This window comes from Streptomyces griseus subsp. griseus (genome assembly GCF_000720255.1).
GTDB lineage: Bacteria > Actinomycetota > Actinomycetes > Streptomycetales > Streptomycetaceae > Streptomyces > Streptomyces griseus_I.
The window spans coordinates 1-56,328 of sequence record NZ_JOJE01000006.1 but is presented as its reverse complement, the minus strand read 5'-3'; the positions used below and the strand labels follow the sequence as shown (position 1 = coordinate 56,328).

At 68.5% G+C, this 56,328-nt stretch carries 58 protein-coding genes and 5 pseudogenes (1 of these 63 only partly in view); 37 read left to right on the top strand and 26 right to left on the bottom strand.

All coding sequences use genetic code 11. From position 1 onward, the window contains the following. Both IG99_RS11180 and IG99_RS11175 read right to left on the bottom strand, forming a co-directional pair. Positions 1-109, bottom strand: the beginning of a protein-coding gene (locus tag IG99_RS11180; RefSeq protein WP_199815502.1) for a DUF3037 domain-containing protein. Its footprint begins 308 nt before the window's first position; the window shows 109 of its 417 coding nt (coding positions 1-109); its start codon is at positions 107-109; its stop codon lies beyond the left edge, outside the window. 29 nt (positions 110-138) lie between these two features. Then, a complete protein-coding gene (locus tag IG99_RS11175) occupies positions 139-906 on the bottom strand; it encodes a HipA family kinase (protein WP_037672424.1) in 768 nt (255 codons plus the stop codon). A gap of 222 nt (positions 907-1,128) precedes the next feature. On the opposite strand from IG99_RS11175, the gene IG99_RS11170 reads away from it, so the two are divergent. Then, positions 1,129-1,587, top strand: a complete 459-nt coding sequence (locus tag IG99_RS11170) for a TIGR03618 family F420-dependent PPOX class oxidoreductase (RefSeq protein ID WP_037672927.1) — start codon at positions 1,129-1,131, stop codon at positions 1,585-1,587. A gap of 27 nt (positions 1,588-1,614) precedes the next feature. Here the strand turns inward: IG99_RS11170 and IG99_RS49555 are convergent, their stop codons facing one another. Continuing rightward, on the bottom strand, positions 1,615-1,824 hold the full coding sequence (locus IG99_RS49555; protein WP_051865202.1) for a hypothetical protein: 210 nt from the start codon (positions 1,822-1,824) through the stop codon (positions 1,615-1,617). 23 nt (positions 1,825-1,847) lie between these two features. Between IG99_RS49555 and IG99_RS51635 the strand changes: the two genes are divergently transcribed. Continuing rightward, positions 1,848-2,015: a hypothetical protein gene (locus tag IG99_RS51635; protein WP_199815491.1), complete on the top strand. Its 168-nt coding sequence runs from the start codon at positions 1,848-1,850 to the stop codon at positions 2,013-2,015. On the opposite strand, the gene IG99_RS11160 is transcribed toward IG99_RS51635, so the two are convergent. The 6 genes and pseudogenes from IG99_RS11160 to IG99_RS11140 form a co-directional block, all read right to left on the bottom strand. Then, positions 2,012-2,362: an ArsR/SmtB family transcription factor gene (locus tag IG99_RS11160; RefSeq protein WP_037672422.1), complete on the bottom strand. Its 351-nt coding sequence runs from the start codon at positions 2,360-2,362 to the stop codon at positions 2,012-2,014. The genes IG99_RS51635 and IG99_RS11160 overlap by 4 nt on opposite strands. Before the next feature lie 400 nt (positions 2,363-2,762). Further along, positions 2,763-2,991, bottom strand: a pseudogene (locus IG99_RS50225) (hypothetical protein). A 34-nt stretch (positions 2,992-3,025) separates the two neighbouring features. Continuing rightward, positions 3,026-3,460, bottom strand: coding sequence for an ATP-binding protein (locus IG99_RS11155; RefSeq protein WP_037672420.1), 435 nt, complete (start codon positions 3,458-3,460; stop codon positions 3,026-3,028). After that, the gene (locus IG99_RS11150; protein WP_037672418.1) at positions 3,460-3,726 is read right to left on the bottom strand and encodes a hypothetical protein; all 267 of its coding nucleotides are present in this window, start codon (positions 3,724-3,726) and stop codon (positions 3,460-3,462) included. Before IG99_RS11150 ends, IG99_RS11155 begins: the two co-directional genes overlap by 1 nt. Next, a complete protein-coding gene (locus tag IG99_RS11145) occupies positions 3,723-5,456 on the bottom strand; it encodes a SulP family inorganic anion transporter (protein ID WP_037672416.1) in 1,734 nt (577 codons plus the stop codon). Before IG99_RS11145 ends, IG99_RS11150 begins: the two co-directional genes overlap by 4 nt. Next, positions 5,453-5,794, bottom strand: coding sequence for an ArsR/SmtB family transcription factor (locus tag IG99_RS11140; RefSeq protein WP_037672414.1), 342 nt, complete (start codon positions 5,792-5,794; stop codon positions 5,453-5,455). The genes IG99_RS11145 and IG99_RS11140 overlap by 4 nt, the downstream gene beginning before the upstream one ends. 577 nt (positions 5,795-6,371) lie before the next feature. On the opposite strand from IG99_RS11140, the gene IG99_RS11135 reads away from it, so the two are divergent. Beyond that, positions 6,372-6,746 carry a roadblock/LC7 domain-containing protein gene (locus IG99_RS11135; protein WP_037672411.1) on the top strand — a complete coding sequence of 125 codons (375 nt, stop codon included), beginning with the start codon at positions 6,372-6,374 and terminating at the stop codon, positions 6,744-6,746. A gap of 191 nt (positions 6,747-6,937) precedes the next feature. Next, positions 6,938-7,318: an ArsR/SmtB family transcription factor gene (locus IG99_RS11130; protein WP_037672410.1), complete on the top strand. Its 381-nt coding sequence runs from the start codon at positions 6,938-6,940 to the stop codon at positions 7,316-7,318. 383 nt (positions 7,319-7,701) lie between these two features. Here IG99_RS11130 and IG99_RS11125 read toward each other — a convergent pair. Beyond that, positions 7,702-8,265 (bottom strand): annotated as a pseudogene (locus IG99_RS11125) (transaldolase family protein); the annotation flags it as partial. Between IG99_RS11125 and folE the strand changes: the two are divergent. Continuing rightward, positions 8,192-8,635 (top strand): annotated as a pseudogene (gene folE, locus IG99_RS45245) (GTP cyclohydrolase I); the annotation flags it as partial. The pseudogenes IG99_RS11125 and folE overlap by 74 nt on opposite strands. A gap of 346 nt (positions 8,636-8,981) precedes the next feature. Continuing rightward, positions 8,982-10,478, top strand: a complete 1,497-nt coding sequence (gene proP, locus IG99_RS11115; protein WP_037672408.1) for a glycine betaine/L-proline transporter ProP — start codon at positions 8,982-8,984, stop codon at positions 10,476-10,478. A 42-nt stretch (positions 10,479-10,520) separates the two neighbouring features. Here proP and IG99_RS11110 read toward each other — a convergent pair whose 3' ends face one another. Then, the gene (locus IG99_RS11110; RefSeq protein ID WP_234311810.1) at positions 10,521-11,051 is read right to left on the bottom strand and encodes a hypothetical protein; all 531 of its coding nucleotides are present in this window, start codon (positions 11,049-11,051) and stop codon (positions 10,521-10,523) included. Positions 11,052-11,544: 493 nt separating this feature from the next. Here IG99_RS11110 and IG99_RS11105 point away from each other — a divergent pair, with 493 nt between their 5' ends. Further along, complete coding sequence (locus IG99_RS11105; protein ID WP_037672406.1) at positions 11,545-12,057, top strand: Rieske (2Fe-2S) protein; 513 nt, start codon at positions 11,545-11,547, stop codon at positions 12,055-12,057. Here IG99_RS11105 and IG99_RS11100 read toward each other — a convergent pair. Then, the gene (locus IG99_RS11100; protein WP_037672405.1) at positions 12,044-12,697 is read right to left on the bottom strand and encodes a cysteine hydrolase family protein; all 654 of its coding nucleotides are present in this window, start codon (positions 12,695-12,697) and stop codon (positions 12,044-12,046) included. The two genes, IG99_RS11105 and IG99_RS11100, sit on opposite strands and share 14 nt — an antisense overlap. 139 nt (positions 12,698-12,836) lie before the next feature. Here IG99_RS11100 and IG99_RS11095 point away from each other — a divergent pair, with 139 nt between their 5' ends. Further along, a complete protein-coding gene (locus IG99_RS11095) occupies positions 12,837-13,304 on the top strand; it encodes a pyridoxamine 5'-phosphate oxidase family protein (protein WP_037672404.1) in 468 nt (155 codons plus the stop codon). Between the two features lie 7 nt (positions 13,305-13,311). Here IG99_RS11095 and IG99_RS11090 read toward each other — a convergent pair whose 3' ends face one another. Then, on the bottom strand, positions 13,312-14,214 hold the full coding sequence (locus tag IG99_RS11090; RefSeq protein ID WP_037672403.1) for a LysR family transcriptional regulator: 903 nt from the start codon (positions 14,212-14,214) through the stop codon (positions 13,312-13,314). A gap of 58 nt (positions 14,215-14,272) precedes the next feature. Here IG99_RS11090 and IG99_RS11085 point away from each other — a divergent pair, with 58 nt between their 5' ends. Further along, on the top strand, positions 14,273-15,247 hold the full coding sequence (locus tag IG99_RS11085; protein ID WP_037672402.1) for a DMT family transporter: 975 nt from the start codon (positions 14,273-14,275) through the stop codon (positions 15,245-15,247). A gap of 73 nt (positions 15,248-15,320) precedes the next feature. Here the strand turns inward: IG99_RS11085 and IG99_RS11080 are convergent, their stop codons facing one another. Continuing rightward, entirely contained in the window at positions 15,321-16,652 is a 1,332-nt protein-coding gene (locus tag IG99_RS11080; protein WP_037672400.1) for an aminotransferase class I/II-fold pyridoxal phosphate-dependent enzyme, read from the bottom strand. Between the two features lie 35 nt (positions 16,653-16,687). Between IG99_RS11080 and IG99_RS11075 the strand changes: the two genes are divergently transcribed. Further along, on the top strand, positions 16,688-17,371 hold the full coding sequence (locus IG99_RS11075) for a pyridoxamine 5'-phosphate oxidase family protein (protein WP_037672399.1): 684 nt from the start codon (positions 16,688-16,690) through the stop codon (positions 17,369-17,371). A 26-nt stretch (positions 17,372-17,397) separates the two neighbouring features. On the opposite strand, the gene IG99_RS11070 is transcribed toward IG99_RS11075, so the two are convergent. After that, positions 17,398-18,396, bottom strand: a complete 999-nt coding sequence (locus IG99_RS11070; RefSeq protein WP_037672398.1) for an EamA family transporter — start codon at positions 18,394-18,396, stop codon at positions 17,398-17,400. A gap of 88 nt (positions 18,397-18,484) precedes the next feature. Beyond that, on the bottom strand, positions 18,485-19,084 hold the full coding sequence (locus IG99_RS11065; protein WP_037672397.1) for a Clp protease N-terminal domain-containing protein: 600 nt from the start codon (positions 19,082-19,084) through the stop codon (positions 18,485-18,487). A 201-nt stretch (positions 19,085-19,285) separates the two neighbouring features. Between IG99_RS11065 and IG99_RS11060 the strand changes: the two genes are divergently transcribed. Continuing rightward, entirely contained in the window at positions 19,286-19,714 is a 429-nt protein-coding gene (locus tag IG99_RS11060) for a type II toxin-antitoxin system Rv0910 family toxin (protein WP_037672396.1), read from the top strand. A gap of 83 nt (positions 19,715-19,797) precedes the next feature. Here IG99_RS11060 and IG99_RS45240 read toward each other — a convergent pair whose 3' ends face one another. The 5 genes and pseudogenes from IG99_RS45240 to IG99_RS11040 form a co-directional block, all read right to left on the bottom strand. Continuing rightward, positions 19,798-20,439: a PadR family transcriptional regulator gene (locus tag IG99_RS45240; protein WP_078947672.1), complete on the bottom strand. Its 642-nt coding sequence runs from the start codon at positions 20,437-20,439 to the stop codon at positions 19,798-19,800. Positions 20,440-20,564: 125 nt separating this feature from the next. Beyond that, complete coding sequence (locus IG99_RS11050) at positions 20,565-21,599, bottom strand: RICIN domain-containing protein (RefSeq protein WP_158973174.1); 1,035 nt, start codon at positions 21,597-21,599, stop codon at positions 20,565-20,567. An 865-nt stretch (positions 21,600-22,464) separates the two neighbouring features. Then, positions 22,465-22,635, bottom strand: a pseudogene (locus IG99_RS47510) (IS1380 family transposase); the annotation flags it as partial. A gap of 18 nt (positions 22,636-22,653) precedes the next feature. Further along, positions 22,654-23,478 (bottom strand): alpha/beta hydrolase, encoded by an 825-nt coding sequence (locus IG99_RS11045; RefSeq protein ID WP_037672390.1) that lies wholly within the window; start codon positions 23,476-23,478, stop codon positions 22,654-22,656. Between the two features lie 35 nt (positions 23,479-23,513). Beyond that, on the bottom strand, positions 23,514-23,858 hold the full coding sequence (locus IG99_RS11040; protein ID WP_267882527.1) for an FAD-dependent oxidoreductase: 345 nt from the start codon (positions 23,856-23,858) through the stop codon (positions 23,514-23,516). Between the two features lie 283 nt (positions 23,859-24,141). Between IG99_RS11040 and IG99_RS11035 the strand changes: the two genes are divergently transcribed. From IG99_RS11035 to IG99_RS10955, 16 genes are all read left to right on the top strand, one after another. Further along, complete coding sequence (locus tag IG99_RS11035) at positions 24,142-24,735, top strand: amino acid synthesis family protein (protein WP_234311809.1); 594 nt, start codon at positions 24,142-24,144, stop codon at positions 24,733-24,735. Beyond that, positions 24,732-25,931 (top strand): amidohydrolase family protein, encoded by a 1,200-nt coding sequence (locus tag IG99_RS11030; RefSeq protein ID WP_037672385.1) that lies wholly within the window; start codon positions 24,732-24,734, stop codon positions 25,929-25,931. The genes IG99_RS11035 and IG99_RS11030 overlap by 4 nt, the downstream gene beginning before the upstream one ends. 40 nt (positions 25,932-25,971) lie before the next feature. Beyond that, positions 25,972-26,199: a ferredoxin gene (locus tag IG99_RS48685; protein WP_234311808.1), complete on the top strand. Its 228-nt coding sequence runs from the start codon at positions 25,972-25,974 to the stop codon at positions 26,197-26,199. Then, positions 26,196-27,386, top strand: a complete 1,191-nt coding sequence (locus IG99_RS11020; RefSeq protein WP_037672383.1) for an NAD(P)/FAD-dependent oxidoreductase — start codon at positions 26,196-26,198, stop codon at positions 27,384-27,386. Before IG99_RS48685 ends, IG99_RS11020 begins: the two co-directional genes overlap by 4 nt. A 38-nt stretch (positions 27,387-27,424) precedes the next feature. After that, a complete protein-coding gene (locus IG99_RS11015) occupies positions 27,425-28,573 on the top strand; it encodes an alpha/beta hydrolase family protein (RefSeq protein ID WP_051865197.1) in 1,149 nt (382 codons plus the stop codon). A gap of 15 nt (positions 28,574-28,588) precedes the next feature. After that, positions 28,589-28,840, top strand: a complete 252-nt coding sequence (locus tag IG99_RS11010; RefSeq protein WP_037672380.1) for a hypothetical protein — start codon at positions 28,589-28,591, stop codon at positions 28,838-28,840. Further along, entirely contained in the window at positions 28,840-29,682 is an 843-nt protein-coding gene (locus tag IG99_RS11005) for a DODA-type extradiol aromatic ring-opening family dioxygenase (RefSeq protein ID WP_037672378.1), read from the top strand. The genes IG99_RS11010 and IG99_RS11005 overlap by 1 nt, the downstream gene beginning before the upstream one ends. A gap of 67 nt (positions 29,683-29,749) precedes the next feature. Next, the gene (locus IG99_RS11000; protein ID WP_078947647.1) at positions 29,750-30,796 is read left to right on the top strand and encodes a dihydrodipicolinate synthase family protein; all 1,047 of its coding nucleotides are present in this window, start codon (positions 29,750-29,752) and stop codon (positions 30,794-30,796) included. Between the two features lie 4 nt (positions 30,797-30,800). Next, complete coding sequence (locus IG99_RS10995; protein ID WP_051865194.1) at positions 30,801-32,117, top strand: aromatic ring-hydroxylating oxygenase subunit alpha; 1,317 nt, start codon at positions 30,801-30,803, stop codon at positions 32,115-32,117. Then, positions 32,117-32,632 carry a 3-phenylpropionate/cinnamic acid dioxygenase subunit beta gene (locus IG99_RS10990; RefSeq protein WP_037672377.1) on the top strand — a complete coding sequence of 172 codons (516 nt, stop codon included), beginning with the start codon at positions 32,117-32,119 and terminating at the stop codon, positions 32,630-32,632. Before IG99_RS10995 ends, IG99_RS10990 begins: the two co-directional genes overlap by 1 nt. 11 nt (positions 32,633-32,643) lie before the next feature. Continuing rightward, positions 32,644-32,919 carry a dihydrodiol dehydrogenase gene (locus IG99_RS10985; protein ID WP_234311807.1) on the top strand — a complete coding sequence of 92 codons (276 nt, stop codon included), beginning with the start codon at positions 32,644-32,646 and terminating at the stop codon, positions 32,917-32,919. Then, positions 32,916-33,707, top strand: a complete 792-nt coding sequence (locus IG99_RS10980; protein WP_037672376.1) for an SDR family NAD(P)-dependent oxidoreductase — start codon at positions 32,916-32,918, stop codon at positions 33,705-33,707. The genes IG99_RS10985 and IG99_RS10980 overlap by 4 nt, the downstream gene beginning before the upstream one ends. Positions 33,708-34,020: 313 nt before the next feature. Next, positions 34,021-34,275, top strand: a complete 255-nt coding sequence (locus tag IG99_RS48680; RefSeq protein ID WP_037672375.1) for a hypothetical protein — start codon at positions 34,021-34,023, stop codon at positions 34,273-34,275. 11 nt (positions 34,276-34,286) lie between these two features. Then, the gene (locus IG99_RS48675; RefSeq protein WP_037672373.1) at positions 34,287-34,979 is read left to right on the top strand and encodes an ISAs1 family transposase; all 693 of its coding nucleotides are present in this window, start codon (positions 34,287-34,289) and stop codon (positions 34,977-34,979) included. Positions 34,980-36,250: 1,271 nt separating this feature from the next. Continuing rightward, the gene (locus tag IG99_RS10960) at positions 36,251-36,529 is read left to right on the top strand and encodes a hypothetical protein (protein ID WP_037672370.1); all 279 of its coding nucleotides are present in this window, start codon (positions 36,251-36,253) and stop codon (positions 36,527-36,529) included. Positions 36,530-36,730: 201 nt separating this feature from the next. Beyond that, on the top strand, positions 36,731-39,868 hold the full coding sequence (locus IG99_RS10955) for a BTAD domain-containing putative transcriptional regulator (RefSeq protein ID WP_078947645.1): 3,138 nt from the start codon (positions 36,731-36,733) through the stop codon (positions 39,866-39,868). Between the two features lie 183 nt (positions 39,869-40,051). Here IG99_RS10955 and IG99_RS44125 read toward each other — a convergent pair whose 3' ends face one another. Together IG99_RS44125 and IG99_RS48670 are read right to left on the bottom strand one after the other, a co-directional pair. Continuing rightward, complete coding sequence (locus IG99_RS44125) at positions 40,052-41,077, bottom strand: response regulator transcription factor (RefSeq protein WP_158973173.1); 1,026 nt, start codon at positions 41,075-41,077, stop codon at positions 40,052-40,054. A gap of 479 nt (positions 41,078-41,556) precedes the next feature. After that, the gene (locus tag IG99_RS48670) at positions 41,557-41,712 is read right to left on the bottom strand and encodes a hypothetical protein (protein WP_158973172.1); all 156 of its coding nucleotides are present in this window, start codon (positions 41,710-41,712) and stop codon (positions 41,557-41,559) included. A 383-nt stretch (positions 41,713-42,095) separates the two neighbouring features. Between IG99_RS48670 and IG99_RS48665 the strand changes: the two genes are divergently transcribed. Both IG99_RS48665 and IG99_RS10940 read left to right on the top strand, forming a co-directional pair. Next, positions 42,096-42,476, top strand: a complete 381-nt coding sequence (locus IG99_RS48665) for a phenylacetaldoxime dehydratase family protein (RefSeq protein ID WP_037672368.1) — start codon at positions 42,096-42,098, stop codon at positions 42,474-42,476. A gap of 34 nt (positions 42,477-42,510) precedes the next feature. Then, positions 42,511-43,347, top strand: coding sequence for an alpha/beta hydrolase (locus tag IG99_RS10940; protein ID WP_051865191.1), 837 nt, complete (start codon positions 42,511-42,513; stop codon positions 43,345-43,347). A 223-nt stretch (positions 43,348-43,570) separates the two neighbouring features. Here the strand turns inward: IG99_RS10940 and IG99_RS10935 are convergent, their stop codons facing one another. Then, the gene (locus IG99_RS10935; protein WP_078947643.1) at positions 43,571-44,230 is read right to left on the bottom strand and encodes a response regulator transcription factor; all 660 of its coding nucleotides are present in this window, start codon (positions 44,228-44,230) and stop codon (positions 43,571-43,573) included. Next, a complete protein-coding gene (locus IG99_RS44120; RefSeq protein WP_051865189.1) occupies positions 44,199-45,272 on the bottom strand; it encodes a LuxR C-terminal-related transcriptional regulator in 1,074 nt (357 codons plus the stop codon). Before IG99_RS44120 ends, IG99_RS10935 begins: the two co-directional genes overlap by 32 nt. Before the next feature lie 312 nt (positions 45,273-45,584). On the opposite strand from IG99_RS44120, the pseudogene IG99_RS50215 reads away from it, so the two are divergent. Further along, positions 45,585-46,296, top strand: a pseudogene (locus IG99_RS50215) (helix-turn-helix transcriptional regulator); the annotation flags it as partial. On the opposite strand, the gene IG99_RS52365 reads toward IG99_RS50215, so the two are convergent. Next, on the bottom strand, positions 46,246-46,848 hold the full coding sequence (locus tag IG99_RS52365; protein WP_037672367.1) for a TetR/AcrR family transcriptional regulator: 603 nt from the start codon (positions 46,846-46,848) through the stop codon (positions 46,246-46,248). The pseudogene IG99_RS50215 and the gene IG99_RS52365 sit on opposite strands and share 51 nt — an antisense overlap. A gap of 274 nt (positions 46,849-47,122) precedes the next feature. Here IG99_RS52365 and IG99_RS10915 point away from each other — a divergent pair, with 274 nt between their 5' ends. The 7 genes from IG99_RS10915 to IG99_RS50210 all read left to right on the top strand — a co-directional run. Continuing rightward, the gene (locus tag IG99_RS10915) at positions 47,123-48,682 is read left to right on the top strand and encodes an ABC transporter substrate-binding protein (protein ID WP_037672365.1); all 1,560 of its coding nucleotides are present in this window, start codon (positions 47,123-47,125) and stop codon (positions 48,680-48,682) included. 8 nt (positions 48,683-48,690) lie between these two features. Continuing rightward, positions 48,691-49,632 carry an ABC transporter permease gene (locus tag IG99_RS10910; RefSeq protein WP_037672363.1) on the top strand — a complete coding sequence of 314 codons (942 nt, stop codon included), beginning with the start codon at positions 48,691-48,693 and terminating at the stop codon, positions 49,630-49,632. Next, the gene (locus tag IG99_RS10905; RefSeq protein ID WP_234311806.1) at positions 49,629-51,443 is read left to right on the top strand and encodes a dipeptide/oligopeptide/nickel ABC transporter permease/ATP-binding protein; all 1,815 of its coding nucleotides are present in this window, start codon (positions 49,629-49,631) and stop codon (positions 51,441-51,443) included. Before IG99_RS10910 ends, IG99_RS10905 begins: the two co-directional genes overlap by 4 nt. Further along, a complete protein-coding gene (locus IG99_RS10900) occupies positions 51,440-52,333 on the top strand; it encodes an ATP-binding cassette domain-containing protein (RefSeq protein ID WP_051865186.1) in 894 nt (297 codons plus the stop codon). Before IG99_RS10905 ends, IG99_RS10900 begins: the two co-directional genes overlap by 4 nt. A gap of 88 nt (positions 52,334-52,421) precedes the next feature. Then, positions 52,422-54,215: a beta-glucuronidase gene (uidA, locus tag IG99_RS10895; protein WP_037672361.1), complete on the top strand. Its 1,794-nt coding sequence runs from the start codon at positions 52,422-52,424 to the stop codon at positions 54,213-54,215. 167 nt (positions 54,216-54,382) lie between these two features. Then, the gene (locus IG99_RS10890; RefSeq protein ID WP_037672359.1) at positions 54,383-55,903 is read left to right on the top strand and encodes a hypothetical protein; all 1,521 of its coding nucleotides are present in this window, start codon (positions 54,383-54,385) and stop codon (positions 55,901-55,903) included. Between the two features lie 169 nt (positions 55,904-56,072). After that, on the top strand, positions 56,073-56,328 hold a 256-nt coding region (locus IG99_RS50210; protein WP_234311805.1), incomplete at its 3' end, for a hypothetical protein.

Genomic DNA, 56,328 nt, shown 5'->3' with positions numbered 1-56,328 from the left:
CGTTGATGCACTCGCCGCGCTCGACCCGGGGCACGAGCCGCAGCACGGCGTACTCGAACACATCCCGGTCACCCCCCTGGCCGGCCCGAGTGATGTGCCGCTCGGTCATGCGGCCCGCCACGTTGATCTGCCGCTCGCTCACCGCTCCGCTCCCTCGATGCCGTTGATGCGTTCGTGGACGACCGCGGAGCGGGCCAGCAGCGGTCGGGCGTAGGTCCGCCGCAGGTCGTCCGGAGTGTCGAAGCCGGGTTCGTCGGCGAGCCAGATGTCCGGGATCTCGGCGGTGACCTCGGCGAGGAGGTCTTCGGTGACGAGCGGGGCCAACTGGGCCGCGGCTGCCTCGACATCGGGCCGGAAAGCCGCGAGGGCGTGCTCGGAGGCGTCGTACGGGCGGGCCGCGGAGGCCTGCGCGCCGGGCCAGTTGTGGTGCCAGATCATCGTGGCGCCGTGGTCGATGAGCCACAGCTCGCCCCGCCACATCAACAGGTTGGGGTTGCGCCAGGAGCGGTCCACGTTGTTCACGAGCGCGTCGAACCACACGATCCGCCCGGCCTCCTCGGGGCTCACCGGGAAGGCGAGCGGGTCGAAGCCGAGGGCGCCGGAGAGGAAGTCCATACCGAGGTTGGCGCCGCCGCTGGACCGGAGCAGCTCCTGCACCTCGTGGTCGGGCTCGCCCAGCCCCAGCACGGGGTCGAGGTCCAGCACGACCAGGCGGGGCATTCGCAGGCCCAGGCGACGGGCGAGTCCGCCGCAGACGACCTCGGCGACGAGCGTCTTGCGCCCCTGTCCCGCCCCGGCGAACTTCATGACGTAGGTCCCGAGATCGTCGGCCTCGACGAGTCCCGGCAGCGAGCCCCCTTCACGCAACGGCGTGATGTAGCGGGTCGCGGTGACCTCTCTCAGCATATTTCAAGGGCCTTACGGATAGTTTGCCTTACATTCCATGGACAGCTTAGACAGGGTGCGATCCAGGGAAACGTCCCTGATCAGCCCTGGGGAGCGCTCCCGGCCTCGGGCATGAAGTGAGCATAGTAACCAAGCGTGATGGCCGGGGTGGAATGCCCTTGCGAAGTGGTCTTGGACCTACGTCCATGAAATGGCTGGGCGGCCATGGACGTTGATCACGTCATGACTCAAGGACCAGCACCTCGCCCACTGTCCGACGAAGCCCTCTCCAGCCTGCTCGGCAAGCAGCAGTTCGGCACGCTCGCCACCGTCAAGCGCAGTGGCCACCCCCACCTGACCACCATGCTGTACAGCTGGGACCCCGAAGCCCGCATGGCGCGGTTCTCGACGACGGCCGACCGGGTCAAGGTCGGGCATCTGCGGGGCAACCCGCGTGCGGCGCTTCATGTGCAGGGTGGCGACGTGTGGTCGTTTGCCGTCGCTGAAGGCGAGGCCGAGGTATCCGAGAGCACGACCGTTCCCGGCGACGCCGTCGGGCGGGAACTCCTCGAGATGATTCCGCAGGCCGCTAAGCCGGAGGATGAAGGTGCATTTCTGCGGCAGCTGGTTGCCGAGCGCCGGGTAGTCATCCGGTTGAAGGTGGACCGCCTGTACGGCACGGCGCTCGACATCGACGGCTAGGACATACCAGGTCCGTGCTGGTCACAGTCACTCGTCGAGGATTGCGAACAGCACGGTCGCCTCGTAGCGGACCGCGTGCGTGTGGTACCTCGTGACCACGGCCCGGTGGCGCTTGAGGCGATTGACTCCGCATTCGACGGCATGCCGCTCCCGGTAGTCGAGATCGCCGAGCACCGGTGCGAGGCCGAGCACCTGCTGGTGCTCAGCGACCGGGACCGAATCGCCCGCGACCTGCACGACAGCCGCAGACAGCGCAGTTCATGGCGGCCGCCGAAGGTCCGCTCGAACGCGTCGTGCAGCAGCGGCTCCTCGTCCGCGAGGACGCCGTACGCGACGATCTCCATGTGCTCTCCTCCCGCCAGGCGGTTGATCGCCCCTCCACGACCCCGCCCATCACCCCGGCGAACCATCGTGGTCGCGGCAACTAGGACGGTGGTTTCGCCTCCGCTTGGGCGGCCTGCAGATCAGCGAGCAGTTCGGCCTGCCCGGCCAGCACGCCGGACAGGATCGTGCGGGCAACCCTGAGCAGCTCCGCCACATGCGGGCTGGTCAGCGAGTAGTACACGGTCGACCCCTCTTTGCGGGTCACGACCAGGTTCGCCCGGCGCAGCACGGCGAGTTGCTGGGAGAGGTGTGCCGGTTCGATGCCCACCTCGGGCAGCATCTCCGCCACCGCATGCTCGCGCTCGCTCAACAGCTCCAGCACCCGGATGCGCGCCGGGTGGCCGAGCGTCTTGAAGAACTCCGCCTTCAGCTGGTACAGCGGCGTACTCACCTGGCTGCCTCCCCGGTACACGACCGCACCGGCCAGTTCTGTGCCCGTTGCATCCACCCACTCGTCAACACCATGGGCCCATCCTCACGTGCGCGGACGGCCACTCCGAATCCGCCCGTGAGAACCGAACCGACACCTGTCGCCGCAACCAGCAGTGACGATCTCAACGATTGCTAAGTTTAGCAACTTCATAGGTGCATGGTTCATAGGTGCGTGGATGGACCGTGAGGCTCGGCCCGCTGCGCGGTACTGGCGTCGTCTGACTCAAGTGCCTTGCCCCCGCCGCGGCGAGGTCCGCAATGCCGGCCGCCACTGCTGGCTGAGGCCGTAGTGGATGTCGTCCAACGACCGTCCGGCGAAGGGTACTTGGAAAGACGTACCGGCATGCCCCATGACGAGGCTATGACGGTAATGGACGGGGGCAGCCCCCGTCGGGCACGAGGGAGCCGTCGGCAGGCAGGGGCGGCCAGCTCAAGGCTGCGGCCCGCTGCGGCGAGGCGGCGTGCGGCCTCGCCGATGGCCGACTGCCGCTCCGCCGACCAACTGCGCAGTTCGATCAGGTCGGCGACGACCGGAGAGGATGCCCAGGTCCTGTCCTGCTCGACGGTGTAGCGCCACTCGATGGTCATGGTCGTCGACTTCCTCGCCAAATCACCCTGTGCTTCAGAGGGGGAGGGTGATCCAGACGCTCTTTCCCTTGCCGTCGGCGTCCCCGCGGACGACCGCGGTGCCGCCCAGGCCGAGGGTGAGCTCCATGACGGTGCCCAGACCACCCGTTCCGGTGCCTGCGGCGGTGCCTGAAGCGTGCAGCAGCGGCGGCTGGTAGGGGTGGCGGTCGTGGACGGCGAAGGCCAGACAGTCCTGGCCTGCCGCGTAGAAGACGGTCACCTGCGGGGAGAACAACGCGGCGTGCCGGACACTGTTGGTGACCAGCTCGCTCAGGATCAGCAGGGCGGGTCCGACGGCGGGGTGGCGCGGGTCGATGCCCCACTCGGCGAGGGCCTGCTCGGCAGTCTCCCGGGCCGTCCGGACGGCGGGCGGCGTGGTGGGCAGGGTCAGCACATGCCGGTGCGGGAGTGTCTCGAGCTGCGTGCTCATCATGCGTCCCCGCGCGTCAGGCGGAACCCGGCCAAGGTCGTGGGGTGCAGACGCAGCAGGGTGTCGTAGGGGCCATGGATCCAGTCGGCGAGGGTGCGCCGGTTGGGGGCGCCTCCCATGCCCTCCCACGTGTGCCGACCGGGCCGGAGTACCGCCTGGTCACGCTGCATGTACACCAGCCTTCCCAGCGAGCCGCCGTCCAGCAGCCACAGGGCTTCCGGTCCGGGGGCCTCGACCATGCGCAGGGGTGCGGGCGGAGTGCTCATCCAACGGATTCCTCTGCTTTCTCGCTCACGGGCCGGGGCTTCTGGGCGGGCAGGGGCGGCATCAGACCGACGCGCTCCAGGTGGGCGCGCGCACCTTGGATCGCCTCGGGGGTGGTGGCGTACTCGCCTCCTTTCAGACGCAGCAGCTCCAACGCGCCGACCGAATCAAGGACCTGGCGTTGCTCGGGGCGGATCCCGGACGCCAGCACCACGGTGCCGCGCCGGTTCAGCTTCTCCACCGCGTCCTTCAGGACCAGGGCGCCGGTGGCATCGATGGTCGTCACCCGGGACATGCGCAGGATGACCACGCGCACGTCGGCGGTCTCGGCCAGCTCCAGCAGGAAGCGGTGCGCGGCGGCGAAGAACAGCGGCCCGTCGAGGCGGTAGGCCACGATGTGCTCGGCCAGCAGCGCGTGTTCCTCGGCGCTGTGGTCCCCCTGGTCGAGCGGCACCTGGTCGAGGCGGGCCTGCCGGGCGACAGCTCGCAGCGCGAGGGCTCCGGCGACCACCAGGCCGATGATCACCGCGTAGACGAGGTCGAGGGCGAGCGTGGCCACGGCGGTCAGCACCAGAATCAGCGCGTCGGAACGGGTCGCCTTCGCCATCGCCATGAGCGAGCCGACCTCGACCATGCGGATCGCGGTGGCCAGCAGCACACCCGCCAGCGCGGCCAGCGGAATCCTGGAGACCAGGGGCGCGGCCGCGAAGACGATCACCGCGAGGACCGCGGCGTGGGTGAGGGAGGAGAGTCGGGAACTCGCGCCCGTACGGACGTTGACCGCGGTCCGTGCGATCGCGCCGGTCGCCGGCACGCCGCCGAAGAGCGGGGCGGCGACATTGGCCAGGCCCTGGCCGAACAGCTCACGGTCCGGGTCGTGCTTCTGTCCGACCGTCATGCCGTCGGCGACCGAGGCCGACAGCAACGACTCCAGCGCGGCCAGCGCCGCCACCGCCACCGCCGGGGCAAGCAGCGAACCGAGGGCGCCGGGGTCGAGGAAAGCGAGCGAGGGGGCGGGCAGGCCGGACGGGAGGTCGCCGATCGGCTTCGCCGCGTCGAGATCGGCGAGTTGTGCCACAACCGTGGCCGCGATCACCGCGAGGATGGAGAAGGGGATCGTGGGCCGCCAGCGGGCGCCTGTCAGCATGACGACGGCGACCGCCAGGGCGAGGGCGACGGCAGTCCAGTTCGGGCTCTCCGCGAACTCCTGCGCCGCGTGCCAGGTGACGACCAGCACTCGGTCGCCCTCGGGCTTGGGTACCCCCAGGGCGTTGGGGATCTGCTGCAGCCCGATCACACAGGCGATGCCGAGGGTGAACCCCTCCACCACCGGTGCGGGGACGTACTGCATGTACTTCCCGGCCCGCAGCGCCGCCAGCGCGACGAGTATGAAACCAGCCATCAGACCGACGGCCAGCACGCCGGACGGGCCGTGCTCCGCGACGATCGGCACCAGCACCACCGTCATCGCGCCCGTCGGTCCCGACACCTGGAGATTCGACCCGCCGAACACCGCGGCCAGCGCCCCCGCGACCACCGCGGTCGCCAGCCCCGCCGCCGCGCCGAGACCGGAGGAGACACCGAAACCGAGCGCGAGCGGCAGCGCCACGATCGCCACTGCGAGACCGGCCAGCAGGTCCCGGCGCGGATCCCGGCACATCTCCGCCAGATCGGAACGGCCGGGCAGCAGCGCGGCGAGCCGGGGCCCGACCCGGCCAAGTGATCTCCTCATCGCGCGGTGACCTCGGCGTCCCGCAGCTGTGCCAGCAGTTCGTTCTGCCCGGCCAGCAACTCGGTCAGGATCCGGCGCGCGGCCGCCAGCAGGTCGGCGACGTCCCGGCTCGCCAGCGCGTACACCACTGTCGGGCCTTCGCGCTGGGAGTTGACGATGCCCGAGCGGCGCAGCACGGCCAGCTGCTGCGACAGGCTGGAGGGTTCCACCTCAACCGCCGCCAGCAGATCACGTACCGGCGTCGGCCCGTCCTGCAGCAGCTCCAGCACCCTGATCCGCACGGGATGTCCCAGCATCCGGAAGAACTCGGCCTTGGCCTGGTACAGCGGAACAGACACAGCCCCTCGACTTCCCACCAGCGCCCCCAGCGGTGCAGACACAAAAGGCGCCGTGCCCTCACCTATCTGCGGACACAACGAACCCAGCATCTAACCAATTGCAAAATTTTGCAATTCATCATCCTTGCGTCGACCAGCGCGATGCGCCACCGCTCCACGCGACCAACCGGCACCCGCACCCGCACCCGCACCCGCTCCATGCCCTGTCGGCCCAGCTCACCGCCGCCGCACGGACCCGGACTCACCCCAGACCCTGGCAACCGTCCTCAGCCCCGGACCGGCGCGTCCCGAAGACGCCTGACCACCAAGGGCCGGGCTGTCTCCGCACCCGGCACAGCGCCGTGGCGACCGCCACAGCGGCGATCCGGGCCCGCGCTGCCCGCCGCTCCCTTCTGCGACCGGTCAGTCCCCGCCGAACACGAGCGGTCACAGACAGCGCATCATCCGACATCTTTTTCGCTCCCTCATCCAGTACCGGAACAACAGGACTGCCCGGCACAGGCACTGCATAGGGTCCTGGGCACCGGCGGGGAGGGCGATGCCCGAGCCGCGCAGAGATCCCAGGAGGAGATGCTGGATGAGCAATGTGGAGGTCTCCCTGAAGGAGATCATGACGTCGATCGAGGGAACGTTGGGGACTGCCCTGGTCGACTACACCAGCGGTATGGCGCTGGGCACTCTGGGGGGCGGCAAGGACCTCGACCTGACTGTTGCGGCGGCTGGCAACACGGACGTGATCCGCGCCAAGGCCAGGACCATGGAACACCTCGGGCTCAAAGGCGAAATCGAGGACATGCTGATCACGCTCGGCAGCCAGTACCACCTCCTCCGGCCGCTCAAGGGCCGTGGTGGCAACGGCTTGTTCCTCTACCTCGTGCTCGACAGGAGGACATCGAACCTGGCCATGGCCCGCCACCAGCTCAAGCGGGTCGAGGCGGGACTGGACGTGTAGCAAGCCGCGTGCTCCATGGCCCCGCACGCCCACCACTTGAAGATTTCTTCAACTGGGCACATCCAGATCAGAGCAATCCCATGGGTGTGCGGGGCCGGATCCACGAGGATCGGTTCGCAGCACCGCCTGCGGTGGCACGCAGAAGGCCGCCGTGCCCCGACACAGCCCTCACGCGGCAGGGAGCGATTCACATGCAGGTCCCCCTCTACCAGGCCAAGGCCGAGTTCTTCCGCATGCTCGGTCACCCGGTACGCATCCGGGTCCTGGAACTGCTGCAGAACGGCCCCGTCCCGGTACGCGACCTGCTCAGCGAGATCGAGATCGAACCGTCCAGCCTCTCCCAGCAACTGGCCGTACTGCGCCGCTCGGGCATCGTGGTCTCCATCCGGGAGGGCTCGACCGTCAGCTACGCACTTGCCGGCGGTGACGTGGCCGAACTCCTGCGCGCGGCCCGCCGCATCTTGACCGAACTGATCGCCGGCCAAAACGAGTTGCTTGCCGAACTCCAGCAGGCAGACCGCCAGCCGGCCCTCACTGCGGACGGAGCCAACCGCCCCTCGCCCGTTTTGTAACAGCACGAGCGGTCACAGCACTGGCGTCGTTGTGGCCAGGTGATCGGTGACTCTGCGTACCTGGACGGGCTCAGCCACCGCGCTCGCGTCCGCCGACGGATCCCGGCACGGACGCGTCATCCGTAGCATCACCTTCCAGCACGGCGAGACCTGGAAGGAATCCCCCGACCCCGAGCGCGACGCCAAGCTCGACCGCATCGAGCACGTAATGGAGCACTTACCCGACCGGGTTTCGTCTTCGCCGAATTCGGCCCCTTCGAGATCCGGCCGACCTCAGGCTCCTGCCGGGTGTCTCGCGCGGTGTGTCCGCCGATCGACGGTCGCGGGAGGCGGGTCCCCCACGGATCGTCCGGCCGGCGGCAGGCGGCCGGCGGCCGGCTCCGTCAGGCGGCGGAGCGCTTGGCCCGCAGTTCGGCATCCAGTTGCTCGAACAGCTCGTTGCCGGAGGCCGTGAACTTGGCTACGCCCTCCTCCTCCAGCACACGCACCACGTCGTCGTAGGACACCCCGACAGCCTCCAGGTCATCAAGTACCCGCCGGGCTTCCGCATACGTGCCATGGATGGTGTCGCCCTGGATGCGGCCGTGGTCCGCCGTCGCCCGCAGGGTCTGTTCCGGCATGGTGTTGACCACCCCTGGCGCCACCAGTTCATCGACGTAGCGGGTGTCGTCGTAGGCGGGGTCCTTCACACCGGTGGATGCCCACAACGGGCGTTGCGGGCGCATCCCGGCCGCAGCCAGGGCCCTCCATCGCTGCGACGACCGTGCCTCCTCGAAGTGCAGGTATGCCAGGCGGGCGTTGGCGATCGCGGCCCGCCCGCGCAGCTCCCGTGCTTCAGGTGTGCCGATCTTGTCCAGTCGGCTGTCGACCTCGGTGTCCACCCGGCTGACGAAGAAGGAGGCCACCGACCCCGAGAGCCTGCACGGCACCCCCGGCCGCATGGCCCGCGCCTATGCCGAACTGTTCAGCCCGCGCCCCTTCGACCTGACGACGTTCCCCAACGACGAGGGCTACGACGAGCTGGTGCTGGCACGCAGGATCCCGGTCCGATCGGTCTGCGAGCACCACATGCTGCCCGTCATCGGCACGGCACACGTCGGCTACCTGCCCGGCAACCGCATCCTCGACCTGTCCAAACTGGCCCGTGTCGTCGAGCACTTCGCCTTCCGCCCTCAGGTCCAGGAACGCCTGACCAAGCAGGTCGCCGACTGGCTGCACACGCACCTCGAACCCAAAGGCGTCGGGGTCGTGATCGAAGCCGAACACACCTGCATGACCCTGCGCGGAGTCCAGGCCACCGGTTCCAGCACTCTCACCTGTCCTGCGGAGAGAAGTCGAACTCGCCGCCGGGGCCGGCGATGCGGCCGTCGAGCGAGACGCCGATGTAGTGCACGAGCTTTCGCAAGCCGTCCTCGGCGCGGCTTCCCACTGCCGACTCTTGGTCGTCGACGAGGCAGCACTCCTCACCCCGTTGCTGGGGGTCCCACCGGCGGTTGGGCTCTGCCCTCCTCCCCACCGCCGGCCGCCGGCCGCCGGACACCACGCACCCGCACCTCCTTCGCGCAGGCGTGCAGGTCGTTCCTCTGAGCGAACGCGTTCGTTTGAGCGCGCGAGAACTGTGCAGGCGTTGTTGGGGAAGACGATCGGCGAAGGGAACGACGTAATGGCGGCGACCGACAACGACGAGTCGGTGGATCCCGCAGCTGTGAAACGGCACCGGGTACTGTTCCGCGCGATCGAGAAGCGACGCAACCCGAAGCTGCGTCGCAGCGACATCACGGTGACCGACGAGGCCGCGGTCAAGCGTGCCACCAAGGCTGCCGCTCTGGGCAACGCGATGGAGTGGTACGACTTCGGCATCTACAGCTATCTGGCCTCGACCATCGGGAAGGTGTTCTTCGCTTCCGGGAACGACACCGCCCAACTGCTCAGCTCCTTCGCGACGTTCGCGGTGGCCTTCCTGGTGCGTCCCCTCGGCGGAATGGTCTTCGGGCCGCTCGGGGACAAGGTCGGCCGCAAGCGCATCCTCGCCCTCACCATGATCATGATGTCGGTGGGGACCTTCGCGATCGGCCTCATACCCTCGCATGCCACCATCGGCCTCTGGGCCCCGGTACTGCTGATCTTCTTCCGGCTGGTGCAGGGCTTCTCGACCGGCGGGGAGTACGGCGGCGCATCGACCTTCATCGCGGAGTACGCGCCCGACAAACGCCGCGGCTTCTTCGGCAGCTTCCTGGAACTGGGCACGCTCACCGGGTACGTCGGGGCCTCCGGCCTCGTCGTCGTCCTCACCAGCGTCCTCAGCGACGACCAGATGCTGCAGTGGGGCTGGCGCGTCCCCTTCCTGGTCGCGGCCCCACTCGGCTTCGTCGGCTTGTACCTGCGGCTCAAGCTGGACGAGACGCCCGCCTTCCAGAAACTGGAGGGCGGCCAGGTCAAGGCGAGCGAGGCCGCCGACGCCGTGGAGACCTCGGCCGCCGCCGACCTCGGCAAGATCTTCACCCGCTACTGGCGGCCGCTGCTGGTGTGCCTCACGCTCGTCGCGGCGTACAACATCACCGACTACATGCTGCTCTCGTACATGCCGACGTACCTGTCCGACGAACTGGGCTACGGGACCAATCACGGGCTGCTGATCCTGCTCATCGTGATGGTCCTTCAGATGTGCGTCATCACCCAGGTCGGGCGGCTCTCGGACCGCTTCGGACGCAAGCCCCTGCTGATGACGGGGATGCTCGGATTCCTCGTCCTGTCCGTGCCGTCCTTCCTTCTCATCCGGCAGGGCAGCGTCGTCCTCATCACCCTGGGACTGCTGCTGATGGGGCTCTCCCTGGTGACGATGCTCGGCACGATGTCGGCGGCGCTTCCGGCGATCTTCCCCACCCACGTCCGCTACGGCTCCCTCTCGGTCGCCTACAACCTCGCCACTTCGATTTTCGGCGGCACGACCCCTCTGGTGATCACCGCTCTGATCAGCGTCTTCGACACCACCCTCATGCCCGCCTACTACGCCACGGCTGCCGCGGTGGTCGGCGTCGTCGCCGTCCTGTGCATGAGGGAAACCGCCAACCAGCCCCTGGCCGGCTCCCCGCCCTCCGTCGAAACAGAGGCAGAGGCCGCGGAACTGGTCGAGGCCCAGTCGCCCCGCCCCAAGTTCTGAGCACCAGAGGGGAGTTGACGTCGGCGAGGGCACGTCATGGTGTCAGGTGTTCTGGCAGGCCCTCGATTTGAACTCCGCCATGGAGACGGTGATCGCGACTTCGTCGCCGTCCTCCGAGACGCTGTCGTAGCGAACCCTTCCCGGGGTGAGCCGGTCCCGGTCGGCCAGGGTGAAGGTGACGCTGCTCGCTGACCAGGAGTTGTCCTTGGTCCAGCCGTAGAGCACGTAGGTGGTCCTGGCGGTGAGCGGAACGAGAGATCTGGTCGTGGTCCAGCCGGCAGCAGGAGAATCGAGGGTCCAGGTGGCGAGACCCCGCGTGAGGGGGCGGTCGGCGGTCCACGAACCGACCTCCACCTGCTTGTTGGCGTCGGCGCTGTCCACGTAGAGGGTCGCGCCATCGATGTGATGTCCGCAGACGGTCATCACGCCGAGCAGGTGTCCGTCGGCGGTCACGGAGATGCCGGCGACGGCATCGACGGGAACGGTGCATCCTGTGGTCGCGGCCAGGGCCAAGCCACCCGCAAAAGCGCTGCCGAAGCGCCGGAACGTCCGTCGTGACGTGGTCAACCGCATGATCAGCCCCCTGTCCGGCACACCCGTATCCCCTGTCCGGACGGCAGGGAGCGATCGGCGCGGATGCGGCCACCGTTGATCATCGACGGGTGACGACAGAGGATCGGGCGGCCGCCGCAGGCCACAGCATAGAGTCGCCCGCCCCGGCCATCCATGCCGTGGAACCTGCCGGTGCCCCTCATGGAGCATGGGTCGGCACGCGAGGGATCCGGCGTGGAGTGGACGTTCCCGCGGTCGAACACCGTCGCCTCCGATGCGCGAGGCCGGGCCGGGCAGGTCCGCCCCACGCGCGTGGTTCGCGGCCCGACATCGCGGCCACCCGACGCGCTTCGAGAAGGCACATCCACTGGCCGGGCGACAGCACTCCGACAGCTGTGGTTTACCCACAGCAGACGTCGAACGGGTTTAGATCGCGACACGGTCTGAACAGCCCGGGCCCTCGGCCCGTACCTGTGCACGGATCACGAACCTCCCCCGGAAGGGAACGTCTGCAATGACCAGCGCCTCGTTCAAGCCCGCATCGGGACCTGCTCGTCGAACCGTCATGGCGGCGGCCGGAGCCGCGGGCCTCGCCGCCGCGCTGACCGCGTGCGGAGGCTCGGACGACAACTCCTCCAGCTCGACGGACACCTCCTCGTCCGCCGGTTCGACCGGTTCGACCGGCGGCGCGGACGCGGGCGGCAGCCCGAGCGGTGCCGCGTCGAGCGGCTCCGGCGGCGGTACCGCGCTCACGACGACCGCCGACATACCCGAGGGAGGCGGCAAGGTCTTCGCCGACCAGAAGGTGGTCGTCGTCCAGCCGAAGGCCGGCGAGTTCAAGGCGTACTCGGCCATCTGCACCCACCAGGGCTGTCCGGTGAAGAGCATCGCCGACGGCGTGATCAATTGCCCCTGCCACAACAGCAACTTCAACATCGCCGACGGCAGCGTGAAGAGCGGTCCCGCGAAGCAGCCGCTGCCCGCCGTGCAGATCACCGTGAGCGGAGACCAGATCACCCTCGCCTGACACTGTCGCGCTGCCGCTCGAAACAGGCCAGCACCTCGTCCGTGGTCGCGACCGTGGCGACCAACGCGAGGGTGTGGCGGATCATCGCGGGGGTGTACTCGGCGGGCACCCCCGCGATGGCGTCGGCGGGCACCACGACGGTGTATCCGCGGTTCACGGCGTCGAAGACGGCGTTGGGGACCGCCACGTTGGCGGAGACGCCGGTGACGATCAGTGTGCGGCAGCCCAGGTTGCGCAGCAGCGCGTCGACGTCGGTGCCCGCGAGGGGCGACAGGCCGTGCAGCCTGCGTACGACCAGGTCCTGCGGGGCGACCTGGACCGGGGCCGCCACCTGTACCGCCGGGGTTCCGGAAAGTTGCCGCACGGGGAGCCGTTCCGCGGCACGGAAGAGCCGGGCGTTGCGGCTGGCGCCGCGGCCGTCGGGACGCCGTTCGGCGATCGCGTGGACGACCTGGATCCCGCTGGTGTGCGCGGCCGCCACCAACCGGGCGACGTTGGGCAGGGCACCCGAGGCGTGCGCCTGACGCGCGAGCTCGGGCAGGGCGCTGTCGGGGCCGACCACGCCCTGCTGGCACTCGACGGTGAGCAGGACCGTGGTGGCGGGGTCGAGGAGTTCACCGAGCTGTTCGTACGACGGCATGGTGCCCCCTGGTCGCCTGCGGGGTGGGGCGGGTGAGCGTAGTCACCGTTGCGTGTGGAGGGAAGACGACCCATCCTTTTCTGACGTGATGTCAGAGGATCTCTCTGACACGACGTGGGAGAAGAGAAGAGGGGGCCGCATGACCGCAACTCAGCGCCGGGGCCGGAAGATCATGATGACACCGGGTGAGCTGGACGATTTCTTGACCAGCCAGCGCACCTGCCGGGTGGCCACCGTCTCCGCGGACGGCGCCCCGCACGTGAGCACCCTGTGGTTCGCGTGGGACGGCGTCTCGATCTGGCTGTACTCGGTGGTGCGAAGCAAGCGCTGGGCCGACCTGCGCCGTGACCCGCGGGTCGCGATCGTGGTCGACACGGGTGAGGAGTACGACGAGCTGCAGGGGGTCGAGCTGTCGGGGACGGTGGACTTCGTGGGCGAGAGCCCGCGCATCGGGGAGCTGTGCGCGGAACTCGACGTTCCCGAGACGTTGTTCGCGCGCAAGAACTTCCGCCTTGAGGAGATGCCGCACGACGGCCGCCACGCATGGATACGGCTGACGCCGGAGAAGGTCGTCTCCTGGGACTTCCGCAAGCTGGGCGGGGCGTAGCGGCCCTTCAGCCCACGCGTCGTGCCGCCGCCCGAAGGGACTCGACCGCCGCGCGGATCGAGGGGCGGCGGTCGGCGTCGGCCCGCCAGACGACGTAGACATGGCGGCGCACGCGCTGCCGGAGCGGGACGGTCACCACGCCGGGGGGTGTCGGATGGCGGCCGAGCAGCGGGGCGATGCACACGCCGAGCCCCGCTGCCACCAGCTGCAACTGGGTGTGGGTCTCCCCCGCGCGGTGGCCGACGATCGGCTCGACGCCCCGGGAGCGCAGGGTGAACATCAGCCACTCGTGGCAGAACTCGCCCTCGCCCCAGGTGATCCACTCGTCCTCGGCGAACTCCGCGAGGTCCACCTCGTCGCGTCCGGCGAGCGGATGCCCGGCCGGCATCGCCACATCGGCGGGGTCGTCCAACAGGGACGCCTTCACCAGGCCTTCGGGCAGTGCCATCGGCTTGTTGTACCAGTCCAGGACGACGGCCAGGTCGAGGTCCCCGCGGACGACGGCCGCGATGGCGTTCTCCGGCTCCAGCTCGCAGGAGCGCACCCGCAGCGCCGGGTGATCCGCCCGCAGCGCGGCCAGCGCCGTGGGGAACAGTCCGCGCGCGGCGGTCGGGAACGCGGAGAGCCGGAGTTCGCCGACGACCTGGCCGCGCTGTGCCTCCAGGTCGGACTGGGCGAGCTCCACCTGCGACAGGATGCGCCCCGCGTGCTCCGCGAGCAGCCGGCCCGCGTCCGTCAGCCGCACGCCCCGTCCGTTCTTGGCGAGGAGCTGCTGCCCGACCTCCCGCTCCAGCTTGGCCAACTGCTGCGAGACGGCCGAGGTCGTGATGTGCAGCGCCGCGGCCGCGCCACTGACGGAACCATGACGGGCGAGGGCGTCGAGGGTGCGTAGACGCTCAAGGTTCAGCATGCGTCCGATCGTAGGCATGCATAAGCGTTGCTACGAGGTACAGGGTGCGAAATCTCGATTGTGCTACGAGATCACGTCCAGCATCGTTGCCGGCATGACCACCGCCACGACCCCACGCACCCAGTCCCCCGCCGCCCCCTCCGGCTCGCGCCGTGCCCTCGACTGGCGTCTGCGCTTCGGCGCCCTGTCGCTGATCTGGGGCTTCAGCTTCCTCCTGATCAAGGTGGGCACCGAGAGTTACGCCCCCTTCCAGGTCACCCTGGGCCGTCTGGTGTTCGGTACGGCGGTGCTGGTGGCGGCGCTGGTGGCGAAGCGGGAGCGGCTGCCACGCGGCGCGCGGACCTGGGCCCATCTGGCGGTCGCCGCCTTCCTGCTCAACGCGCTGCCGTTCTCCCTGTTCGCGCACGCGGAGCTGACCATCCCGTCCACGCTCGCGGGCATCTGCAACGCGACCTCACCGCTGTGGGGCATGGCTCTGTCCCTGGTAGCCCTCTCCGAGGACCGCCCGACCCGTCTGAGGGTCGCCGGGCTCGGACTCGGCTTCCTCGGGGTGCTGACGGTGCTCGGCGCCTGGCAGGGCTTCAGCGGCCTCGACGTCACCGGCACCGCGATGGCCCTGCTGGCCTCGCTCAGCTACCCGATCGGCTGGATCTACGTCCGCCGCACCCTCGCGGGGTCGCGCGAGTCGCACCTGTCGCTGACGGGTGCGCAGCTGCTGCTGGCCACCCTCCAACTCGCCGCGGTCACCCCGCTGTTCACGACCCTCCCGACGAGCTTCCCGGTCGTCCCCCTGCTCGCCGTCGCGGCGCTGGGCGCGCTCGGCACCGGCATCGCGCTGCTCCTCCAGTACGGCCTGGTCGCCGAGGTCGGCCCCACCACGGCCCAGATGGTCACGTACTTCACCCCGGTCATCGCCATCGCCGCGGGCGTCGCGATTCTAGGCGAGTCGCTGAGCTGGTCGACACCGGTCGGCGCGGTGATCGTGCTGGCGGGCGCCGCGCTGACGCAGGGGCGGGCCGGGAAGCGGCGGTGACCCCGCGCCGGCGGCCGGGCCCCGGGCCGCTGAAGCAGCGGCCCTCGCCCGGAGTCCCCCTGGCCGGGCGTCCTCAGACGTGACTGCGCACCGGGGCCGCCCCCACCGCGGCGGCGACCGTGTCCGCCAGCGGGACGATCTCGTCCGCCGTCAGCGTCGCGACGGTGATCCGGATGCCGGGCGGGGCGCTCATCCGGAAGCGAGCACCGGGGGCGACCGCCCAGCCGGCGTGCAGGAGGCGGGCGACGGCGCCGGTCTCGTCCCGGACGGGCACCCACACGTTCATACCGCTGCGTCCGTGCGCCGCGATCCCCCGCTCGGCGAGTGCGTCGATCAGCGCGTCACGCCGTTCCCGGTACGACCGCGCCACGGCCCGGGTGTCGATCGCGCCGTCGGCCCACAGCCGCAGCACGGCCCGCTGTGTGATCCGGCTGACCCAGCCCGGCCCGAGCCGCTGCCGCCCACGCACCCGGTCGAGTGTGACGGCGTCGCCGGTGAGCAGGGCGAGTCGCAGGTCGGGGCCGTACGCCTTGGCCACCGAGCGCACGAACGCCCAGTGGTGCGTGGCCCCCGCGAGCGGATGCAGGGGCAGGTCGACGATCCGGTCGCCGTGGTCGTCCTCGATCAGCAGGGTGGCTGGGTACTCCTGGAGCACGGAGCGCAGGGCACGCGCGCGTGGGGCGCTCACCGCGGCGCCCGTCGGGTTCTGTGCCCGGTCGGTGACGACGAGAGCGCGTGCTCCGCCCGCCAGGGCCCGGTGCACGTCCTCGGGCAGCGGCCCCTCGTCGTCGAGGCCGACGGGGACGGTGCGCAGGCCGAGCGCGGGGACGAGGTCCAGCAGGCCGCCCCAGCCGGGGTCCTCGACGGCGACGGTGTCCCCGGGCCTGAGGTGTGCGGCGAGGACCCGCTCGATGGCGTCCAGCGCGCCGGAGGTGACGGCCACAGGTCCGGCCGGCACACCGTCGGCGTCCAGGCCGGCCCGGGCGGCGCGGGCCAGTTCGGGCTCCACCGGCTCGTCCCCGTAGAGGACCGGCTGCCGGTCGCCCCGCTCCGCGGCCGCGGCGAACGCCGGGGCCAGCGGTGGCAGCAGCGCCGGGTCCGGGTTGCCGCTCGCGACGTCCCGTACGCCGTCCGGTACGTCCATCCCGATGAACTCGCGGTCCGTGGTGGCCGGCGCGGACCGCACCCGGCTGCCGCGGCGCCCGGCGGTCTCGATGACCCCGCGCTCGCGCAGGGTGCGGTACGCGGCCGCGACGGTGTTCGGGTTCACCTCGAGCCGCTCCGCCAACTCGCGCATGGGCGGCAGGAGTTGGCCCGGCTCCAGCTCGCCCGCACCGACCGCGCTCTCGATGCTCGCCGCAATGTCCGCCGCACGCCGACCTTTGATCGGATAGTCTCCTAGCACAAACATCATTATGCACTAGTACAATGGAGATCGCCATGCAGGGGACCCCGCAGACGACGACACCCGCCACCTACCCCCCGTCCGACCGCACCGTCCCCACACGTTCCGCCGAACGGGCTTCGTACGACAAGGAGTTGGTGCACGCGATCCTCGACGAGGGCTACGTCTGCCACCTCGGCTTCGTCCGGGACGGCGCGCCGGTGGTTCTGCCGACGCTGTACGGGCGGGTCGGCGAGCGGCTGTACGTGCACGGTTCGACGGGTTCCCGCCCCCTGCGCATGACGGGCCAGGCCGACCCCGGCCTCGCGGTGTGCCTCACCGTGACCCACGTGGACGCGCTGATCCTGGCCCGCTCGGCGTTCCACCACTCGATCAACTACCGCTCCGTCGTGGTGCACGGCATCGCCCACGACGTGACGGACCCCGAGGAGAAGCGGGCGGCGCTGGACGCCCTGGTCGACCATGTCGTACCGGGTCGCGCCGCGGGCTCCCGGCCGGCCAACAAGAAGGAACTGGCCGCCACCGCGGTGATCCGCCTCGACCTGAACGAGGTCTCCGCCAAGCTGCGCACGGGCGGGGTGAACGACGAACCCGAGGACCTCGCCCTCCCCCACTGGGCCGGCGTGGTCCCCCTGCGCAAGGGCTACGACACCCCGCTCGCCGACCCCGGCCTGGCGCCGGGCACCGAGCTGCCCGAGCATGTGGCGGCGGTCCTGTGACGGGCACTTCCCACGGGGCCCGGTCCCTAGGAAGCCGTCTTCCGCGCTGACGCCTCCCGCCCCGGGCCCCCCGCGGCCACCGGATCCGGGGCGGACCTGGCGGGCGTCCTCGACTGGGCGATGAACGCCCCGGCCAGGACCAGCGCACCGCCCGCGACCTGGGGCGCCGAGAGGTGTTCGCCGAGGAGGATCCAGGCCAGGACGGTCGCGACGACCGCCTCCAGACAGCCGACGACGCCCGCGACCTGTGGGGAGAGCCGGCGTACGGAGACCACGCCGGTGACGTAGGCGATGACCGTGGCGACGAGTACCACCCAGGCCAGGAGCAGCCAGGCGGGTACCGATGTGCCGTCCATGTCGACGGAGCGCGTGAGCACGGAGGCGTCCATCGCCCAGGGGCGGACGAAGGCGGTCAGCAGTACGGCGGCGACGAGCAGGCCGTGCGCGACGACGCCGAGGGGGTCGGGGGCTTCGTCGCCCGAGTCGCCGCCGTCGTCGGACAGGACGAAGTAACCGACCTGGCAGCAGGCGGCGCCGAGCGCGAGGAGGAGGCCGAGTGCGTCGAAGCGCAGTCCCGACCAGGCATCGACGACACAGGCGAGTCCGCCCACGGCGAGCACCACACCGAGCGCCGCGGCCCGCGTCACCGGTTTGCGCTGCACGAACCGGACCCAGAGGAGGAGGAGGAGGGCGGGCCCGAGGTACTCGACGAGCAGCGCGACACCGACGGGAATGCGGGAGATCGCGGCGAAGTAGCAGCCCTGGACACCGGCCGCGGCGACACCGTACGCAAGGAGCAGCGCGGGCCTGCGGCGCACGAGCGCGCGATGCCGTACGGCGATGGGGAGCATCACCAGCGCGGCGCCCGTCACCCGCAGCCAGACCACGTGCAGCGGGTCGAGTCCCGCCTCGATCAGCGGTTTGGCGGCGATGCCGGATCCTCCGAACGCGATCGCCGAGGCGACCGCGAGACCGAGCCCGACGCTCTTGCTCCGACCTGCCTGACTGCTCCCAGACGTATGCACGGTACGCAATGATGACAGGCGGCGACATGAGCGTCATCCCCGTTGACACCTGTCTCACCGGCTGGACGAGCGGGTGCGGGCCGCCGTCTCAGTGGCCTGGGTGGCCGTCGCCGGCGTACTCCCGGGGTCGTGACTCGATGCGGGCGGCCAGCCCACGTGCGTCGATACCGGCCCGGGTCAGCACCTCCACGGCCCGCGCCTGCGGGTCGGCGACGATCGCGGTGAGCAGGTCGAGGCCGTGGGCAGGTGCGGCGCCGCGGCGTGCGGCACGGGTGCGCGCGTCCGCGAGCGCGGCGGCGGCCAGTGGCGAGAAGCCCGCGACGTCGCTCACGACGGGTACACCGCCGGAGTCCTCGACGCTGCCCTGCCAGCGCAGGCCGTAGCCGATGCTGCGCTGCACGAGGTAGCCGAGGAGGCGGGCGATCCGCGCGCCGTCGCCGGCGACGGCGGCGCGCGCCTCGGGGTCGTACTCCAGGAGCGAGTGGAGGAGATGCGCGGTGTCGATCTGGCGGTCCCCGTCCCTGACCGCACGTCGGCGGGCGGCGCCGAGCACCGCTGCCAGCTCGGTACCGAGCCCGCCGACGACGTCCGCGGCGCGGGGGCCCTGGTCACCGAGAGCCCGGTCAGCGGGGCCCTGGGCGGGGAGGCCGTGGTGGCGGGCCGCCTGCCGGGGGATACGGGGTTGCACATCCCCACCCCATCACTCCCGTCCGGTGCGAGGCATCCTCGGTGGGGAGCATTTTCCCGTCCCACGCGAAGTGGACATCGGCCGCGGATTCTCCTCCTCACGGAGGAGATCAGGCGTTTCTGACGGTTCATCAGTATTGAATGTTGCAGGGTCTGCGGCTACGTTCCGCGACACCGTAGCCCGTCACGAAGAGGTGGTCGCATGGCCGAAGTCAGCGCGGAGGCACGCATCGGGGCACCGGCCGAGAAGGTCTGGACGCAGCTCACGGACTGGCCGGCGTACGGGGAGTGGAACGCGACGCACACCAGCTTCCCCCGGGGCGGCCCCGAGACGCTCGAAACGGGCGCGACCTTCCAGGAGAACATGAAGCTGATGGGGTTCCCGGCCGAGGTCGACTGGACCGTGGAGGAACTGGAGCCGGCCCGGGTGCTCGCCATCCGGGGCAAGGGCCCGATGGCGGTGACCGTCGCCACGCGCTACACGCTGACCCCCGACGGCGACGCCACGACGGTGCGCATCGACGGCGAGTTCACGGGAGCGGCCGTGTCGCTCATGGCGGGCAAGCTGAAGGACTCCGCGACCGCGGCCCTCAACGAGTCGCTGCGCAAGCTGGGCGGACTGGTGTCCTGACAGCACGGCCGCACTTTTCGATCGGACACGTGAAGGCGCCCCGCGGAGGTTTCCGCGGGGCGCCCGTCATGACCACCAGGCGCTCAGTCCTCGTCGGCGAGGATCAGGTACAGCTTCTTGCGGGCTTCGTTGATCACGGCCAGCGCCTTGTCGCGCTGCTCCTTGCTGCCGGTCTTCCAGACCTGACCGAAGGCCTCCATCAGGCCGAACCCGGCCTGCCGGATCTCACCGAGGGCCTCCCAGTCGACGCCACGCCCGGCCTCTTCCCAAGGCGCGTCGGGACCCTCGTCGGCCGCCGCGCGGCCCGCCTCAGTGAGGGAGAACAGCTTCTTGCCGCCCTCGCTCGCACTGGCGATCAGCCCCTCGTCCTCCAGCAGTTGGAGGGTGGGGTAGACCGAGCCGGGACTGGGCTTCCACGCCCCGCCACTGCGCTCGGCGATCTCCTGGATCATCTCGTAGCCGTGCATGGGCCGGTCCCTCAACAGGGCCAGGATCGATGCCCGTACGTCCCCGCGCCGCGCCCTCCCCCTGGGTCCGCCACGCCCCCGGCCACCCCAGGGGCCGGGCCCGAACCCGGGCCCTCCGGGACCGAAGGGCCCGGCACCGCCCGGCCCGAAGGGCCCGAAGGCGGCACGACGCCCTTCGAAGCCACCCCAGCCACGCCGTGAGGGCCCGCCTTCTCCGTGCCCACGTCCATGTCCACGCTCGAATCCATGGCTGTGCATCGCCATCACTCCATTCCATCTTGATCTGTCGCGATGGCTCAACGATATATCGGTATGGTTCCCGTGACAAGGGCGCTGATGACTGATCGCGTGAGGCTTTCAGCGAGAGTTGTCACATTTCAGGGTCAATTGACACCCAAAGAGGGCATTCGCCCACCGGCCACTATGGCGGGGCACCGTTTCGACCGCGGTCGAGCCGCGTTGGGGACGTCCGCCTCCGCTGAGGAGCCAGGCAATCGAAGGCCTCCAGGACGGCAATCCTGGAGGCTTCGCTTGGCGCCGATTCGAGGTCGATTCCGGACACCACCCGTGGTTTTAGCGGGCCTGGGAGTGTCCACGTCCTTACGAGACGACCCCACGGTGCCCCACCACACCCACCGGGCAGGTCCCTCGGTGGAGTTGCCCAGGACGTCGACCCGGTAGCCGTCCAGGCGGGACTTCTTGGTGTAGTTGCCGTTGTCGGTCGCGGCGATCTTCCACTGCTGGTTCGGGCTGCCGGTGGGGGTCCACAGCTGGAGTTGTGTGCCGGGCCAGGTGGTGGCGTGGTCGATGTCGAGGGCCTTACCGCTGCCGACGCCGGTGATGGTGTAGTAGCCGGCGCTGTTGCAGGTCAGCTTCCACTGCTGGTGGGTGCCTCCGCTGTAGGTCCACTGGTCGATCAGGGTGCCGTTGGCGGTGGCGGCCCCGATCGCTTCCAGTACCTTGCCGCTCTGGACGCCGACGATCTTGTAGGTGCCGGAGAGGTCGGGCACTGTACCGGGGGTGATGGACAGGTTGGAGTACTGGACGGGGTAGTAGCCGGCGGTGCCGAGAACGACCAGGCCGCCGCCGTAGCTGGTGTCGGTCACCATGCCGACGGTGGTGCCGTCGATCTTGGCGGTGAGGGTACTGCCCTGGAAGGACAGGGTCATCTTGTGCCAGGTGTTCGTGCCGGGCGCGATCACCGTGCCGCTCGCCAGGGTCGTCCACGTCCAGGAGGTGTTCGTCTTCAGCAGCGACCAGGCGCCGGTGGCGGTCCTGGCTCGCCGAGCGCCCGCCTCCCCTGGAGCAACTACACCGTCAGCTCCGACGTGCTGCTGGAGAAGAGCGGCGGCGCCGCGGAGATCCTCGGCCGGGTCGGCACCCAGAAGACCAACAACGGCGGGCTCAACGCCTATCACCTGCGGCTGTCCGACCGCAGCGCATGTCAGCAGGAGAGGTGCTGGACTGCCGCCGCACCTACGCCCTGCCGCGCCTGGCCGGAACCCCCTGCGCGTCCTGGACGCCGCCCGCAACCGCGAGACGCTGATCCCGGTCACCGTGCTGGCGGGCGGGCTGTCGCCATAAGGCTGCCGTGCGGAGGATCGACAACGCTGGCCGACGGCGCCTCGTCCTTCGACGCACGCGACGCGACCGTTCTCCCAGCGGGCTTCGCCGCCGGCGTCGGTGGGATCCTGGCGGCCGGCAGGCTGAGCCGTCCTCTCCTGCGCCTCACCAGGAACAGGACGCACGATCGCAGGCAGCGCCCAGCGAGGGAACACCGTGGGCTCAGGGATCCGGCCATCCCAAGAACATTCCTGAGACCGCTGTCGTACTCAAGCGGCGCATCATCGCGCGAGAGTCTCGACTCATCGGTTCCCGCTGCCCTGTAGCTCAAGAAGCGGATCAAGCGCTTCGCGCTGGACAACGAACTCGATCACCTGTCCCATCGGCGACATCGTCTCGGTCGCACGGGATGAATGGCTCACCGCCCGCGGGTTCTGAGCCTGACTTCAGTGCACGAGGGGCGGCGGCCCCACGCCGGGGTGCGGCCGCCCCTCGCGCCGACTATTCCATTGGCCCAATGGGACGGGTGGCCATCCGCCTGGCTGGACCGCCCGGAGCAGCTCTCGTGCCTGATCACTCCCCCTACGCCCGCCGACTGCGTGAAATCGCCGACGCGGTCAACGCCGAGTGCCAGCCGAACGACGACGCTCTTACGCCGCACCCGAACACCCTTGCACGTCATGACGGTGGTACGGCTCGCAGGGACGGGAAAGCTACTGGTCAGAATGGGTTGGGTAGTTGATCGAGCCGTTCGCGGGCGCTGGTGACGACATGAGCCCAGTGCCAGTGGCGGGCGAGGCGGAGGATCTGACGGCAGCCGGTGGTGACGAGGTGGCCGGCCGGGCTGAACAGGCGGAGCCGCAGGCGGCGGGGTTCCCATGCCACCGCTTGTACGGGCCGGAGCTACAGCTACGGTCCTGTGATGACGTTGAGAAGCCAGGCTTCGGTCTGCTCGGCGACTTCCTTCCAGACCGGGTCGAGCGACAGACAATGACCAGCGTCCTCGCGATAGATCTCGTACGCCCCGAGGACGCGGCCGAGGGCACGAACGTGGTCGGCCGGCGCAAGAACGTCGTCGCCGGCGGCGACTACGAGTGACGGCGCCCGGACCGCAGCGACGTCGACCTCAGCAGTCCAGCGTGTAGCCTGCCAGACGGCCGTCGGCGACTCCGGTTGGAGCCGCGCGTAGTACGTCTTCGCGACATCCTGGTTGACGCGCGGCCAGAACAGTTCGCGGGCGACTTCCAGCGGCGGCGGCCCCCATGGCTGGTCCATGTCGATCGCGAGATCCACCGGTTCTGGAGCGAAACGCCCTGGCAACACCGGTGCCATGAGCGCGATCGCAGCCAAGTCTCGACCAGTGGTGGCGGCGTAGGTCAAGGTGGCGAGTCCCCCCATGCTCTGTCCGACGACGATCGGTGCAGCGTCGGTCGTCTCAGCCAGGCGCGCGACCGCGACTTCGACGTCTTCGGCGACTGCAGTGATGGGACGCTTGAGCCACTGCTGCTGCTCCATGGGTGCCGAGGAGCCGTGTGAGCGCCAGTCCAATGCGACATTGCGCCAGCCGCGCGCGGCGAACCAACCCTGCCATTCGGCAAAGCACCACGCGCCGTGGCACCCACCGTGGACGAAGACGATCGGGTTGGCGTGGGTGGCTCCGCCATCCGGTTCGACCTGGGTCAGCGCGATTCCGTCGACAACTTCGGTTGTCGTAGAGGAAGTCTCTTTCAGCATATGTTGATAGTTCCTGCGAAGCGGGCAGTTCTGTGTCACCCGCACGGGGCAATTCGGGGGTCTAGGTCGGCACGGACCGACTCGCGACCGGGCACCGAGACGACGTACTCCTCACCAACGCGGTCGACGCCCGTGGCAAGCCCCCCACAGACCATCACCACACCATGATGCTCGTGCAGACGCCGGAACCACTTGCCCACCTCGTCCCCGAGGACCCGCGCCATCGGCACCGGCGCCACCTCGATGACCGTCGTGAGCACTCCGATCTCGGTCGCCGTGGCAGTCACCTCGAGCGCGGCGAAGTCGCCGCCGATCACCGCGACACGAGACGCGGCTCGCAGGCGTTCCCGCAGCGCCGCTGCGTCATCGGCCGTCCGCAGGTAGCAGATGTGCTACCGCAGTCGTCCACGCGCACGACCAACGAATTTCCATGTCCAGCAGTTTCCCTTTCACCCTGGGTGGCCGTCGCGGCGACGGGAAGTCCCGCCTTCAGGGCGACCACGGAGTACTCCTGAATCTCGGCCGTACTCGGTCCCGGCCCCGGCCCCGGCCCCGGGCAGGCCCAATACACCCGAACGGGGACTGTGTGGCGGCAGCAGCTTTCCTAGTGTTTTTGCCATCGCTGCAGCATCTGCAGGCAGAGCCGCAATGGAGGAAAGTGCCGTGAGTGGTCTGGTCGTCCGTAGGACCTTCGCCCAGATAGAGGAAACCCATCTCGCCGCCGGACGGACGGACGGCCAGGGGCCGCTGAAGAAGATCGCGGTCTGCGCCGTGGTCACCAACCCGTTCGCCGGTCGCGGTTACGTCGCCGATCTCTCCGAGCTCATAGAAGCGTCCCAGGAGATCGGCACCCGACTCGGTGAAGAGGCCGTGCGTCTGCTCGGCCAGGCACCGCAGAGCTACGGCAAGGCGGGCGTCGTCGGCACCGACGGCGAGCAGGAGCACATCAACGCCGCACTCACCTCCACCTTCGGCAACGCCCTGCGCGACGCGATCGGCGGCGGCAAGGCGTGGATCACGTCCGTCACCAAGGCGGGGGCCGCCGGCACGACCATCGACGTACCCCTCGCCTTCAAGGACGAGATCTGGGTCCGCAGCCACTACGACGCGATCACCGTGCACCTCCCTGACGCCCCCCACCCCGATGAACTGGTCATCATCGCGGCGGTCGCCAACCGGGGCCGGATCAACGCCCGGGTGGGTGGAATGACCGCCGCAGAGGCGAACGCCACGGACACTTCCAAGGCGACGTCGTGAACAGCATCGCCGTCACCGGCGCGGGCACGATCCTGTCCGGCGACCACCGGCAACCCGTCATCGAGGACGCCGACACCGTGATCGCCGTCGACGGCTCGATCACAGCGGTCGGCCGGAGGGCGGAACTGGCCGCACAGGTGGAGGCCAGCGAGGTCGTCGTCGACGCCCAGGGCGCGACGATCGCCCCAGGGCTGATCGACTCGCACTGTCACGTCGTACTGGGGGACTACACACCTCGTCAGAAGACCGTCGACTTCCTGGCCAGTTACGTGCACGGCGGCATCACCAGCGTGGTTTCGCCCGGCGAGATCCACGCCCCCGGACGACCGCACGACGCCGCAGGCGTCAAGGCGCTGGCCATCGCCGCCAGGTCCTGCTTCGCGGGCTTCAGCCCAGGGGGCATGACCGTGCACGCAGGGTCCGTCGTCTTGGAACCGTGCCTGACCGACCAGGACTTCACGGACCTCCAGGCCGCCGGTGTCCGCCTCGCCAAGTTCGGGTTCGGGCTCTACGAGGATCCGGCCGACGGATACGACCAGGTCCGCTCCGCGCAGAAGCACGGCATCACGGTCATGTGCCACTCCGGCGGTGCCAGTATCCCCGGCAGCAAGCCGATCACCCCGGCACACCTGCTCCACCTCGCGCCCGACGTGTGCGGACACATCAACGGCGGCCCCACGTCGCTGCCGGCTGCGGGCGTGGACACGATCATCGAGCAGACCGGGATGGCCCTGCAGCTGGTGCAGGCCGGAAATCTCCGGTCCGCGGTCCGGATCATCGAGAAATGCCACGCGGAGGACCGCTTCGACCGTGTGGTGATCGGCTCGGACACCCCGACCGGCACCGGGGTGATGCCGCTGGGCGTCATCAAGACGGTCGCGGAGCTCTCCTCCCTGTCCGGTATCGACCCGGCCCAGGTGTGGGCTGCCGCCACCGGGAACAACGCCCGCACCTGGAGCCTGCCCGCCGGCTTCGTCGCCGCCGGGGCGGCCGCGGACATCGTCGTGATGGACGCGCCCTGGGGATCGACGGCCGACGACGCGCTCGGAGCACTGGCCATCGGGGACATCCCCGGTATCACCGCCGTGATCACCGCCGGTGTCCTGCGCAACCTGACCAGCCGCAACACCCCCAGGGCGGCGCGCCTCGTGCACGTCGAGCCGGCCATGCCACACCTCGCCGCCACCGGTCACTAGAGCAATCTCCGACTGGGGCCATCAGCGGAACGTGCCCCGCGTGAACAGGAAGAGTGTCATGTCCGTCCAGGTGATCTTCGAACCGGCCAAGTGCCAGGGGTACGCCAACTGCCTCATCGAAGCCCCCGAGATCTGGGACTTCGACGAGGACGACAACAGAGCGGTCCTACGCCTGAGCGACCCCGGCGACGCCCTGCGAGCCAAGGCCGAGGCGTCCGCCCGCTGCTGCCCGGCCCAGGCCATACGCGTCGAGGAGCTGAACCCGTGAAGCGCATCGTGGTGGTCGGCGGTTCGCTGGCCGGCGTCAACGCGCTGGAGGAGATCAGGGAACGCGGCTTCTCCGGCGACCTTGTCCTCGTAGGCGCCGAGCCGCACCTTCCGTACACCAGACCGCCGCTGTCCAAGGAGGCGCTGGCCGACGGAATCGACCATGAGCAACTGGCGTTGCGGCCCCCCGGCTGGTACACGGAGCACGGCGTCACCCTCCGCCTCGGACATGCCGCCTCGGGCCTCGACCCCCGCGGTCGAGTCGTCGTACTGGACGACGGGACGACGATCGCCTACGACGGCCTGGTCATCGCCACCGGCTCGTCCTCGCGCAGATCCGCCCTGACGGCCGGGATCACCCGTGCCCACGAGCTCCGCGGCGTCGATGACGCCGAACGGCTGTTCCGTGCCCTGCGGAACTCGGGCCATCTCGTCGTGATCGGCGCGGGCTTCATCGGATTGGAGGCAGCTGCCACCGCGCGAGGACTGGGGCTCGACGTGACGGTCGTGGACATCGCCGCGTCGCCGATGCACCGGGCCTTCGGCCCCGAGGTGGGCGACTGGTTCCGGCGTCGGCACGAGGAACACGGGGTCCGGATCCTGTGTGCCACGGGTGTCGCACAGATCGAGGAGCAGGGCCCTCGAACCCTGGTCCGGCTGGCCGACGGCGAGACCCTCGCAGCCGACGCCCTGCTCGTCGCCGTCGGAGCCGCACCCGCCACGTCCTGGCTGGACGGATCCGAGGTCTCGGTCGGAGACGGAATCCTCTGCGAACCGGACCTCGCGACCAGTGTCCCCGACGTCGTGGCCGCCGGGGACGTGGTCCGATGGCACAACCGGACATTCGACGAGTCGATGCGCGTCGAGCACTGGACCAACGCCGTCGAGCAGGGCCGTCACGCCGCCGCGACCCTGCTCGGCGAGCGACGCCCCTTCGAGTCCGTCCCCTTCTTCTGGACCGACCAGTTCGACGCGAAGCTGCGCTGCGTCGGCCGGCCGGGGGCAGCGGACGACGTCGAGATCCTCACCGAGAACGACACCACCCTCGTCGCGGTCTACGGCCGCCGAGGACTCCTGAGCGGCGCCGTGTGCGTCAACGCTCCACGCCAACTCGCCGCGCTGCGCCAGGCGGTCGCCGCCCGCACACCCTTTGCCGAGGTGGCCGGGTCCGGCCTGGTCTCCTCCTGACCCGCCCCGGCACCACGCCTCACTACCCAAGGACACAGATGACCAGCACAGCCATAACCGAGAACCGTGACGCCCTGTCGATCATCGAACTGTTCCCGCAGGACGAGGACTGGTCGCTGCAGACGATGCGTCTGCTCGCGCAGGTAGCCGTAGGCGGCGCCGACCTCTTCGAATGCGCGCGCACCGCCGCCCGCATCGGCCGCACGACGACCGACGGCGAGGTCTGGCAGCGGGAATGGAGCCGTACCGCCGAAGAGGTCGCGGCTGCCGGCGAGGCGGCTCTGGAACGCGGTGACATCACCACCGCGCAACGGTCCCTGCAGCGGTCGTGCAGTTACCACCGGCACTCGGAGTTCTTCCTCGCGTCCTCCGACCCGCGCCGAGAGCAGGCGTACAGGAAGGGGACGGCGAACTTCCAGAAGGCCGCCGAGCTCACCGACGGACTGATCGAGCGCATCCAGGTCCCCTTCGAGGGCACGACGATGGACGGCTACTTCGTCCGGCCCGACACCTCGGACACGCCCCGGCCCACGGTCCTCTTCCTCGGTGGCGCGGACTCCTGGGCCGAGGAACTCTACTTCCTGGGCGGCTCCGAGTTCCCGGCCCGCGGCATCAACGTCGTCTTGGTGGACACTCCCGGCCGCGGCAGCTCCCTGCGCTTCAAGCAGCTCTACAGCCGTCCCGACTACGAAGTCCCCGTCGCGGCCATCCTGGACTTCCTGGAGCAGCGCCCCGACGTCGACGCCGACCGCATCGGACTCGCCGGCGTGAGCTTCGGCGGCTACTACGCTCCCCGGGCGGCGGCCTTCGAGCCGCGGGTGAAGGCGGTCGCGGCCTGGTGCGGCACGTGGAGCATCCTCACCGACTTCTACGAGTTCTACCCGCCCCTGCAGCAGCAGCTGCAGTGGCTGACCGGGTCCAAGGACGACGCCGAGGCGCGCCGCAAGCTGGCCGCTTTCACGCTGGACGGCGTGGCCGAGAAGCTCAGCATCCCGGTCTACGTGATGCACGGCACCGACGACATCATCATGGACATCGCGGGTGCCCGGCGCTTCATCGACGCCCTCACCACGGACGACGTGACCGCCGACATCTACGACGGCGCCGGCTCGCTGCACTGCAGCTACGACTACTTCTCCGTCGCGACCGCGCGCCTTGCCGACTGGTTCGTCCAGCGGCTCGGCTGAGGCACGGAGACCGCCGTGTACTCAATCCACCGACTCCTGTGGGACATCCGCCGGCATCCCGATGTGGCGGCCCGTTATCGGTCGAGCCCCGACGAGGTTCTCGACGCCTACGGCATCACCGGGGAGTTCCGCACCTGGATGAAGGACCTCGACTTCAAGTCGATGTACGAGCACGGGGTCAACCCGTACCTGCTGTATTTCTGCGCAATCCAGCTGGAGGTCGACCGCGCCGCGTACTACGCGCAGATCCGAGGAGAGAAGTCCTGATGAGAACGTACGGCCGCATCGTCGGCGCCTTCGCGGCATCCCACTCGCCCGGCATCACCGGGTGGCCGGAGCGCGCCGCGTCCGACGCCCGGGCCACGGTGGAACAGGCGTATGCCGACGTACGTCGTCGCATCGAGGACCTCGAACCGGACGCCGTGATCGCGGTATCGGTCGAGCACTTCACCAACTTCCACCTCGGCAACCTGCCCGCCTTCGCGATCGCCACCGGAGATTCCTATCTCGGGCCTGCGACCGCAGAGATGGCCGGCTTTCTGCAGGTCGAGCAGCACCAGTACCCGGGCGCGGCCGCCCTGGGCAGCCACCTGTACGCCTTCGCGCTCGAGGCGGAATTCGATCCCGCCCTGGTCGAAGGGGGACTGGAGTTCGACGAGAACTTCTGCGTCCCGCTGAAACACCTCGACCCCGGCTCCAAATATCCGCTGGTCCCCGTGATCGTCAATGGCGTGAACCCTCCGTGGCCCACGCCGAAGCGCTGCTACGACTTCGGGCGCATGATCCGCGGTGCCGTCGAGAACCAGACCGAGGTCAAGAGGGTGGTGGTCCTCGCCACCGGTGGCCTGTCGCACTGGGTCGGACTGCCCGAGTCCGGCCACATCAACGAGGAGTTCGACCGCGACTTCATCTCCCGGCTGGAGTCGGGCGATCCGGAGCGCCTGACGGACTACACCGGCGAGGAGATCGACCGGGCCGGCAACGGCGCCCACGAGATCCGTACCTGGCTCGTCGCCGCCGGCGCGGCCGGGGTCGGCTTCGACGTCCTCGCCTACGAGCCGGTACCCACCTGGCTCACCGGCACCGCGGTCGCCGCAGCCCGGCTGTGACCACCGCATAGGCCCCACAAGAAAACGCACTGCTTCCAGGAATTCAGGAATTACAGAAGGAGTTACCGTGAGCAAGCTTCCCAAGATCACCGGACGCGACATGCGCGGTGTGATGGCCTACCCCCCGACCCCGGCCCTGCCCGGCGCCGAGCGCGTCGACGCGGTCGACACGGTCGACCTGGACGAGACCGAGCGCATGATCCGCAACCTGATCAACGACGGCGTCGACGCGATCGCGCTCAACGGCACCCTCGGCGAGATGGCCACCCTCACCCTGGAGGAGTGGAAGGCGTACGCGGCCTGTGTCGCGGAGACCGTCCGGAGCGTCGACGAGGACTTCCCGGTCTTCATCGGCGCTACCACGCTCAACACCCGTGACACCGTCTCCCGGATGAAGTACCTGGCCGATCTCGGGATCACCGGCACGCTGCTCGGACGGCCGATGTGGGGAGAGATGGTCGCCCCGGTGATGGAGCGCTTCTACCGCGACGTCGCCACCGCCGTACCCGAGCTGGCGATCGTCGTCTACGACAACACCGCGGCCTTCCGCGGCATCATCCCCCGGCGGGTGTACAAGACGCTCGTGGAGCTGCCGCAGGTGGTGGCGGTCAAGTACGCCGGCGGTGCGTCGGTCGGCTTCCGCTACCACAACGACATGGCGCACACCGGGACGAGTTTCCCTCTGATGTCCATCGAGACCGACTGGTACCCGGCCTGGGAGATGTACGGCGAGGAGCTCGTCGGCATGGCCTGGTCGTCCACGACCGCGATGGGTCCCGGCCCGGTCCTGGAACTGCGTGACGCGCTCCAGCAGGGGCGGATGGAGGACGCACGCTGGCTCACCGAGCGGCTGCGCTGGGCCCACGAACCCTTCCTGGTGGGACAGGACTTCATGGAGTTCGCCAAGTACAACATCCCGCTGGAGAAGATCCGGGTGAACGGCGCCGGTTACCTCAACGTCGGCAAGTGCCGCCCGCCGTACACCGAGGACCTCGTCCCGCAGGAGCATGTGACCACGACCGACGAGCATGTGAAGCGCTACCTGCAGATCCGGACCGAGATCGAGCAGCGGTTCGGCAAGCGCACCCCGAAGCAGGCTCTGAGCCAGGTGTGACGGGATGAACACGAAACCGGAATCCCAGTCCCTCGCCGCGTGGGTCGAGGAGACCCGCGAGGGTATCGACAGCGGCCGGTTCCCCGCCCGCGCCTTCAACGACCAGGCCGTTTACGACCTGGAGCAGGAACGGCTGTTCTCCAAGACGTGGTGCTTCCTCGCCCACGAGAGCGAGATCCCCCATCCCGGCGACTACGTGACCCGGTACATCGGGAACAACAACCTCATCGTCGCCAGGGACGAGCACGGCGAGATCCACGCCAGCCTGAACATGTGCCGGCATCGCGGCAACGTGATGTGCAAGGCGGAGATGGGCAACGCCTCCCACTTCCGCTGCTCGTACCACGGCTGGACCTACAAGAACTCCGGCGAACTGGTGGGCGTGCCCTACATGAAGGAGGGCTACGAAGGCAGGCTCAAGCGCAAGGACTGGGGTCTGGTCCGGGTCAGGGTGGACTCCTACGAGGGGCTTGTCTTCGGCTGCCTGGACCCGGAGGCGCCGCCCCTGGACGAATACCTGGGAGGGTTCCAGTTCTACCTGGACCTCTACCTCAAGCACGGGCTCGGCGGGGTCGAGGTCCACGGGCCGCCGGACCACTGGATAGCCGACACCGACTGGAAGATCTGTACCGAGAACTTCGCCGGCGACGGCTACCACACCCCGGTGGCCCACCAATGGGGATTCCACCTCGGCTACTTCCCCTCCTCGGGCTCGACGCACAGCCAGGGCTGGGCCGTCAGCATTCCCGGAAAGGGCCACGGCATCGGTCTGGGACACGGTCCGAACTTCCCGCCTTTCGGGGGTTTCCCCGACGATCTGGTGGCGGAAATGAAGCAGTCGCTCAGCCCGGAGCAGGTGGCGGTGTTCTCCCGCACCCGGACGGCGGTCGGGTCGGTCTTCCCCAACCTCTCCTTCCTGATGCAGCCGTTCAGCCTGGAACCCGGCGAGATCGGGGTCCGATTCGTCACCATGAGGCTCTACCACCCCGTCGGTCCGGGCCGGATGGAGATGTACTCCTGGTGCCTGGTGCCCAAGAACGCCTCTCAGGAGTACAAGAAGGAGGCTTATCGCGCCTACACCTTGGCGTTCGGCCAGGCGGGCACCTTCGAACAGGACGACTTCGAGAACTGGACGAAGGTCACCCAGGCAGCAGGGATGACGATGGTCCGCGATGTCGACTTCCCCTACATCATGGGCATGGACAGCGCGCCGGACCCGGAGTTCCCGGGCCCGGGCCACGCGGTCGTCCCCTACGTCAACGACACCAACTTCCGCAACCTGTGGAGCCGGTGGGCGGACTACCTGGCAGGGGAGGCGTGATGGGCGAGCGACCCGTCGACCGCGACACCGTCTCCGAGATCCAGGAGTTCATGTTCCGTGAGGCGCTGGCGCTCGACGAACGCCGCTTCCGGGACTGGCTGGCGATGCTGACCGACGACATTCGCTACGAAGCGCCACTGCGAGTGATCCGGGAAGGCCTCGCAGTCTGGGATCTCTCGCCGACGTCGCGGATCTTCGACGACGACCGGCAGACCCTCGAGGTGCGGATCCAGCGGTTGGAGACCGACTTCGCCTGGGCGGAGCAACCGCCCTCCCAGACGCGGCACTTCGTCACCAACGTTCTGGTCGACCCGGGCGACAACCCGGACGAGTACAAGGTTCACTCCAACTGCTTCATCTACCGCAGCCGTGGCACCAGTCCGACACCGAGTCTCTACTCGCTTTCCCGCAAGGACGTCGTCCGTCGCACGGAGGACGGATGGCGCCTGGCCCGCAGATGGGCGGCCTTCGACCAAGCGCTGATCAACGCGCACAACCTGTCCATCCTGATCTAGCGAGGCACGACGTGGACGAGATCAGCAAGCAACCCACCATCGAGCGTCCGCCGGTCGGTGACGTCTCGCAGTACCCGGAGCAGTCGGCCGAGGGGCCGATCGTCATCGCGAACGAGTTCGCCGACGTCGTGATCCGCAAGGTCGAGACGCGCAACGGCATGCGGCTGGACATCTGGTCGCCTCGCCGGGGCAGCAGGATCCTTCTGGACGCGGTCGCCCTCGACTGCCTCACCTTCCAAGAGCCGGAGCTGATCTCGGAGCTGCTGGAGAGGAGGCCGGCACCGTGAGCGGGCGCCTCGGTGGTCTGAGCATGCTCGTCGCCGGTGCCGGTTCCGGCATCGGCAGGGCTGCCACCCTGGCCTACCTGCAAGAGGGCGCGACGGTCACCGCGATCGAGCGGTCCGCCGAGCACGCTGCCGCACTGCGCCGCGAGGGCGAGGGCTCGCCCCTGCACGTGGTCGAAGGAGACGCGACCCGTGCCGACACCCTCGCGAAAGCAGTGGAAGAGGCAGTCCTGGCCGGCGGAGGACTCCATCAGCTCACGTGCTGCGTCGGTGTGTTCGATCATTACGCCTCGCTCCGTGAGCTGCCCGTGGACAAGCTCGTCGGTGCCGCCGAGGAGACGTGGCGGCTCAATGTCCTCAGCACTCTGGTCGCGGTCGCCACGGCGTGGCCGGCGTTGCGCGGCACCCGCGGTTCCGTGACCCTCACGCTCTCGGAATCGGCCTTCCGCCCTGCCGGTGGAGGTGTCCTCTACGGGAGCTCCAAGTGGGCTCTGCGCGGCGTGGTACAGCACCTCTCAGTGGATCTTGCCCCACATGTGCGGGTGAACGGGGTCGCACCGGGAGGTACCACGGGCACCAGGTTCTCCGGCCTGGACGCTCTTGGGCAGGGCGAGTCCACCGTCGACGCCAGGGGCGGCCGCGACGAGCGCATCAGAGCCGGCACCGCTCTCCAGGTAAAGCCAACTCCCGAGGACCACGCCGGCGCCTTTGTCTACCTGGCCGACCCGGTTGCCGCACGGATCGTCACGGGAGTCGTCATCAACAGCGACGGCGGGCACACCGAGGGCTGACGAGGCACGTGTGGCTTGCGGCCGCGCCTCGTGCGCAACGTACGGCGAGGGTACGGCCGCGAGCCACAGGCACGGGGGTCATTCCTGCGTGCTTGCGGCACCGCCATGAGCCCAGCAGGGCGATTGCAAAGTTGCGGTGACCTCGTGAGTGTGCAGGTCACAGCGGGGGGACGATGCAGGGAGGGCGCGCGACCGGACGCACCGAAGCTCCGTTGTGGAGGTGACCTTGCCAAGTCGCCTGCGCCCAACGGAGCTTCGATGTGCCGTCAGTCTGGCACCGTCTGTCTGGTCAAGTCGCCCACTCGTCAGCACCGTGCCACGCGTCCGCCGGCCGAGCGGCCGGCCACGCCGGCCGATCCGCGGTGTCGGCGCGGGACGCGTCACCCCTTCGCGGGTACCGCCCAGCGGCGCGACGATCCGCAGAGTCATCAAAGACACCTGCCCCGGCGGCCTGGCCGACCTCCTCGGCCACGACCCGGCCGGCACCGACACCCTCGCGATCGACGGCAAGAGCGCCCGTGGCTCGCGCCTCGGTGCCACCCGGCCGCGCACCTGCCGGCCGCGATGACCGGCACCGGTATGACCGTCACCCAGCTCAGGGTCCCTGAGAAGACGAACGAGATCGCCTGTTTCGCCGCCCTCCTGGACCCCTATGACCTGCAAGGAGTCACCGTGACCGGCGACGCGCTACACACCCGGCGCGACCACGTCCGCTTCCTTGTCGAGGAGAAGAAAGCCCATTGCGCCTTCACCGTGAAGCGGAACCAGAAGAACCTCTACGAGCAGCTGCGGACCCTGCCCTGGCACAAGGCAACGGCAAATTACTACGACCGCTCCGAGGGGCACGGCCGTAAGGAGACCCGGGTCGTGCAGGTGCTCACCGTCACCGACCTCGGCGTCGGCTTCCCACACGCCGCCCAAGTCGCCTGGGTCGTACGCCACGTCACCGACAGCAAGTCGGGACAGCAGAGCCGCGAGACCGTCTACGTCATCACCGACCTGACCAGCCGCCAGGCATCCCCGGAACGCAGCGCGAAGATCTTGAGGGCGCACTGGGTGATCGAAAACAGGCTCCACTTCGTGAGGGACACCGCCTTCCGTGAGGACGCCTCCAAGATCCGAACCGGGCACGGCCCGGAGAACATGGCCACCCTGCGCGGCTTCGCCATCAATCAGCTCCGCACCGCCGGCCACACCAACATCGCCGCCGGACTCCGCACCACAGCCCTCCGCCCCTACGAACGGCCACTGACCGTCCTCGGACTCAACTGACCTGCGCCAAAGGCACGATCAACGGACTTTGCAATCGCCGTGGCGGGAAAGCGCAGCGCCCCTGACGTGAATCGAGGCGCATCGGCATGACCCCGGAGCTTGTCTTCACCGCGCGCTGTCGGCACCGTGGACGCGGCTGTCCTGGTCGTCCCCGAGTTGGTCACCAATGGCCGAGCTTCCGCCATCGTGTGCTCTCTGGCTCGTGATCACGGCGGGTACGACGACGCCGGCGGCGTGGTCCGATGGGCAGAGCCGGCCTGCTGAAGATCACCTTCAGACGGAGGGCGTTTACCGCATGGAGGCGGCTGCCGGTGCGTCGTCGCTCCCGCTGGAAGTCCGGACAGGGGGGCGGAACGCGAGGCTCGGACACCGCCACATGCCGATGAGACCGAGCACCGCCGCCACAAGGGTGGCCGCATGGCAAGCGGCGAACGCCGGGACGACCGGGCTGCGTTGGGTCGCGGTCCGGCGGTTCTTCGCCAAGGAGGCGCTGCCGGTCGCAACCGCACCGCTGAGGGCGAGCACCGTTCCGGTGATGCCGCGGCGACTCCCCCTGTGCCCACTTCGGGTCGGCACTCAGTGCGACGTCCCGCCGACGCTGTACGGGCGGCACTCGGCGTCGGCGGGACTGGTCTCCTCCTATCTGGGCGAAGGGCCAAGGGACAACCGGCGACTCAAGGCGCTTGCTCTACTCCAACGCAGCTCCGCCCCCCTGACAGCGTGGCGACGGACCGTGGGAACAGCGACGCCGTCGCACTGTCCCCCTGCAGGTGTATTGGAACTGCCTACCTCGGGCGCAAGGTTTGTGATGCTGGAGGTCGCAGGAGCTCAGGCAGAGAAGAACCGATTGTCCCCGTCCGGGTGACACTGCCGACGGTGTGGACCCCTGACAATCGTCGTCAACCCGGCCATGAGACGCGAGCAGCCGAAGGGCCGCCCACTGTGACGTAGTAGCCCACCAGGTCACCGGCATGAGCCTCCCCTACCAGCGCATGCCCGGCCCACGTACCCGCGCTCCTGCTCGGCTGCCAGGCCGTCCAAGGGCTGGCCTTGGCGGGCCGTCGGCAACCCCGATCCTCGCTCCCGGCCCTTCTGGACAAATCACGACCGGCTGGACCGATCACCAAGGATCGAGGTCTGAGGTGCTTCGCCCGACGGCACAGCCAGCGAAAGCCGTCCGCCACAGGCGCTGACCCGAGGCGCCTGATCTGCATCAGTGACCACTGAGTCAGCCCAGTAGATGTGATTCCCACCAAGAGGAGCAGTCGACAATGACCACGCCAAGTACACCGTTGCCGGCCACCAACCGGCCGTCCGCAATGCGCGCCTCGTTGATCTGCGGTCTCACCGGCGGACTGATGGGGGCCGTAATGAGCGCCCTCATCAACTATGCGCTGATCGGTGTGCCGAACAGCGCCACGGCCAATGCTTTGAATCATGCTCTGAGCGGCCTCATCAGTGGATTCGCTGCCGGTTTCCTCGGACTCCGCGCATATCAACGCAAGGCCTCCTCCGCGGCCGAGACCGAGGCCGAGAGAGCCGACCAGTGAGGCGGCTTCACACCTTGAGGCGACCGAGCCTCCCCATAGCGGCGGCGCATCGGAAAGCTGTGGGGTGAACGCCACCGGTTCCGGCATAGCCGTGACAGGAGGTACATGATGCGGCGATGGGCGACCTCTCCAACGTCCTGAGGGTGGCGACGCGGGGCGGCGCTCCGGCTCCCTGTGGGACGTCAAAACCAGGAGGATGCCGTGAAGGCAGGTGAACCTCACAGTGACGCCCTCGACGTGCGTGTCCTCGGAGCACTGGAGCTCTACGCGGGCGACCGGCGGCTGGAGATCGCGGGAGGGCGGACACGAGGTCTCGTCGGGCTGCTTGCCCGATCCGTGGGGCGGCCTGTGGCAACCACGGAGATCGTGCGACAGGTATGGGGGCTGGCGGAAAAGGAGGCGCACAAGCCAGGGGTCCGTAACGCCGTACAGGCCCGAGTGTCATCGCTGAGGCGCGTGCTCGGCCCGGGCGTGTTGAGTGCGGTGCCTGGCGGCTACCTCCTCGACCTTCCAGTCCAGGCTGTCGACTCGGCGCGGTTCGAGACCGCATTGTCCGAGGCCAGGGAAGTGCGCCGGCGGAGCGGCCTGGGTGGCGTGGCCGAGGCGTATCGGTGTGCGCTGGCGCAGTGGCGGTCCGAGTCCGCCTACACCGATGTACGGCACGTCCCTGCGCTCGCGGAGGAAAGCGACCGCCTCGCTGAGCTGCGATTGCAGGCACTCAAGGAGTGTCTGGCCGCGGAGGTGGACGAGGGGGCGTACGACATTGCTGCTGTAGAGCTGTTGACGCTGACGAGGCAGCATCCGCCGGTCGAGGAGTTCTGGGCGCTGCGGATGCTGACCCTGTCCCGGCTGGAGCGGCAGGCCGATGCCCTGGCCGTCTACCAGGAGGCTCGGCGCGTGCTGGACGACCGATACGGGCTCGTACCTGGGGCTCGCTTGCAGGAGATGGAGCGACTCATCCTGCGGGGTACCCGAGCGGCTGTCTCTGGAGCGAAGCCGTCCGGGACGACGAGCATAGGCCGGCCCGCCACGTCCTTCCTCGGCCGCGAGGGGGAAGTCGATGCGACGCTGAAGACTCTCGGCCGTACCAGGATTTGCACGTTGACCGGCCCGGGTGGCGTGGGCAAGACAAGGCTCGCGCTGGAGGTGTCGCGGGCGTTGGTCGACCGCCGGGCTCCGGCGGTGGCTCAGGACGCGATTGTGGTCGATCTTGTATCCTACGGTCCTGGTGATGATCTGGCCTTGGCCGTTCTCGACGCGCTGAGTGCCGCGACGCTGCCGGGCGGGACAGCCGGCCGAGGGCGTAACCCCGTTCAGATGCTGTGCGAGGCGCTCAAGGGTCGTCGGGTGTTGGTGGTCCTGGACAACTGTGAACACGTCGCGGACGAGGCCGCCGCACTCTCTGCCGCGCTGGACGCGGGCACAGCGGGGACCACGATCCTGGCCACCAGCAGGCAGCCGCTCGGTGTTCCCGGTGAGGCCGTTCATCCGGTCGCGCCGCTGGCCGTGCCCTCAGACCTCGACGACGTCGTGGCTCTGGCCACACTGCCTGCCGTCCGGCTCTTCCTCGACCGTGCGCAGGCGGTACAGCCGGGTCTGACCGTTGACGCCGCCGGCGTACGGACCATCAGCCGTGTTTGTCATCAACTCGACGGCATCCCCTTGGCGATAGAACTGGCGGCGGTACGTGCCGGTGCGTTGGGTCTGGCCGGCGTGGAGCGTCTGCTGGACGATCGGTTCCAGCAGCTGGACCGGGGCCCGGGAAGGGGCCCGGACCGGCACCGCACTCTGGAATCGGTGGTCGGCTGGAGCTACCAACTGCTCGACCGCCGGGAGCAGCAGGCGCTGGACCGCATGTCGGTGTTCCGTGGACCGTTTCTGCCCCAGCAGGTGCGTGGACTGTGGACTCATCTGGGCGAGGACGACACCGACGTCCGGGCCCTGCTCGGACGGCTGGCGGCCAAGTCGCTGGTGCAGGCCGAGGCGGCGGAGGGCTTTCCGGAGCGGTTCAGGCTCCTGGAGACCGTCCGTCTCTACGCTGGCCGGAAGCTGGAGGCCACAGGTGGGACCGAACGCGTCGTACATGCCCAGGTGGACGTCTATGTTTCTCTGGCGACCTCTTGCAGTCGTCGGCTTGTGGGAACCGGTCAGGCGCAGGCCGTGCGCACGCTCATGCTGGAAGAGGGCAACATCCGTGCGGCCTTCCAGCGTGCGCTGGACCGCGGCCTTGGTGACCGCGCCCACCAGCTCGTCGGTGCGCTCGGATACACGACCTGGATGCGCGGCGGCCGCACAACGGACTGGGAGCTGATCACCAGATCGCTTTCCCTGCCCGCACAGGACGCGGAGATCCGAGTGCGGGCCTTGGCATGGGCGGCGAACATAGGCTCTATTTTCGGTCACCTTCGGGAGGCCGTGCAGTTCGGGGAACAGGCTGCAGAGGCGGCCCGGGGGCATGAAAGCATCCGGATCGCGGACCTGGCCCTCGCCTACGTGGGCAGGGCGCACGCGCTGCACCGACTCGGCCGCTGGGAGCAAGGGGACGCGGTCCTGGAGGAGGCGCGGCGTCTGGCCCTGTCGTCAGGCGACCGGTGGACCATGGCCGCACCCTCGATGGTGCGTGGCCTGGGTTTGCTGGCGCGCGGACGGATCACCGCTGCCGAAACGGCCTTCTTGACTGCTGCCGAACAGTACAGCCGGTGCGCCGACAACTGGGCCCAACAGCGAGCGCTGTTGCGACGGGCGATGACCTGCGAGGCCCGGGGCGATCTCCGCGGCGCCGCCGTGCTGCTCGCCGAAGCGGTGCAGCTGGTGGAGGAACTCGATCTGCCGGAGGTCGCCGTACCGGCGAAGGCTGCATTGGCCCGGGTGACGCTGCTGGCCGGGCACATCGACGCCGGCCGACACATGGTCCATGAGTTGACCCGGTCGAATACCGTGCTGTCGCTGGACGCCCCGGCCGCACAGCTCGCCCAGTGCAAGGCCATCCTCGCCGATGCGGACGGCAGATCGGCCGAAGCGATCCGCCGCCACCTGGACGCCGGAGTCGGCCTGGCAGATGTGGGCCTGTATGCCGAGGCCGTGGAATCATGGGCGCGGGTCGTGCTCCTCGCCGAGCAGGACAGCCCCCAGTTCGCCGCCGCCCTGGGGGCCGCGGAGCAGGTAGCGGCAAGGATCCAGAGCCCGCGTGTGCTGGCCATCGTGCGGTACATGCGCGGCCTGCGAGCGGGATCGGACTCGGCTGCGGCCGATGAACTCGCCGCAGCCGAGAGACTGTTCACCCAGAACGGCCTTGGCCTGCCCGCCCTGCTGCGACGCGGCGGCCCTGCGGCAGGCTGATCCGAGAGGTCGAATCTGTGCGATCCAGAGCCCGGGCCGCCGGGCGAGCAACTTCGCTGCCCCGTTCGCATGGGTCATGAAGCGGCCTGGGATGACGGCCGTGTTTCGGAGCATCGTTGCTGCGGCCGGCCTTGGGCCTGCTGTCGCTGCCCGACGCCGCCGGACGCATTGCCGACTGACGGTTCAGGCGCCGCCGTGCATGGCACGAGTGAGCTCAACGCGTGACCGCAGTGACAGCTTGCGGTAGGTGCTCTTCAAGTACTTCTTGACTGTGTGGGGACTGAGGAAGAGCTGCTCGGCGATCTGCCCGTCTCTCAAGCCCGAGGCCACGAGGTCCGCGATCTCGTACTCCCTCGGGCTCAGGGCCTCCTGAATCAAAGCCCGTGCATGGGTAGGTGCCTCAGCCGGGGTGTGCATGATGGTGATGAGGATGTCGTCAGGCAACCGCGTCGACCGTAGCTTCAGACCGGTCTCTGGATCTTCGCAGGGACGCATCGTCCCCTCGGGTGCCTTTGCCGCTCCGTCGCGTGACCGGGCCAGGAGGTCGTCGAACGTCCGGCCGCCGGAGAGACCGCCGATGATGCGCTGCGCCGCAGCGTTCGCGGTGCGTTCGGCGGTGCGGATGTCGGTCACCACCACCGGCTCGTCGATCAGGTCGAGAGCCGCGGAGGCGCGTGCGAGTCGCCTGCCGAGCTCTTCGGCAATCCTGGCACTTTCCATCGCCAGGCCGGAGAGACGGCCAAGTGCCTCCACGACGGCCAGCTCTCCCACGGCGAAAGCGCCCTGGTCCGACGTACGAGCTACGTTCAAGGTGCCCCGTACCTCCCCCGCCACGATCAGGGGCGCCTGCAACGTATGAGCGATGCTGTGCAAGGCGAGAACCTGCCGGTACAGAGGGAGAAGCATCCACTCGGCCGGCTCGTAGATCTCAGCTTCCGTCACCGCTGAACGACTGGTCAGCACCGCCTCCAGCACCAGGTCCGAGTCACGACCCTGATGTTCATACTTGGCCAGGAAATAGTCGCTCACTCCATAGGCCTGGACGCTCGATGCTGCGTTCCCCACGCTGCCCAAGAGGTACACCCCTGAGGCCTTTCCGGGAACGACGCGGCCGAGCTCATCAAGGACCTTCGCCTGGAGGTCCTGCTCCGCGCAGGCCCCCGCCTCGGCAGTGAATCGAAGCAGCCTGCTGCTCACCGAAGAGTTCACGTCTGAAGCCCTTCGCTGGTAAAACGACTGATGCTCGCCTGGCTGGCCACCATCAAGTGCTCGTTTCGGTGCTCCGTCGTCATTCGCCTGTGTCCCGAGAACCTCGTGTCCAGTCGGTCCCGGAAGGCCGGCACGTGACGGTCTCACCGCTCACCGCTCGCGCTGATCCGAGGATCAACCCAATGCCGGAGAGCGGTCAAGTGTGCTGACCCCGTAGCAGCCACGGGGGACCGCCGTGTCCGGAAGATTACCCATTCGGGTGACACTCGGGCGCGGACGCGGCAGGGCGCACCAGGCTCGGTGGACCCCAACGAGTACCCAACCCGGCAACGGTACTCCCTTGAGGTCTGCCCCATCCGGTGGCGGGCAGCCACGCTGGCTCATGAGCACCAGAGGAACCACGAGAGGAACCAGCGGTGACGAAGATCCGAGCCAGTGACTTCCAGAATCCCTACTCGGCATACAGTTCGGAGTTCTCGTCACTGGACGTTGCCGCCGTCATGGCGCAGATCGGCATCCAGTACGACCCAGGAACCGACGTCCAGGACATGCGCGACCAGGTACTGCACGCCCTGGAAGCAGACGCCTCCGTGTATCAGATCGAGGCCGGACGACACCTGGACGCGGCCGGCCATGTCAACGACGTGTTCCTGGCGTACTGGGTCTCGGGGGACGACTACCGCCGATGGCATGCCGAGCACCCGCTGGAATCCTGGGTGCCGAAACCGGGCGAACGAAGCGTCGGGCTCTGGGTCGAGTCGCTGCAGGTACCGGCCCGCCGATTGGAGACGTCGTATTCCACGCAGGATGCACGATGGGGCATGGCGAAGAACCGGTCGAAGGAGCTCAACCCGTACCACTCCTACTTCGGGTCGATGCGCGACCGCATCCACGACGCAGAGGACGGTGGGCTGCCCGGAACAGTAACGGATGTGTCACCGGCCGCCGTGATGTCCGGCAGCCGTCTCGTCTCGTTCGAGGTACCGGAGAACATGTGCTTCATCCGGTCGCCTCAAGGGTGGCGGCACTGCCCCGATGCGGAGCGCGACTGGTTCAAGGAGAACCCCTCGACACCGGGTGTCTCAGCATCCGCAAGATCGACGTCCGCCACCCTGCTGATGCGCAGGTCCAGACTGCCACGCTGGCCTGGTGGCAGTCGCTCGCGCACCTCGAGGCCTGGGCGCACGAGCATCCCACCCATCTCGCCATCTTGCAGAGCTTCGGCGAGTTGGCCCGGCACTTCGCGCCCGACGTCACCGTGGTTCTCGGTCACGAGGTCTACGTCGTGCCGGCGGGCGGTGCCCGGGCGGAATACCTCAACTGTCACGACCGCACGGGTCTCCTGCCGTTCTTGGGACACCTGAGCGGCGCTGTTTCCGATCTCGTTTCTGACCACTGAGTGTCCCGGATCGCCCAGGGCGAAGGAGAACGCGATGCCTAACCACATCGTCGACTACGAAGTCGCCGGCCTCCACGTTGCCAGGCGGAGACCTGATCCCGGTTCGACCGCCAGGCCGACCCCCGTGCTGTTGGTGCACGGCGGACTCCACGGGGCGTGGTGCTGGGACGATTTCACCGAGTACCTGTCAGCCAGAGGCTGGGACTGCCACGCTCTGAGCTGGCGTGGTCACGGAAAGTCAAAGCCGTTGCCGCCGGAAGAGGCTCTCCGGCGTTCCATCGAAGACGTGGCCCCCGATATCGAAGCGGTGGCCTCCGGGCTCCAGGAGCCACCGATCATCATCGCTCACAGCATGGGTGCACTCGCGAGCCTGAAGTACGCCGAACGCAATCGGCACGCGGGCATGGTGCTCCTGACACCCGGCCTCCCAAGGGAGGCGACGCCTGACAAACTCGAGGTACCAACCGATCCCACTCAGATGTGGGGTCCGCCGCCGTTCGAGCTGACGAAAGAACTGTTCTTCTCCGGAACCGACGAGGAGCTTGCCCGGCGGTACTACGAGCTCCTCATCCCGGAGTCCCCACGGGCGGTGGCCCAAGTCACCACGGAGTGGAGCGTCACTGTCGATCCGGTGAGGATCTCGGGGCCGCTCCTCGTCCTCGCGGCTGAGCACGATGCCTTGTCCGATCCGGCCGCCGTGCACCGGCTGGCCCGGTTGCTGGGCGCGGACTACCGCTACGCGGCTGGCTTCGGTCATGGCGTCACCCTCGACCGGAACTGGGCGGACATCGCGGAGATGACGCACCGATGGCTCTGCAACATCGCCGGTGAGGGCAAGGGCGAGCCACAAAGGGAGGCGCTGGTCCAATGATCGACTGGGACAGCCACGGGATCCCGCCCCATCGGGATCTCGGATGTCCAGTACCACATCCGAAGAGGGAAGTGAGGGTGACCGCCGCCGTGGAGGAGGCGGCCCCCCTCGCGGCTGATCTCGACCGTGATCGACCGGGCCGGGCGCCCATGCTCACCCCGCTCGGCTTCGCTGCGCTGGTCAGTGCAGGAACCCCGGCTACGCTCTCGGGGGCGGCCGACGCTCAGACGGTGATCTGGTTCTGGAGCACATATCGGACCAGAGTGGCCAGGCTTTCCGACTCAGTCTTGGACTTGATCCGAGCCCGGTGGACATCGACCGTCTTGACGCTGGTGCCCAGCCGCCGGGCGATGACCTGGCTCGAAAGTCCGCTGATCACCAGTCGTAGCCCCTCTCGCTCGCGGGGCGTCAGGGTCTCCGGCCGGGAACGGATCTCCTGACGACGACGGTGCTGGGCAAAGAGCCGCGACGCTTCGAGCAGTTGCTCCTGAACGACTTCCAGCATCTTCTGCGGCTCGTAGGGTTTCTCAAGGAAGTCGACGGCTCCCTGGCGCAGGGCTCGCACAGACATCGGGATGTCGCCGTGAGCCGAGCAGAAGATCACCGGCGCCGGGAAGTCCCGGGCGAGGAGCTGCTCCTGCAGTTGGAACCCACTCAGCCCGGGCATGCGCACGTCGACGATCAGTACAGCGGGCTCCGCCGGATCGAACTCGGAGAGGAAGGACGCCGCGTCGGGACAGGTGAGGGCGTGGTCCCGGACTGTCCGTGGGGAGTTGTGGCCTGCCTCTATCTCGTACCAACGACCGGGCCACAGTGTGTGGCTACGGTACCCGCCGCGATGGCACTGTGGATCACTGCAAAGGCTTGACCGCGTTACCGCCATGCGCCCAAACACGCTGGATGAGTTCCGCCCTGTTGCGCGCGTCAACTTTGGCGAACATACGCTTGAGATGCTGCTTCACCGTGTTCTCGGTGATGAAGGCCTGTTCCGCGATCTGTCTGGTGCTGAGACCCTGAGCGACCAATTCGGCGATCTCCTGCTCTCGCCGGGACAGCACGTTCCAGGCCGGCAGGGTTCGCGTCCTTCCACTATCGGCCTTGAACACCAAGGTGACCGCGACGTCCTGCGTCTGCGACACGTTAAGGGATCTCGTGATCAGATGCTCGCCGGATCCGGGGTCGTGGACACTCCCGGTGTAAACGCGCCGGCCGTTCGTGCGGAATTCTTCCATCGCCTCGGCGATGGGTACGTCGAGAGGACCGCCCAACCCGTCGGCGCCGCCCGCCTCCAGTTTGCGTGCGGCCCGGTTTCGGAACAACGTCCGGCAGTCCAGGTCGGTGACGACGACAGGCTGTGCAAGCGAGTCCAGCGCCTGCTCGAGGAAGCCGACACGGCGGCCGGTGGCCTCGAAGCGCAAAGCCCGTTCCATGGCCAGGCCAAGCTGCTCACCCATGAACCCGGCTGCCACAAGGTCCCTCCGACTGAACCTGGGACGGCTCTGCGCCCGCGCGAAGTTCAGAGTGCCGAAGACAGCCCCGCCCACTATCACCGGCGCCTCCAGCGAGTGGACGAATCCAGCCACGCCCAGCGCCGCGTGCGCGCCGCTCGACTCCCATACCTCGGGAATGGGGACACGAGACGAATCGATAGCTCTTAGTTCGCGTAGCGCGAATTCGAGGACCGGGTCATCTCGTCTGCCGTAGTCCTCGTAATCGTCAAGAAAGCGTTGTTGTGCCGAAACTCCCATGATGCCGACCCGGTCGGCATCTGCGTGGAGCCGGTACGCCGCGTGGGCATCTGAAGGGATCATGGGTGCTCCGGCACGCATGAACGCGTCGGTGACCTCGTCCACACTAAGGGCCGACTGCAGCGCACGGACATACAGCTGACGGGTATCGATGGTCGCGGATGTCTGTGACTGCATTTTCTCGATCACCTTTTACTGTGTGCTGAGTTCGCGTTGGAGACCGCGTCAGCTATCCCGAGAGAATGGCCTATTCTTTCCCCGCCCGGCCAGGGTGTCAACAGAATGAGTGCGCCTCACGGAGAGACGTCAGGGGCACGTCAGCGAGAGCGCTCAGGCCGAAGACCTCGCGGTGCCCGTCGCGAACCGCGATGGGGTGGGCGCGGTGGGTTGACTGAACGCGCGTGTGAATGTTCTTGGGTACCAGCAGTTCGACTTGGCAGATCGCCGGAGTGGTGGTGGTCTGCGAGGCGCTGTGACCGTCGTGCAGAGCTGAGTGAGTTCCTGCGCACTCGGCGTGCCCGGCTCAAGCCGCAGGACGTGGGGCTTCAGGACTACGGACGGCACCGCCGCGTGCCCGGGCTGGAGTGTCCGTGGCGTACTACACGCGACTGGAGCAGGGCGACGGGCCCAATGTGTCGGCGGAGGTACTCGACTCCATCGCACGCGCCCTGCGGCTGTCCGACGACGAGCACGCCCACCTCATGCACCTGGCGCAGCCGAAGCAACACAAGAAGAAGCCGACGGCGCCGCCCAGCAGGTGAGGCCGGCGTTGCAGCAGCTGGACGCGATCGACGGCGTCCCGACGTAGGCCGTGGGGCGCCGCACGGACATCCTCGCCTGGAACCGGATGGCCGCGGCCGTCTTCGGCGACTGGGCACAGCTGCCGGCGCGGGAGCGGAACTGGTCGCGGCTGGTGTTCCTGCACCCGGAGTGCCGCGAACTGTATGTGGACTGGGAACAGAAGGCCTCCGACGTGGTCGGCTACCTGCGCATGGACGCGGGCAGCCATCTGGACGACCCGCGGCTGTCCGCCAACCCGAAGACCGTCGCACGCCGTCACGTCGCCGACGCCACGAGGCCGCCGTGGTGGCGTACGGAGCCTGAGAGGCACGCCGGGGCCCATCGAGAACTTCACCGAGGCCCAGAACGTCTACGCGTCATCCGCCTCGAAGAGCAGACGGAGCAGGTCGTTGAGGGGCTCGATGATGTCCAAGTCCTGATTCAGCAGCCATTTCCCCTGGAGGCCGCCGAGCATCGCCTCGATCATCAGGGCCGCGCTTCCGGGACTGATGCCCTTGCGCAGCCTGCCGCGCTCCGCGTACTCCCGCAGCCCCTCCGTCAGGTGCGCGAGCCCGTGGGCCTGACGGTCGACGAAGTAGGAGTGCGCGAGGTGGTCCGGGCGTGAGGCGGCGGCGGCGAGCTCGATCCACAGGCACATCAGCTCGGGGTGTTCCTGGTGCTTGCGGAGCCGGGCGCTGAAGTAGGGTGCGAGATCCTCCAGGCTTGCGACCCGAGCCGTACCCTCCGCCCACTCCTCGGAGTCGCGCTGCGCGAGGACCGCGCCGAGGAGTTCCTCCTTGCCGCGGAAGTGGTGGAGCAGCCCGGCGGCCGTTATGCCGGCGCGTTCGGCGATGTCACGCAGGGAAGCAGCGGCGTACCCGTGCTCGGCGAAGCTCTCGCGTGCCGCGCGCAGGATCTCCTCCCGCCGGGCCGCCGACTTGGCGTACGGCCCGCGTGCCTTCGCCTCACTCACGGTGTGGTCACCCTTTCTCGCGAACTGTCCGCGACAGCAGTCCGGCGGACTTCGCCTCACCTTACGCATCGAGCCAAGCCTTCAATATAACATTCCAATAACGAATGACGTCAAAAGTCTTCTCGTCCTTGCTTTGTGACCCTAGCGTCCGAGCGAAAGCCAAACGGGTGTTAGGAATTTGCTCCCCCCTCGAGATCACCGCTGCGCGCTCAACCCCGCTGAGGGCGACGGCGAAGGCCTCAGAACCTCCGGTCGGCGGACGAAAGAAGCCACCATGCGTATTCGACCCCCGCACACCTCACCCCGGTCTCTCGCTCCGGTCGCCCTGGCCACGACGGCCGTGCTGCTCACGACGACGGCGTGCGACGGCCAGGCGGCATCCTCGTCGTCCACGACCTCGACGCTCTCCCTGGCCGTCATGGGCACCCCGAACTCGTTCGCTCCCGCCCAGCTCACCGAGGGGCAGCAGGCCTACGTCTGGAGCTCCCTCTACGACACGCTGCTCCTCGTCGACGACGACGACGGCGAACTCCGGCCGGGCGCGGCACAGCGCTGGACATACTCCGACAGTGGCCGGACCCTGACCCTGACGCTGCGCACGGGCATGAAGTTCAGCTCGGGTTCCCCGGTGACGGCGGCCGCCGTGAAGGCGACCCTGGACCTGATCAGGACGTCCGGCCAGAACCAGACACAACTCGCCGCCGTGGAGTCCATCGATGCTCCCGACGACCGGACGGTGGTGCTGAAGCTCCGCAACCCGGACGCGTCGCTCCTGCACGCCCTGGCCGGAGCCGGCGGGGTGATCGCCGATCCCCAGACCATGAGGACCAGCAGTTCCGCGCTGAATCCGGTCTCCTCGGGGCCCTACACCCTGGACAAGGGCGCGACGGTCAACGGGTCGGTCTACGTACTCAAGCGGCGCGACGACTACTGGAACAAGCAGGCCTATCCGTTCCCCACCGTCAAGATCAAGGTGATCTCCGACCGTGCCGCCTCGGTCAACGCCTTGAAGGCCGGTGAGATCAACGCCGGGTCCGTGGAGGTGCAGCAGCTGAGCTCGCTGAAGTCAGCCGGCTTCACCACCAATCGCATCGAGGCGACCTCGGTAGCCACGCTCCTGCTGTTCGACCGCAAAGGTGAAGTGCTCAAGCCGCTCGGAGACGTACGGGTGCGCAAGGCCATCAACATGGCCTTCGACCGGGAGAAGATGGTCCGGCTCTTCCTCAAGGGCTCCGGCAAGGCGACGGAACAGCTGTACCACCCCCTGGCCGAGGGCTACGACCCCGCGCTCGACCAGACCTACCCCCACGACCCGGCCGGGGCGAAGAAGCTGCTGGCCGAGGCCGGATACCCGGACGGATTCTCGGTGAGGATGCCGAGCCTGTACTTCACCAAGCCCTTCGAACCCACCATCTCGCAGTCGCTCGCGGACATCGGAATCAAGGTCACCTGGGACCCCGTACCCGCCCAGCAGACCATCTCGGCCCTGGCCACCAGGAAATACCCCATGGCCCTGGTCATCGACGGGCTGGACCCCATCCCGGTGCAGACCCGCGACTATTTCTCCCCGAACGGGTACCGCAACGTGTTCGCCTCCACCGATCCCCGGCTGACCCGGCTGCTGCTGAAGGCGAACGGCGAAACCGATGCCTCGAAGGCGGCAGAGGTGTACAAGCAGATCGACGCGTTCACGGTGAACAACGCCTGGACGGCGCCCGTCTTCTACATCGGCGTCCACTGGGTGACCAAGAAGGGAATCGTCTTCCACGGGGACGGCTCCTCGACGCAGAACAGTCTCCGGCAGTTCGGTCTCGCCGACCAGGCCGGTGGGTGAGCCCCGGCATGATCCTCTATGTGCTGCGCCGCCTGATCGCGGGACTGGTACTGGCGGTCCTGGTGACGATGATCACGTTTCTGCTGCTGAGCACGTCGTTCGACGACATCGCAGGCAGCACCCTCGGCAGCTCCGCGACGCCGGCCCGCATCGAGGAGCAGAAGGCGCAGCTGGGACTGGATCGCCCGGTGCTCGTGCAGTACCTGGACTGGCTGTTCCACGCCGTGCGGGGTGACTTCGGACTCTCCTACTTCACCAGCGAGCCCGTACGGTCGGCCATCGCCGCGCGCCTCGGTGTCACCCTGTCCGTGGTGCTTGCGGCGCTTCTCCTTACCGCCGTCGTCGGTGTGACGCTCGGTGTGCTGGCGGCCACCCGGGGCGGAGTCGTCGACCGGATCGCACAGGGCGCCTCGCTGTTCGGCCACCTCGTGCCGAACCTCCTGATCGCCATCGGGCTCGTATGGCTCCTGGCCCTGCGCCTGCACTGGTTCCCGGCCACCGGATACACGCCGCTGGGGGAGGATCCCACCCGCTGGGCGGCCTCGATCGCCATCCCCGTACTAGCCCTGACGGCAGCCGGGGCCGCCAGTCTCACATCCCAGGTCCGCGGGGCCATGATCGACGAACTGCGCAAGGACTACGTCCGTACCCTCCGGACACGCGGGATCCGCCCCCGCTCGATCCTGCTGCGCCACGCCCTGCGCAACGCCGCGGGTCCCGCACTGACGGTGCTGTCCCTTGAGTTCGTGCAGATGTTCGGAGGGGCGCTGGTCATCGAGCAGGTCTTCGCACTGCCGGGCTTCGGCTCGTACGCCTTCAACGCGTCTCTCCAGGGCGACGTCCCGATCATCATGGGCATCACGCTCTTCGCGGTTCTGCTCGTGGTCTGCGTCAACCTGCTCGTCGACCTCGCGAACGGATGGCTCAACCCGAAGGCGAGGATTCGATGAGCACCGCACCGAGCAACGCCACCCCCGCCCGCGACCAGGGAGACCGGCACGACCCGGCAGAGGCCGCAGCGAGCCGCAGGTCACCCCTGCGCCGGTTGCTGCGGGACCCGCAGGCGGTCATCAGCGCGGGCATCCTGCTGGTCATCGTCGCGCTGGGCCTGCTCACCCCGCTGATCACCGATCACGGACCCAACCAGGCCTCGCTCGATGCGATCAACGCCGATGCCGGCAGCCACGGCTATCTCCTCGGCGGCGACAAGAGCGGCCGCGACATCTTCGCCAGGCTCCTCAGCTCCGTCAACACCAGTGTCGTCGCGGCACTCATCGGCACCGGCATCGCCCTCGCCATCGGCGTCGCTTTCGGGCTGATCGGCGGATACTACGACCGGCGCCTGCGGGCTGTCACCGAGTGGGTGTTCAGCCTCGTCATGACCTTCCCGGGGCTGCTGTTGCTCATCGTGCTGCTCCCGGTGACGAACGGCGACTACCGCGTCACGATGATGATCTTCGGGGTGCTGCTGTCACCCGGTGTCTACCGCCTGGTCCGCAACCTGGTCCTCAGCGTCAGGAGCGAGCTGTACGTGGACGCCGCCCGGGTGTCGGGTCTGCCGGACCGGCGCATCCTCTCGCGGCACATCCTTTACACGGTCCGAGGCCCGGTCGTCATCGCCACCGCGTTTCTCGCCGGAGCGTCCATCGGCGTGCAGTCGGGCCTCGCCTTCCTCGGCGTCGGGCCGAGCACGGTCCCCAGCTTCGGCGCGATGATCGCCGACGGGTTCACCAACTTCTACGAGGAACCCCTCCAGTTCCTCTGGCCGAGTCTGACGCTCGGTGTCATCACCGCCTCTCTGGTCCTGCTCGGCAACTCGCTGCGGGACGTACTGGAGGGCGGGCGGCCAGAACCGTCCAGGATCACCGCGCCCGCGCCTCGGCCGACGACCGGACTCACGACCGGGGCAGGGTCTTCAGGGCTGTTGACCGTCGAGGACCTTGCCCTCGCCTACCCGACTTCCTCGGGCGAGTTGAAGGAGGTGGTCAGTGGGGTCACCCTGAGCCTGGAGGCGGGAGAGACGCTCGGGCTCGTCGGCGAATCGGGGTCGGGCAAGACGCAGACCGCGTTCGCGATCCTCGGTGTACTGCCCGCGGAAGCGGTCGTCACCCGCGGCTCGGTCCGCCTCGACGGGCGCGAACTCCTGGGCCTGAGCGAGCGCGAACTGTGCGGTGTGCGCGGAAGGGCCGTGACGTACGTGCCCCAGGAGCCCATGTCGAACCTCGACCCATCCTCCACCGTGGGCTCACAACTGGTCGAGGGGATCCGCACGACGACACCGATGTCGCGGCGTGAGGCCGGCGAACGCGCACTTGCCCTGCTCAGCCGCGTCGGAATCTCCGATCCCCGGCGGGTGTTCGCGTCCTACCCGCATCAGATATCCGGCGGCATGGCGCAGCGCGTCCTCATCGCGGGCGCCGTCGCGAGCCGGCCGTTGCTGCTCATCGCCGACGAGCCGACCACCGCCCTGGACGTGACCGTCCAGGCGGAGATCCTCGACCTGCTGCGCGACCTGCGCAAGGAACTGAACATGGCGCTGCTGCTCGTGACCCATGACTTCGGGGTGGTTGCCGACAGCTGCGACCGCGTCGCCGTCATGCAGCAGGGCGAGATCGTCGAGACCGGGGACGTGCTCGACCTGTTCAGCGCGCCCCGGCACCCGTACACCCGCACGCTGCTCGACTCGCTCCTCGACGAGAACTCGGCGCGCACCGACCAGCCCGGCGTCGCCGACGAGTCCTGGCAGAAGGAGGCGCGATGACGGCGCCACTGCTCGACCTGAGCGGCCTGCGGGTCACCTATCCCGGCCGCGGCTTCAGGGCCCGCCCCCACGAGGTGCTGCACGGGGTGTCCCTACTGGCCCGCGAGGGCGAGACCCTCGGGATCGTCGGCGAGTCCGGCTCCGGGAAGACGACCCTCGGGCGGGCCGTCCTCGGACTGGTGACACCCAGTGGCGGACACGTCCGATTCCGGGGCCGGGACATCACCCACGCCTCCCGCAAGGAACGCCGCGCGCTCGCCCGGGACATCCAGGTCGTCTTCCAGGACCCGTACAGCTCACTCAACCCGGCCCTCGCCGTCGGCGACATCCTCAGCGAGCCGCTGACGACGCAAGGTGCCACGACGCGCGAAGCGCGGGACCGCATCGCGGAGTTGCTGGATCAGGTGGGTCTGCCCAAGGACGCGGCCCGGCGGCTGCCGCGCGAGTTCAGCGGCGGACAGCGGCAGAGGGTGGCGATCGCCCGTGCCCTCGCCTCCGAGCCGAGCCTGATCGTCTGCGACGAACCCGTTTCCGCCCTTGACCTGACGACCCGGGCCCGCGTGCTGGACCTCTTCGTCGACATCCAGCGACGTACCTCGGTCGCCTACCTGTTCATCTCGCACGACTTGGCCGTCATCCGGCACGTCAGCCATCGCGTGAGCGTCATGCGAGGCGGTGAGATCGTCGAGACCGGAGACGCCGGGCAGGTGACCTCACTGCCCCGACACCCCTACACCCAGATGCTGTTGCTCGCCGCGCCCGTCCCCGACCCTGTCGCACAGCGCGAGCGCCGCCAGGAGCGTCACAGGCTTCTGGCGCGCGAACGGGCGGAACCGGGCGCGGTTGAGCGCGTCGAGCAAGGCACCGATCCGGGGCAGTTCGGTTCATGAGCGGGGACATCGGTGATTGCTCACCCAGCCTGCGGACATCTCCGCGAGACGGCCCGGCGCGGACAAGAAACAGGAATTCGGAGGACCTATGCTGAAGCCCCTCTCCACCGCCACCCGTGAACTGGTGAACCTCGACGGCCTGTGGGACTTCGCCGTCGGCACCGCCGCGGGCGATCACCCCTGGACCGGGCCGCTCGACACCCGTCTGGAAGCCGCCGTGCCCGCCAGCTACAACGACCTGTTCACCGACAGCGCGATCCGTGACCACGTCGGCTGGGTCTGGTATCAGCGCCTGGTGCGTGTGCCCCGTGGCTGGTCGGAGGAACGGGTGATGCTGCGTCTGGACGCCGCCACGCACGAGGGCAGGGTGTACGTCGACGACACCCTGGTCGCCGAACACGTCGGCGGATACACGCCGTTCGAGGCCGACATCACCGAACACGTCGCCGCGGGGCACGAGTTCCGTCTGACGATCGGCGTCAACAACGAACTCACCAACCTGACGATCCCGCCGGGCACGATCACCATCACCGAGGACGGCCGTCGGCAGCAGAAGTACCATCACGACTTCTACAACTACGCCGGCCTCGCCCGCTCGGTGTGGCTGCACAGCGTGCCGCCGGTCCACATCGAGGACATCACCGTCGTCACCGGCCTCGACTCGACGACCGCGACGGTGGAGTACGAGATCGGGACCAGCGCACCCGCCGCCGTGCGCGTCCGCGTCCTGGACGCCGCGGGCACCGAGGTGGCCGCGGGCGAGGGCGCGAGCGGCACTCTGAGCATCGAGGACGTGACGCCGTGGCGGCCGGGGGCCGCGTACCTGTACGACCTGGTCACCGAGATCGTGGACGGCGAAGCGGTCCGCGACACTTATCACCAGGCGTTCGGCGTGCGCACCGTCGAGATCCGGGGGGCCAGGTTCCTCATCAACGGCGAGCCCTTCTACTTCACGGGCTTCGGCAAGCACGAGGACACCCCTGTGCGCGGCAAGGGGCACGACGACGCCTACCTGGTGCACGACTTCCAGCTCATGGAGTGGCTGGGCGCCAATTCCTTCCGTACGACGCACTATCCGTACGCCGAGGAGGTACTGGACTTCGCGGACCGGCACGGGATCGTCGTCATCGACGAAACCGCCGCCGTCGGCCTCAACCTCGCCGTTCAAGGAGGGCTCACCGGCCGCCCGCACCCGCCCACCTACTCGGACGACACCCTCAACAACGACACGCGTGCGGCGCACGCCCAAGCCATCCGGGAGTTGATCGGCCGCGACAAGAACCACCCCAGTGTGGTCATGTGGTGCGTCGCCAACGAGCCGTCCACCCACGAGGACGGCGCACGCGACTACTTCGAACCGCTCGTCGAACTCACCCGCAAGCTCGATCCGACCCGTCCCGTCTGCAGCACGGCCTCCCTGCTCACCACGCACGAGAACGACCGCATCGCCGACCTGTTCGACGTCGTGTGCCTCAACCGCTACTACGGCTGGTACATCGCCAACGGCGACCTTGTCACCGCGGAAGCGCTCATGGACTCCGAGCTGCGGGCCTGGGTCGAGAAGCTCGGCAAGCCGATCCTGATGACCGAGTACGGCGCCGACACGCTGCCCGGGCTTCACTCGGTCTGGGACCAGCCGTGGACAGAGGAGTATCAGGTGGCCTATTTGGCGGCCAACCACCGTGCCTTCGACCGTTGCGACGCCGTCGTGGGCGAACACGTGTGGAACTTCGCGGACTTCCAGACCTCCCCCGGCATCCATCGCGTCGACGGCAACCGCAAGGGCGTCTTCACCCGTGACCGCCGTCCCAAGGCCGCCGCTCACGCACTGCGGGCGCGTTGGATCTCTCTCTCTGGCCACAAGCCGTCGAACGACGCCTGACAGGCCTACCGGACACTGCCGCCATCAGCCCCGGTGTTCATCTCCTCTCAGGGAGCCGGAGATCCCACCATCGACCAGTCTGTCCTCCCCGGGCAGAGCGATTTCACCGTTCACAGAAGCGAGGTTTTCGACAGATGCCCTTACGTACGCGACGCCCCTTGAAACGAGTGCTGCCGGCCGGAGGTATAGCAGCGGTCCTCCTCATCTCCACGCAACCCGATGCGGTTCTGGCGGCAGAGACGCCTGAGTCGCCCGCCGGGGTTCGGGTCGACTTCGGCTCGACGGAAGGCCAACTGCCGCGACCGGAGAAGCACAACAACTTCGGGAGCCTCAACTCATGGCCTCAGCAGCGTGCCGACGATGTTGCGTTCCTCAACAAGAAGGGGCTGCACGGCGAGATCTACCGCGTGTGGGTCAGCAGTCCGAAGGCGCCGCCCGAGAGCAACGTCTTCAACCTGTGCCACCTGGAGACGCAGTCCTGCGACCTATCCATACTGGACGACTACCTCACCGACGCGAGCACCGTGTCCGATGAGCTGCTGGTGAATGTGAACCCCACGGCCTTCGTCGAGGGCAAGAAGCCCTGGAAAGACCTGGCACCGACGCTCGAGCTGATCATCCGCAGCCTCAAAGAGAAGTATCCGCGCGTCAAGTACATCGAAGCGTTCAACGAACCGGACTGGCAGTTCTACGGAGAGCAGCGCCACAACGGACACCCCGCGAACGAGACGACGTTGCAGCCCGACGGTCTGTATCGCTACTACGTGCCGTTCTACGAGGCCGTCAACAAGGTCAACAAGGGGCTGCGGCCTGCAGACCGGATCAAGGTCGGCGGGCCGAGTCTCTCCCTGATGGACCCCAAGTGGGTGAAGCCCTTCCTCGACGCGTACGCGGTCGACCGGAACCCGCGCAAGCGTCTGGATTTCCTTTCCTATCACTCCTACCTCGAGTGGGACGACGCCTACCAGGTGGCGAAGCTGTACAAGGACGACCTCCGAGTGGTGGCGTCACAGCGGAAGGTCCTCCGGGAATGGCTGACGGCGCGCCGACTCGACCGGCACCTCCCGGCCTTCATCACCGAAACAGGCATCTACCCCGGGCCGAGCTACGACGACACCGACCCGAAGAAGGACTACATCCGGCAGGCAGCCGCCATGGCCACGTACGGCTACCTGTACGCGAACCAGCCCGACACTCACTTGTTCAACTGGTGCGTCCGACACAGGGTCGAGGAACGCAAGGACCAGTTCGTGACCCGCACCCCGAACGGACCGCTGAAGGACACCTTCACCCCCTACGGGAACATGATGCTGATGCAGTCCAAGATGAAGGACACCAGGGTGTCCGCCGTCGTGGAAGATGCTCTCGAGGGAGACAATGGCCTCTATACGATGGCATCGAAGGACCGCACGGGCGCGTCGCTGATGGTCTGGAACTGGCAGCACGTAGGCGACCGCAGCTATCGGGCCACCGTCAACATGTCCCGGATACCCTCGGAGCTCCGACAAAACCAGGTCCGCGAGCGCGTGTACCGGATCGACCAGACGACAAGCAACTACTTCGGTGACCCGGCCAAGGCCGACCTCCACCTGGTCGAGGAGAAGATCGTCAGGCTGGGCAGGACCTACACCGAGACGGTCGACCTCGCGCCCAATGCGATCTACCTGATTCTCCTCGAACGCGCCTGACGAACAAGGATCGTCCCGAGGCGACACCAGGGCCTCGCTCGGGCTGGTGGATCACCGTATCCACACCGCACGGAAGTGAGGCCCTGTTGATCTTCGGCCGACTCGGATGCCAGCCGGTGTTGCCGGGCCCGCTGTCGCCTTGCCCGGGTTCGACGCCCCACGCGCGGAATTGCGCAGGCGTAGTCTCCAGCCCGACGGCACGTGGCAGAGAGAGGAAACCCATCTCGCCGTTGGCCGCACGAACGACCAGTGGTTCGCGGTAGACGATCCGCAGGGCCGACAGGACGCCGGCGTCCGCCTCGGCATACGCGGCGGCGAGCTCGTCATCGACCGGCTTGCCCGCCTGCAGCAGGCGCGTACGCCTGAGGCCTGTCTCCAGCACCGCCCCGACAGCCCCCCGCCGCCCCGCGTCCGGCTCGCTCTCG

Bases quoted from the DNA above. Each gene is read 5' to 3' on its own strand.
- IG99_RS11170 (WP_037672927.1), top strand. From the start codon at position 1,129: ATGACTCAAGGACCAGCACCTCGCCCACTGTCCGACGAAGCCCTCTCC.
- IG99_RS11155 (WP_037672420.1), bottom strand. From the start codon at position 3,460: ATGAGCACGCAGCTCGAGACACTCCCGCACCGGCATGTGCTGACCCTG.
- proP (WP_037672408.1), top strand. From the start codon at position 8,982: ATGGCGGCGACCGACAACGACGAGTCGGTGGATCCCGCAGCTGTGAAA.
- IG99_RS11105 (WP_037672406.1), top strand. From the start codon at position 11,545: ATGACCAGCGCCTCGTTCAAGCCCGCATCGGGACCTGCTCGTCGAACC.
- IG99_RS11100 (WP_037672405.1), bottom strand. From the start codon at position 12,697: ATGCCGTCGTACGAACAGCTCGGTGAACTCCTCGACCCCGCCACCACG.
- IG99_RS44120 (WP_051865189.1), bottom strand. From the start codon at position 45,272: ATGCAGTCACAGACATCCGCGACCATCGATACCCGTCAGCTGTATGTC.
- IG99_RS11130 (WP_037672410.1), top strand. From the start codon at position 6,938: ATGCAGGTCCCCCTCTACCAGGCCAAGGCCGAGTTCTTCCGCATGCTC.
- IG99_RS11060 (WP_037672396.1), top strand. From the start codon at position 19,286: ATGGCCGAAGTCAGCGCGGAGGCACGCATCGGGGCACCGGCCGAGAAG.
- IG99_RS11145 (WP_037672416.1), bottom strand. From the start codon at position 5,456: ATGAGGAGATCACTTGGCCGGGTCGGGCCCCGGCTCGCCGCGCTGCTG.
- IG99_RS10900 (WP_051865186.1), top strand. From the start codon at position 51,440: ATGACGGCGCCACTGCTCGACCTGAGCGGCCTGCGGGTCACCTATCCC.
- IG99_RS11150 (WP_037672418.1), bottom strand. From the start codon at position 3,726: ATGAGCACTCCGCCCGCACCCCTGCGCATGGTCGAGGCCCCCGGACCG.
- IG99_RS11005 (WP_037672378.1), top strand. From the start codon at position 28,840: ATGAGAACGTACGGCCGCATCGTCGGCGCCTTCGCGGCATCCCACTCG.
- IG99_RS48670 (WP_158973172.1), bottom strand. From the start codon at position 41,712: ATGGCCGGCCGCGTCCAGGTGTCGTCCGGCCTCGATCTGATACACGGA.
- IG99_RS11110 (WP_234311810.1), bottom strand. From the start codon at position 11,051: ATGCGGTTGACCACGTCACGACGGACGTTCCGGCGCTTCGGCAGCGCT.
- IG99_RS11175 (WP_037672424.1), bottom strand. From the start codon at position 906: ATGCTGAGAGAGGTCACCGCGACCCGCTACATCACGCCGTTGCGTGAA.
- IG99_RS10940 (WP_051865191.1), top strand. From the start codon at position 42,511: ATGCCTAACCACATCGTCGACTACGAAGTCGCCGGCCTCCACGTTGCC.
- IG99_RS10995 (WP_051865194.1), top strand. From the start codon at position 30,801: ATGAACACGAAACCGGAATCCCAGTCCCTCGCCGCGTGGGTCGAGGAG.
- IG99_RS11090 (WP_037672403.1), bottom strand. From the start codon at position 14,214: ATGCTGAACCTTGAGCGTCTACGCACCCTCGACGCCCTCGCCCGTCAT.
- IG99_RS11045 (WP_037672390.1), bottom strand. From the start codon at position 23,478: ATGCTGAAAGAGACTTCCTCTACGACAACCGAAGTTGTCGACGGAATC.
- IG99_RS11095 (WP_037672404.1), top strand. From the start codon at position 12,837: ATGACCGCAACTCAGCGCCGGGGCCGGAAGATCATGATGACACCGGGT.
- IG99_RS51635 (WP_199815491.1), top strand. From the start codon at position 1,848: ATGGCGGCCGCCGAAGGTCCGCTCGAACGCGTCGTGCAGCAGCGGCTC.
- IG99_RS45240 (WP_078947672.1), bottom strand. From the start codon at position 20,439: ATGCACAGCCATGGATTCGAGCGTGGACATGGACGTGGGCACGGAGAA.
- IG99_RS10990 (WP_037672377.1), top strand. From the start codon at position 32,117: ATGGGCGAGCGACCCGTCGACCGCGACACCGTCTCCGAGATCCAGGAG.
- IG99_RS10905 (WP_234311806.1), top strand. From the start codon at position 49,629: ATGAGCACCGCACCGAGCAACGCCACCCCCGCCCGCGACCAGGGAGAC.
- IG99_RS10960 (WP_037672370.1), top strand. From the start codon at position 36,251: ATGACCACGCCAAGTACACCGTTGCCGGCCACCAACCGGCCGTCCGCA.
- uidA (WP_037672361.1), top strand. From the start codon at position 52,422: ATGCTGAAGCCCCTCTCCACCGCCACCCGTGAACTGGTGAACCTCGAC.
- IG99_RS48675 (WP_037672373.1), top strand. From the start codon at position 34,287: ATGACCGTCACCCAGCTCAGGGTCCCTGAGAAGACGAACGAGATCGCC.
- IG99_RS11075 (WP_037672399.1), top strand. From the start codon at position 16,688: ATGCAGGGGACCCCGCAGACGACGACACCCGCCACCTACCCCCCGTCC.
- IG99_RS10935 (WP_078947643.1), bottom strand. From the start codon at position 44,230: ATGGCGGTAACGCGGTCAAGCCTTTGCAGTGATCCACAGTGCCATCGC.
- IG99_RS10915 (WP_037672365.1), top strand. From the start codon at position 47,123: ATGCGTATTCGACCCCCGCACACCTCACCCCGGTCTCTCGCTCCGGTC.
- IG99_RS11015 (WP_051865197.1), top strand. From the start codon at position 27,425: ATGACCAGCACAGCCATAACCGAGAACCGTGACGCCCTGTCGATCATC.
- IG99_RS10910 (WP_037672363.1), top strand. From the start codon at position 48,691: ATGATCCTCTATGTGCTGCGCCGCCTGATCGCGGGACTGGTACTGGCG.
- IG99_RS11135 (WP_037672411.1), top strand. From the start codon at position 6,372: ATGAGCAATGTGGAGGTCTCCCTGAAGGAGATCATGACGTCGATCGAG.